The 54,639-nt window shown below is 70.5% G+C and carries 56 protein-coding genes (2 of these 56 only partly in view); 8 read left to right on the forward strand and 48 right to left on the reverse strand.

Annotation, left to right across the window (positions count from 1 at the left end):
- The 8 genes from poxB to gabT all read right to left on the reverse strand — a co-directional run.
- Nucleotides 1-1,431: the 5' portion of a ubiquinone-dependent pyruvate dehydrogenase gene (gene poxB / locus WFJ36_RS12520; protein WP_336643396.1), read on the reverse strand. It extends 294 nt beyond the left edge of the window; only the first 1,431 of its 1,725 coding nucleotides appear in the window; its start codon is at nt 1,429-1,431; its stop codon lies beyond the left edge, outside the window.
- 40 nt (nt 1,432-1,471) lie between these two features.
- Nucleotides 1,472-1,909, reverse strand: coding sequence for a pyridoxamine 5'-phosphate oxidase family protein (locus tag WFJ36_RS12525; RefSeq protein ID WP_071328916.1), 438 nt, complete (start codon nt 1,907-1,909; stop codon nt 1,472-1,474).
- Nucleotides 1,910-2,031: 122 nt separating this feature from the next.
- A complete protein-coding gene (locus tag WFJ36_RS12530) occupies nt 2,032-3,396 on the reverse strand; it encodes an NAD-dependent succinate-semialdehyde dehydrogenase (protein ID WP_071328917.1) in 1,365 nt (454 codons plus the stop codon).
- Between the two features lie 25 nt (nt 3,397-3,421).
- Nucleotides 3,422-4,888, reverse strand: coding sequence for an NAD-dependent succinate-semialdehyde dehydrogenase (locus WFJ36_RS12535; RefSeq protein WP_336643397.1), 1,467 nt, complete (start codon nt 4,886-4,888; stop codon nt 3,422-3,424).
- Between the two features lie 14 nt (nt 4,889-4,902).
- Nucleotides 4,903-6,459: an APC family permease gene (locus WFJ36_RS12540; RefSeq protein ID WP_062765097.1), complete on the reverse strand. Its 1,557-nt coding sequence runs from the start codon at nt 6,457-6,459 to the stop codon at nt 4,903-4,905.
- Complete coding sequence (locus WFJ36_RS12545; RefSeq protein ID WP_071328919.1) at nt 6,459-7,343, reverse strand: universal stress protein; 885 nt, start codon at nt 7,341-7,343, stop codon at nt 6,459-6,461. Before WFJ36_RS12545 ends, WFJ36_RS12540 begins: the two co-directional genes overlap by 1 nt.
- On the reverse strand, nt 7,343-8,725 hold the full coding sequence (locus WFJ36_RS12550; RefSeq protein ID WP_071328920.1) for a flavin monoamine oxidase family protein: 1,383 nt from the start codon (nt 8,723-8,725) through the stop codon (nt 7,343-7,345). Before WFJ36_RS12550 ends, WFJ36_RS12545 begins: the two co-directional genes overlap by 1 nt.
- A 90-nt stretch (nt 8,726-8,815) precedes the next feature.
- Nucleotides 8,816-10,177: a 4-aminobutyrate--2-oxoglutarate transaminase gene (gabT, locus tag WFJ36_RS12555; RefSeq protein WP_071329126.1), complete on the reverse strand. Its 1,362-nt coding sequence runs from the start codon at nt 10,175-10,177 to the stop codon at nt 8,816-8,818.
- A gap of 93 nt (nt 10,178-10,270) precedes the next feature.
- Here gabT and WFJ36_RS12560 point away from each other — a divergent pair, with 93 nt between their 5' ends.
- Nucleotides 10,271-11,779 carry a PucR family transcriptional regulator gene (locus WFJ36_RS12560; protein WP_336643398.1) on the forward strand — a complete coding sequence of 503 codons (1,509 nt, stop codon included), beginning with the start codon at nt 10,271-10,273 and terminating at the stop codon, nt 11,777-11,779.
- Nucleotides 11,780-11,936: 157 nt separating this feature from the next.
- Here the strand turns inward: WFJ36_RS12560 and WFJ36_RS12565 are convergent, their stop codons facing one another.
- Both WFJ36_RS12565 and WFJ36_RS12570 read right to left on the reverse strand, forming a co-directional pair.
- On the reverse strand, nt 11,937-12,326 hold the full coding sequence (locus tag WFJ36_RS12565; protein ID WP_071328922.1) for a riboflavin kinase: 390 nt from the start codon (nt 12,324-12,326) through the stop codon (nt 11,937-11,939).
- Nucleotides 12,323-12,832: a flavin reductase family protein gene (locus tag WFJ36_RS12570; protein ID WP_071328923.1), complete on the reverse strand. Its 510-nt coding sequence runs from the start codon at nt 12,830-12,832 to the stop codon at nt 12,323-12,325. The genes WFJ36_RS12565 and WFJ36_RS12570 overlap by 4 nt, the downstream gene beginning before the upstream one ends.
- 103 nt (nt 12,833-12,935) lie before the next feature.
- Here WFJ36_RS12570 and WFJ36_RS12575 point away from each other — a divergent pair, with 103 nt between their 5' ends.
- A complete protein-coding gene (locus WFJ36_RS12575; protein WP_071329127.1) occupies nt 12,936-13,529 on the forward strand; it encodes a PadR family transcriptional regulator in 594 nt (197 codons plus the stop codon).
- Nucleotides 13,530-13,552: 23 nt separating this feature from the next.
- Here the strand turns inward: WFJ36_RS12575 and WFJ36_RS12580 are convergent, their stop codons facing one another.
- From WFJ36_RS12580 to WFJ36_RS12610, 7 genes are all read right to left on the reverse strand, one after another.
- A complete protein-coding gene (locus WFJ36_RS12580) occupies nt 13,553-14,437 on the reverse strand; it encodes a ribokinase (RefSeq protein WP_336643399.1) in 885 nt (294 codons plus the stop codon).
- Nucleotides 14,430-15,809 carry an NtaA/DmoA family FMN-dependent monooxygenase gene (locus WFJ36_RS12585; protein ID WP_292786143.1) on the reverse strand — a complete coding sequence of 460 codons (1,380 nt, stop codon included), beginning with the start codon at nt 15,807-15,809 and terminating at the stop codon, nt 14,430-14,432. The genes WFJ36_RS12580 and WFJ36_RS12585 overlap by 8 nt, the downstream gene beginning before the upstream one ends.
- 108 nt (nt 15,810-15,917) lie before the next feature.
- Nucleotides 15,918-16,766 (reverse strand): ABC transporter permease, encoded by an 849-nt coding sequence (locus WFJ36_RS12590; protein WP_071328926.1) that lies wholly within the window; start codon nt 16,764-16,766, stop codon nt 15,918-15,920.
- Complete coding sequence (locus WFJ36_RS12595) at nt 16,759-17,556, reverse strand: ABC transporter ATP-binding protein (RefSeq protein WP_083391732.1); 798 nt, start codon at nt 17,554-17,556, stop codon at nt 16,759-16,761. The genes WFJ36_RS12590 and WFJ36_RS12595 overlap by 8 nt, the downstream gene beginning before the upstream one ends.
- Nucleotides 17,556-18,659: an ABC transporter substrate-binding protein gene (locus tag WFJ36_RS12600; RefSeq protein ID WP_256209432.1), complete on the reverse strand. Its 1,104-nt coding sequence runs from the start codon at nt 18,657-18,659 to the stop codon at nt 17,556-17,558. The genes WFJ36_RS12595 and WFJ36_RS12600 overlap by 1 nt, the downstream gene beginning before the upstream one ends.
- 223 nt (nt 18,660-18,882) lie before the next feature.
- Nucleotides 18,883-20,010 carry a DUF6226 family protein gene (locus WFJ36_RS12605; RefSeq protein ID WP_336643400.1) on the reverse strand — a complete coding sequence of 376 codons (1,128 nt, stop codon included), beginning with the start codon at nt 20,008-20,010 and terminating at the stop codon, nt 18,883-18,885.
- Nucleotides 20,011-20,032: 22 nt separating this feature from the next.
- The gene (locus WFJ36_RS12610) at nt 20,033-21,478 is read right to left on the reverse strand and encodes a helix-turn-helix domain-containing protein (RefSeq protein ID WP_336643401.1); all 1,446 of its coding nucleotides are present in this window, start codon (nt 21,476-21,478) and stop codon (nt 20,033-20,035) included.
- 242 nt (nt 21,479-21,720) lie between these two features.
- On the opposite strand from WFJ36_RS12610, the gene aceA reads away from it, so the two are divergent.
- The 3 genes from aceA (at nt 21,721) to WFJ36_RS12625 (ending at nt 25,332) form a co-directional block, all read left to right on the forward strand.
- Complete coding sequence (aceA, locus tag WFJ36_RS12615; RefSeq protein ID WP_336643402.1) at nt 21,721-23,046, forward strand: isocitrate lyase; 1,326 nt, start codon at nt 21,721-21,723, stop codon at nt 23,044-23,046.
- Nucleotides 23,047-23,177: 131 nt separating this feature from the next.
- Nucleotides 23,178-24,812, forward strand: a complete 1,635-nt coding sequence (gene aceB / locus WFJ36_RS12620) for a malate synthase A (protein WP_336643403.1) — start codon at nt 23,178-23,180, stop codon at nt 24,810-24,812.
- An 88-nt stretch (nt 24,813-24,900) separates the two neighbouring features.
- Complete coding sequence (locus WFJ36_RS12625) at nt 24,901-25,332, forward strand: hypothetical protein (RefSeq protein ID WP_336643404.1); 432 nt, start codon at nt 24,901-24,903, stop codon at nt 25,330-25,332.
- A 16-nt stretch (nt 25,333-25,348) separates the two neighbouring features.
- Here the strand turns inward: WFJ36_RS12625 and WFJ36_RS12630 are convergent, their stop codons facing one another.
- Nucleotides 25,349-25,867, reverse strand: a complete 519-nt coding sequence (locus WFJ36_RS12630) for an Lrp/AsnC family transcriptional regulator (RefSeq protein ID WP_083391733.1) — start codon at nt 25,865-25,867, stop codon at nt 25,349-25,351.
- A gap of 106 nt (nt 25,868-25,973) precedes the next feature.
- On the opposite strand from WFJ36_RS12630, the gene ald reads away from it, so the two are divergent.
- Together ald and WFJ36_RS12640 are read left to right on the forward strand one after the other, a co-directional pair.
- Nucleotides 25,974-27,068, forward strand: coding sequence for an alanine dehydrogenase (gene ald / locus WFJ36_RS12635; protein ID WP_336643405.1), 1,095 nt, complete (start codon nt 25,974-25,976; stop codon nt 27,066-27,068).
- Between the two features lie 81 nt (nt 27,069-27,149).
- Complete coding sequence (locus tag WFJ36_RS12640; RefSeq protein ID WP_071328936.1) at nt 27,150-28,352, forward strand: pyridoxal phosphate-dependent aminotransferase; 1,203 nt, start codon at nt 27,150-27,152, stop codon at nt 28,350-28,352.
- A gap of 82 nt (nt 28,353-28,434) precedes the next feature.
- Here WFJ36_RS12640 and WFJ36_RS12645 read toward each other — a convergent pair whose 3' ends face one another.
- The 17 genes from WFJ36_RS12645 to WFJ36_RS12725 all read right to left on the reverse strand — a co-directional run bounded on the left by WFJ36_RS12645 (nt 28,435) and on the right by WFJ36_RS12725 (nt 44,906).
- On the reverse strand, nt 28,435-28,836 hold the full coding sequence (locus WFJ36_RS12645; RefSeq protein WP_336643406.1) for a VOC family protein: 402 nt from the start codon (nt 28,834-28,836) through the stop codon (nt 28,435-28,437).
- 94 nt (nt 28,837-28,930) lie between these two features.
- Complete coding sequence (locus WFJ36_RS12650; protein ID WP_336643407.1) at nt 28,931-30,352, reverse strand: GntP family transporter; 1,422 nt, start codon at nt 30,350-30,352, stop codon at nt 28,931-28,933.
- 39 nt (nt 30,353-30,391) lie between these two features.
- Nucleotides 30,392-31,282 (reverse strand): NAD(P)-dependent oxidoreductase, encoded by an 891-nt coding sequence (locus tag WFJ36_RS12655; RefSeq protein ID WP_336643408.1) that lies wholly within the window; start codon nt 31,280-31,282, stop codon nt 30,392-30,394.
- Nucleotides 31,279-32,706, reverse strand: coding sequence for a four-carbon acid sugar kinase family protein (locus WFJ36_RS12660; protein WP_336643409.1), 1,428 nt, complete (start codon nt 32,704-32,706; stop codon nt 31,279-31,281). The genes WFJ36_RS12655 and WFJ36_RS12660 overlap by 4 nt, the downstream gene beginning before the upstream one ends.
- A 132-nt stretch (nt 32,707-32,838) precedes the next feature.
- Nucleotides 32,839-33,549: a FadR/GntR family transcriptional regulator gene (locus tag WFJ36_RS12665; protein WP_292786119.1), complete on the reverse strand. Its 711-nt coding sequence runs from the start codon at nt 33,547-33,549 to the stop codon at nt 32,839-32,841.
- The gene (locus tag WFJ36_RS12670; protein ID WP_071328941.1) at nt 33,546-34,676 is read right to left on the reverse strand and encodes a UDP-N-acetylmuramate dehydrogenase; all 1,131 of its coding nucleotides are present in this window, start codon (nt 34,674-34,676) and stop codon (nt 33,546-33,548) included. Before WFJ36_RS12670 ends, WFJ36_RS12665 begins: the two co-directional genes overlap by 4 nt.
- On the reverse strand, nt 34,673-35,077 hold the full coding sequence (locus WFJ36_RS12675; protein WP_060921254.1) for a MaoC/PaaZ C-terminal domain-containing protein: 405 nt from the start codon (nt 35,075-35,077) through the stop codon (nt 34,673-34,675). Before WFJ36_RS12675 ends, WFJ36_RS12670 begins: the two co-directional genes overlap by 4 nt.
- A complete protein-coding gene (locus WFJ36_RS12680) occupies nt 35,074-35,529 on the reverse strand; it encodes an FAS1-like dehydratase domain-containing protein (protein WP_036292129.1) in 456 nt (151 codons plus the stop codon). The genes WFJ36_RS12675 and WFJ36_RS12680 overlap by 4 nt, the downstream gene beginning before the upstream one ends.
- Before the next feature lie 60 nt (nt 35,530-35,589).
- Nucleotides 35,590-36,792: a glycerate kinase family protein gene (locus WFJ36_RS12685; protein WP_336643410.1), complete on the reverse strand. Its 1,203-nt coding sequence runs from the start codon at nt 36,790-36,792 to the stop codon at nt 35,590-35,592.
- A 99-nt stretch (nt 36,793-36,891) separates the two neighbouring features.
- Nucleotides 36,892-38,451, reverse strand: a complete 1,560-nt coding sequence (locus WFJ36_RS12690; protein ID WP_336643411.1) for an SLC13 family permease — start codon at nt 38,449-38,451, stop codon at nt 36,892-36,894.
- Nucleotides 38,448-39,107: a response regulator transcription factor gene (locus tag WFJ36_RS12695; RefSeq protein ID WP_062632846.1), complete on the reverse strand. Its 660-nt coding sequence runs from the start codon at nt 39,105-39,107 to the stop codon at nt 38,448-38,450. Before WFJ36_RS12695 ends, WFJ36_RS12690 begins: the two co-directional genes overlap by 4 nt.
- A gap of 1 nt (nt 39,108) precedes the next feature.
- Nucleotides 39,109-40,578 (reverse strand): sensor histidine kinase, encoded by a 1,470-nt coding sequence (locus tag WFJ36_RS12700; protein WP_336643412.1) that lies wholly within the window; start codon nt 40,576-40,578, stop codon nt 39,109-39,111.
- Complete coding sequence (locus WFJ36_RS12705; protein WP_071328944.1) at nt 40,571-40,861, reverse strand: hypothetical protein; 291 nt, start codon at nt 40,859-40,861, stop codon at nt 40,571-40,573. The genes WFJ36_RS12700 and WFJ36_RS12705 overlap by 8 nt, the downstream gene beginning before the upstream one ends.
- Before the next feature lie 72 nt (nt 40,862-40,933).
- A complete protein-coding gene (locus tag WFJ36_RS12710; RefSeq protein ID WP_071328945.1) occupies nt 40,934-41,731 on the reverse strand; it encodes a sulfite exporter TauE/SafE family protein in 798 nt (265 codons plus the stop codon).
- Between the two features lie 46 nt (nt 41,732-41,777).
- Nucleotides 41,778-43,325, reverse strand: a complete 1,548-nt coding sequence (locus tag WFJ36_RS12715) for a tripartite tricarboxylate transporter permease (protein ID WP_292786105.1) — start codon at nt 43,323-43,325, stop codon at nt 41,778-41,780.
- On the reverse strand, nt 43,325-43,885 hold the full coding sequence (locus WFJ36_RS12720) for a tripartite tricarboxylate transporter TctB family protein (RefSeq protein WP_292786103.1): 561 nt from the start codon (nt 43,883-43,885) through the stop codon (nt 43,325-43,327). The genes WFJ36_RS12715 and WFJ36_RS12720 overlap by 1 nt, the downstream gene beginning before the upstream one ends.
- 1 nt (nt 43,886) lies before the next feature.
- Nucleotides 43,887-44,906: a Bug family tripartite tricarboxylate transporter substrate binding protein gene (locus WFJ36_RS12725; RefSeq protein ID WP_336643413.1), complete on the reverse strand. Its 1,020-nt coding sequence runs from the start codon at nt 44,904-44,906 to the stop codon at nt 43,887-43,889.
- Between the two features lie 160 nt (nt 44,907-45,066).
- Between WFJ36_RS12725 and WFJ36_RS12730 the strand changes: the two genes are divergently transcribed.
- The gene (locus WFJ36_RS12730; protein ID WP_336643414.1) at nt 45,067-46,287 is read left to right on the forward strand and encodes a PAS domain-containing protein; all 1,221 of its coding nucleotides are present in this window, start codon (nt 45,067-45,069) and stop codon (nt 46,285-46,287) included.
- Nucleotides 46,288-46,341: 54 nt separating this feature from the next.
- On the opposite strand, the gene rplQ is transcribed toward WFJ36_RS12730, so the two are convergent.
- The 13 genes from rplQ to rpsE form a co-directional block, all read right to left on the reverse strand.
- A complete protein-coding gene (rplQ, locus tag WFJ36_RS12735) occupies nt 46,342-46,914 on the reverse strand; it encodes a 50S ribosomal protein L17 (protein WP_071328950.1) in 573 nt (190 codons plus the stop codon).
- Nucleotides 46,915-46,948: 34 nt separating this feature from the next.
- Complete coding sequence (locus WFJ36_RS12740) at nt 46,949-47,938, reverse strand: DNA-directed RNA polymerase subunit alpha (protein WP_025102386.1); 990 nt, start codon at nt 47,936-47,938, stop codon at nt 46,949-46,951.
- A 130-nt stretch (nt 47,939-48,068) separates the two neighbouring features.
- Nucleotides 48,069-48,467 (reverse strand): 30S ribosomal protein S11, encoded by a 399-nt coding sequence (rpsK, locus tag WFJ36_RS12745; RefSeq protein ID WP_017829189.1) that lies wholly within the window; start codon nt 48,465-48,467, stop codon nt 48,069-48,071.
- Nucleotides 48,468-48,497: 30 nt separating this feature from the next.
- Nucleotides 48,498-48,872, reverse strand: coding sequence for a 30S ribosomal protein S13 (gene rpsM / locus WFJ36_RS12750; protein ID WP_025102387.1), 375 nt, complete (start codon nt 48,870-48,872; stop codon nt 48,498-48,500).
- Between the two features lie 146 nt (nt 48,873-49,018).
- Nucleotides 49,019-49,135 carry a 50S ribosomal protein L36 gene (gene rpmJ / locus WFJ36_RS12755; RefSeq protein WP_005050492.1) on the reverse strand — a complete coding sequence of 39 codons (117 nt, stop codon included), beginning with the start codon at nt 49,133-49,135 and terminating at the stop codon, nt 49,019-49,021.
- A gap of 97 nt (nt 49,136-49,232) precedes the next feature.
- Nucleotides 49,233-49,454, reverse strand: a complete 222-nt coding sequence (gene infA / locus WFJ36_RS12760) for a translation initiation factor IF-1 (RefSeq protein WP_017201569.1) — start codon at nt 49,452-49,454, stop codon at nt 49,233-49,235.
- A gap of 174 nt (nt 49,455-49,628) precedes the next feature.
- Entirely contained in the window at nt 49,629-50,300 is a 672-nt protein-coding gene (locus WFJ36_RS12765) for a DsbA family protein (protein WP_062632864.1), read from the reverse strand.
- A complete protein-coding gene (map, locus tag WFJ36_RS12770) occupies nt 50,300-51,151 on the reverse strand; it encodes a type I methionyl aminopeptidase (protein ID WP_336643415.1) in 852 nt (283 codons plus the stop codon). Before map ends, WFJ36_RS12765 begins: the two co-directional genes overlap by 1 nt.
- 1 nt (nt 51,152) lies before the next feature.
- Nucleotides 51,153-51,758: an adenylate kinase gene (locus WFJ36_RS12775; protein WP_071328952.1), complete on the reverse strand. Its 606-nt coding sequence runs from the start codon at nt 51,756-51,758 to the stop codon at nt 51,153-51,155.
- Entirely contained in the window at nt 51,755-53,077 is a 1,323-nt protein-coding gene (gene secY / locus WFJ36_RS12780; protein WP_025102391.1) for a preprotein translocase subunit SecY, read from the reverse strand. The genes WFJ36_RS12775 and secY overlap by 4 nt, the downstream gene beginning before the upstream one ends.
- Nucleotides 53,078-53,230: 153 nt before the next feature.
- Nucleotides 53,231-53,848, reverse strand: a complete 618-nt coding sequence (gene rplO, locus WFJ36_RS12785) for a 50S ribosomal protein L15 (RefSeq protein ID WP_336643416.1) — start codon at nt 53,846-53,848, stop codon at nt 53,231-53,233.
- Entirely contained in the window at nt 53,848-54,033 is a 186-nt protein-coding gene (gene rpmD, locus WFJ36_RS12790; RefSeq protein WP_017201575.1) for a 50S ribosomal protein L30, read from the reverse strand. Before rpmD ends, rplO begins: the two co-directional genes overlap by 1 nt.
- Nucleotides 54,033-54,639, reverse strand: partial view of a 30S ribosomal protein S5 gene (gene rpsE / locus WFJ36_RS12795; protein ID WP_200838869.1) — the 3' portion only. Its footprint extends 68 nt past the window's final position; the window shows 607 of its 675 coding nt (coding positions 69-675); its start codon lies off the right edge, out of view — the gene reads right to left on this strand; its stop codon occupies nt 54,033-54,035. Before rpsE ends, rpmD begins: the two co-directional genes overlap by 1 nt.

Here is a 54,639-nt window from a genome sequence, read left to right on the forward strand (position 1 = left end):
GGTGACGAAGCCGGCGGCCTTCATCTCCAGCTCCACGAAGTTCAGCGACGAGTTGTTCACCACGATCGTCTTGACCGGGAGCCCGTTCTGGGTGAGCGTGAGCAGCTCGCCGAGCATCATCGCGAGGCCGCCGTCGCCGGCGAGCGCCACGACCTGACGGTCCGGATGCGCGACCTGCGCGCCGATCCCGTGCATCAGAGCGTTCGCCATCGAGCCGTGCGTGAACGATCCGATCAGCCGGCGCCCCTCGGTCATGGACAGATACCGCGCGGCCCAGACGGTCGGCGACCCCACGTCGGCGGTGAAGATCGCGTCGTCGGCGGCGTACTCGTCCAGCAGACGTGCCAGGTACTGCGGGTGGATGGGCCGCGTGCCCTTGGCCGGCACCGCGAGCTCGTCGAGCTTCTTCCGCGTCTTCCGGTAGTGGGTCACGGCGTCGTCGAGGTGGCCGCGGTCGTCCTTCCGCGCGAGGCGGGGCAGCAGGGCTTCGGCGGTGGCCTTCACGTCACCGACGAGGCCGAGGTCGAGCGGGTGGCGCTTGCCGAGCTGGGACCCGCGGATGTCGACCTGGATGGTGGTCGCGTGCTCCGGATAGAACTGCTCGTATGGGAAGTCGCTGCCGAGGACGAGGAGCGTGTCGGCGGCCTCCATGGCCCGGTAGCCCGACGCGAAGCCGAGCAGCCCGGTCATCCCGACATCGAACGGGTTGTCGTACTCGATGAACTCCTTGCCGCGCAGCGCGTGGACGATCGGGGCTCCGAGCGCATCGGCGAGCGCGATCACCTCGTCGTGCGCGCCCTCCACGCCGGCCCCGGCGAGGATGGTGACCTTCTTGGCGGCGTTCAGCATGGTCGCGGCCTTCTCCAGCTCCGGGCCGCTGGGCTGGATCAGCGGGCGGGCGCGCTCGATCACCACGGCGCGGTCGTCCGCGATCTCCGACAGCGCCACGTCACCGGGGATCACGAGGACGGCGACGCCGCGCTGCTCGATGGCCGCGCGCATCGCGATCTCCATCAGCCGCGGCATCTGTGACGGGTCCGCGACGTATTCGACGTAGACGCTGCACTCGCGGAACAGCTCCTGCGGGTGGGTCTCCTGGAAGTACCCGGTGCCGATTTCGACGGTCGGGATGTGGGCGGCGATGGCGAGCACCGGCACCCGGGAACGCTGCGCGTCGTACAGGCCGTTGATGAGGTGCAGGTTGCCGGGGCCGCACGAGCCCGCCACGACGGCGAGGTCTCCGGTGGTGCCGGCGTCGGCCGCTGCGGCGAAGGCTGCGGACTCCTCATGGCGCACGTGCACCCACCGGATCCGGCCGTCCTTGCGGAGGGCGTCCGTGAGTCCGTTCAGGGAGTCGCCCGGGATGCCGTAGACCCGGTCGACTCCGTTGGCGTTCAGAGTCTTGACGATGTTCTCAGCGACGTTGGCCATACCCCGACCCTACGCCCGCCGAGGCCTCCCCGGGCCGGGCTCAGTACTCCTGCGGGCCGTCCCGGTCGGGCTCGGGATCGCGCTGGAACGCGCGGCCGGACACCGATGCCGGGGCGATGCGCACGTACACCCGCTTGTCGGTCGGGATCCACGGGCGCAGGCCCGCCGCCTCCGCCCGCTCGAGGTCGGCGTCGGTCTCCAGAGCCTGCGCACGCCCGCGCACGATGACGCTCCAGGCGGCGGTGTCCGTGTGGTCGTCGACCTCGAAGAGCACGTCGGCGTTGACCGTCAGCTCGAACAGCTTGCTCCCCGGGGCCGTGCGGAACAGGAGCCCTTCGCCGTCGACGGCGTAGTTCACGGGGAAGATGTCGATGGTCTCGCCGACCCTGGTGACGAGCCGCCCGAGTTCCTGGCTGCGCAGGTGCTCCCAGCTTTGCTCCGCGGTGAGGGTCTGGACCGGATCCGTGTGCGCACTCATGCCGCCATTGTGCCTCGTCCGTCCTCGACGCGCACCCCACTGGCCCGGCCCCTCTCGTGCGAGCGGCCCCCTTGCGTGCGTACGCAAGGGGGCCGCTCGGCCGCAAGGGGGTGGGTCGACGGTCAGCCGATGCGGATCAGCTTCTTGTTGACGAACTCGTCGGCGGCCAGGTGGCCGAGCTCGCGGGCCGTGCCGCTGCGCTTGATGCCGCCGAACGGGAGCTCGGGGCTGTCGGCGAGCACGAGGTTCACGTAGACCATGCCCGCCTCGATCCGGTCGGCCACCCGCTCCGCCTGCGCCTCGTCCGTCGTGAAGACGTAGGAGCCGAGACCGAACGTGGTGTCGTTGGCCAGCGCGACCGCCGCATCCTCGTCCGCGACGCGGTACACGACCGCCGCGGGGCCGAACAGCTCCTCGCGGTAGACGTCCATCTCCGGGGTCACGTCGGCGAGCACGGTCGGTGCGAAGAACGCCCCGTCGCGCGTGCCGCCCGTGAGGAGGGTCGCACCCTGGGCCACGGCGGTGTCGATCTGCTTCTGCAGGTTCTCGGCCGCCGCCTCCGACGAGACCGGGCCGAGGACCGTGTCCTCCAGCGTGGGATCGGTCGCCTCGACGGCCGCCATCGCCGCCGTGAACTTCTCCACGAACGCGTCGTAGAGGTCGTCGACGATGATGAAGCGCTTGGCGCCGTTGCAGGCCTGACCGTTGTTGTCGAGCCGCGCGTCCACACCCGCCTGCACGGTGGCGTCGAGGTCGTCGGTGGAGAGCACGATGAACGGGTCGGACCCGCCGAGCTCCAGCGCGACCTTCTTGAGATTGCGCCCGGCGACCTCGGCGACCGCGGCGCCGGCGCGCTCGGAGCCGGTCAGCGACACGCCCTGCACCCGCCAGTCCGCGATCATCGCCGCGATCTGGTCGTTCGTGGCAAGCACGTTCTGGTACGCGCCCTTCGGGAAGCCGGCGTCGTGGTAGATCGCCTCGATCGCGCTCGACGACTCCGGGCACTGCGGCGCGGGCTTCAGGAGGATCGTGTTGCCGACGATCAGGTTCGGCGCGGCGAAGCGCACGATCTGGTACGCCGGGAAATTCCACGGCATGATGCCCACGAGCGGCCCCAGCGAGGAACGGCGGATGATCGCCGACCCCTCCCCGAGGATCTTGATGGGCTGGTCGGCCATGATGTCCTCGGCCTGGTCCGCGTAGTACTCCGCGATGTCGGCGGCGAAGTCGACCTCGCCGAGTGCGGCTTCCCGCGGCTTGCCCATCTCGCGCACGAAGATGTCGGCCAGCTCCTCGCGGCGCTCCCGGTGCAGCTCGGCTGCACGGCGCAGCAGCGCGGCACGGTCGGCGACCGTGGTGGAGCGCGACCACTCGCGGTGCGCCTCGTCGGCGGCCGCGACGGCCTCCTCGATCTGCGCGTCGGTGAACGTGTCGTACGACGCCAGGGTCTCGCCGGTGGCGGGGTTGACGACGGCGTAGTCGGTCATGTCTCTCCTCCTCTTGCCGTGCCGGTCAGGAGACCGGGATCAGCGTGTACTTGGTGGACAGGTACTCGTGGATGCCCTCGAAGCCGCCCTCGCGACCGACGCCGGACTGCTTGACGCCGCCGAAGGGAGCCGCCGCGTTGGAGACGACACCCACGTTCAGACCCATCATGCCGGTCTCCAGCGCGTCGATCATCCGCTGACCGCGCTGCAGGTTCTCGGTGAAGACGTAGGAGACAAGGCCGTACTCGGTGTCGTTGGCGAGGCGCACGGCCTCGTCCTCGGTCTCGAAGGTCGCGATCGCGAGCACCGGGCCGAAGATCTCCTCGCGGAGGATCGCGGACCCGGGGACCACGTCGGTGAGGACCGTGGGCTCGTAGAACGTGCCGGTGCCCTCGAGCGCCTTGCCGCCCGCGAGCAGGGTCGCGCCACGCTCGACGGCGTCGTCCACGAGCTCGCCGGCCTTGGCCACGGCGTCCTCGTCGATGAGCGGGCCGATCGCCACACCCTCTTCCGTGCCGCGGCCGATCTTCATGCCGTTGACGCGCTCGGTGACGCGCTTGGCGAACTCGCCCGCGACGTCCTTGTGCACGATGAAGCGGTTCGCCGCCGTGCAGGCCTGACCGATGTTGCGGAACTTCGCGGCGAGAGCGCCGTCCACGGCCTTGTCGAGGTCCGCATCGTCGAACACGACGAACGGGGCGTTGCCGCCGAGCTCCATCGAGACCCGCAGCACGCCCTCGGCCGCCTGGGCGATGAGCTTGCGGCCGACCTCGGTCGATCCGGTGAAGGACAGCTTGCGCAGCCGAGGGTCGGCGATGATCGGGGCGGACAGGGCGCTCGACTTCGAGGTCTGCACGACGTTGACGACGCCCTTCGGCAGACCGGCCTCCTCGAGCAGGGTCGTGAAGAAGATGGTCGTGAGCGGCGTGAGTGCCGGGGGCTTGATCACGACGGTGCAGCCGGCGGCGAGGGCCGGGGCGATCTTGCGCGTGGCCATCGCGAACGGGAAGTTCCACGGCGTCACGAAGAACGACGGGCCGACGGGGCGCTGCGACACGATCATGTGACCGGTGCCCTCGGGGTTGAGGCCGTAGCGGCCGCTGATGCGCACGGCCTCCTCGCTGAACCAGCGGAGGAACTCGCCGCCGTACGCGACCTCGCCGCGGGCCTCGGCGAGGGGCTTGCCCATCTCGAGCGTCATCAGCAGCGCGAGGTCCTCCTTGCGCTCCTGCACGAGGTCGAACGCCCGGCGCAGGATCTCGCCGCGCACGCGCGGCGCCGTCGCGGCCCACTCGTCCTGCGCGGCGACGGCCGCGTCGAGCGCCCGAATGCCGTCCGCGGGGGTGGCGTCGGCGATCGTGCGGATCACCTGGTTGGTCGAGGGGTCCTTGACGTCGAAGGTCGCGCCGGTCTCCCCCTCGATCCGCTCCCCGCCGATGAAGAGGCCGGTGGGGATGCTGTCGAGCAGCGCCTGCTCGTTCTGAGTGCTCATGGATTCTCTCTCTTTCAGACGGACGTGGGACGACGGCGGCGGCTGGGCGGAGCGTCCATACCCAGCGTCTCACCGCGGAAGAAGGCGGGGCGGCGGATGGCGTTCCAGATCATCACGGCGATGCCGACGACGATGATGAGGATGCCGAGGATGAAGACGATCCCGATGCCGCCGATCTCCGACCCGGAGCCGTAGGCCGGGTCCATGGAGTCGATCAGCGTGGTGAAGAACAGGATCGCCAGGATGATGCCGCCCACCAGCGGGAACAGGAAGGTGAAGAAGACGTTCCGCGCCGAGTCGAACCACTGCTTGCGGAAGTACCAGACGCAGGCGAACGCGGTGATCCCGTAGTAGAAGCAGATCATCATGCCGAGCGTGAGGATCGTGTCCCACAGCGTGTCCTCGCTGACCACGCGCATCACGGCGTAGAACGCGGAGGCCACGATGGCCGACACGATCGTGGCGTAGCCGGGGGTGAAGAACCGCGGGCTCACCTTCGCGAACGACTTCGGGAGCGCACCGTAGTGGCCCATCGCGAGCAGGGTACGGGCCGGACCGACGAACGTCGACTGCAGCGACGACGCCGAGCTCGTCAGCACCGCGAGCGACACGAGGAACGCGAGCGGACCGAGGATCGGTCCGGAGAGGTGGAAGAACACGTTCTCCTGGATGTCGCCGTTGCCGAGGCCGAGCTCCCCCGTGCCGACGCCCGCGAACATGATCATCGCGACGGCGAGGAGCAGGTACAGCGAGACGATCGTGAGCACGGTGACGGTGGCCGCGCGCCCCGGGGTCTTCTCCGGGTCCTTCGTCTCCTCGTTCATGGTGAGGGTGACGTCCCAGCCCCAGAAGATGAAGATCGACAGCGACAGACCGGCGGCGACGGCGCTGAACGACGAGATCGCGAACGGGTTGAACCAGTTGAGGTCGAACGGCTGGTAGTCGAAGCCGTTGCCGCCCACGGCCTGCACGATCGCGGCGACCGCGAAGAACACGAGCACGAGGATCTGGAATCCGACCAGCCAGTACTGCAGCTTCTGCGTGGTCTGCATGTCGCGGTACGACACCCACGTCGCGCCGAGCATGAAGAGCAGGCAGACGCCGATGTTGATCCAGGTCACGCCGGCGAGATCGGCGATCTCCGGATTGCCCGTGATCTGCGACAGCAGCAGGAACAGGAAGTCGACCGCGACGCCGGCCAGGTTGGAGAGCACGAGGATCGTGGCGACCACGAGGCCCCAGCCGGCCATCCAGCCCACCCACGGTCCGAACGCCCTGGCGGCCCAGGTGAAGGAGGTGCCGGAGTCGGGCATGCGGTTGTTGAGCTCGCGGTAGCCGAAGGCCACGAGGAGCATCGGGATGAAGCCGACGAGGATGATCGCCGGGATCTGCGCGCCGACCTCGGACGCGGTGGGGCCGACGGCGGCCGTGAAGGTGTAGGCGGGGGCGATGCACGAGATGCCGATCACGACGGCGCCGATCAGACCGACGGTGCCGGCGCTCAGGCCCTTCGTCGAGATTCCGGTCGTGACGCCGGATGCGGGCTCCGTCGCCCGGTTGGTGCTGCTCATCAGCGGTCTCCTGCTTCATCGCGGGTACGCGGGACGACGATCATGGGGACGGGCAGCTCGTGCAGCATCTTCGCCGCCGTGGAGCCCAGGAAGAGGCGGCGCGGCTGCGCCAGCCGGCTGGAGCCGACGAGCACGACCTCGCCGGGGAGCCAGGAGAGCCCGGCCACGGCGTCCTCCACCGTCTCGCCGGGGGCCTCCTCGACGACGGCGCCGAGACCGTCCGGCAGCCGCTCGGCGGCCACGGCCAGCACCTTGTGCGCGTGCTCGCTGCCGGCGAGGCGGATGGCGCCGGTGTCGAGCCCCGGCGGCACGTCGAACGGAACGAGGGACACCAGGCGCAGGCTCACCTCGGCGGCTCCGGCGAGGGCGACGGCCTGGTCGAGCACGCCCTCCGCGCCGGGACGGGTGCCGACGGCGACGGTGACGCGCGGGAGCACGTGGTCGTCCTGCTGCGCGAGACCGGCCGGCGCGAGAGCCACCGGGATCGGCGAGGAGTGCAGCAGCTCCGAAGCGACACTGCCCAGGCGGTGCCGTCCGAAGAGGCCCCCGCCGGCCGTGCCGATCACGATGACGCTGGCGTCGAACTCCTCACCGGCGGCGATGAGGCCCTCCGCGAACGACTCCGAGAAGCGCACGTGGCCGCTGCGCACGAGCTCCTGCGGCAGACGCACGACCGCGTCCTGCAGCCAGCTCCGCGCCTGCTTCCGGATGACGTCCTCGTAGGCGCGCTCCGGCGGCACGGCGGCGCTCCGGGTGCCCTCGGTCGGCAGCACGATCACGAGGTGCAGGGTCGCGCCGATGCTGCGCGCCAGTCGCGCGCCCAGCGCCGCCGCGTCGGCCCCCGCATCCGTCGCCGTGTAGCCGACGACGACCGAGCCGGTCATCAGCCGATGCTCTCGGGAGCGCCGGTCTCGCGACGGGCGTCGACGATGTTCGCGGCGACGAGGTGGCCCATGCGGATCGCCCCGTCGACGTGCTGGTACCCCGCTCCGGCCATGTCGCTGCAAGCGAAGTGGATCGGGCCGACCGGCGTGCGCAGGTCGGCGCCGTAGCGGTGCAGGCCCCCGAGGTCGAAGCTCGCGGCGTACGCGCCGCGGGTCCACTCCTCGCTGCCCCAGTCGCTCTCGTAGTAGACGACCGGGTTCTTGGCCTCGGGACCGTAGTAGTGCGAGAGCGACTCGAGGATGCGCTCCTTGCGCTCCTCGGCCGACAGCTCGAACACGCCGTCGGCGTTCGCGTCGGACACGAAGCCGACCAGGGTGCCGCGCTCGTCGCCGTGGTTGGTGTTGTCGTACGCCTCGTGCGAGAGCTCGTACGGGCTGAACGCCGTGCCGCTCAGACCCTGCTCGCGCCAGAACGGGCGGTCGTAGACCGCGTGCACCTTGATGACGAAGCCCATCGACAGGTGCTGGTGCAGCTGGTGCTGACGACGCGGCAGCGGCGGGACGAACGAGATGCGGTTGTAGAGGATGGGGGCGTGCGCGAGGATCGCATACCGCGCCCGGACCGTGAGGTCGTCGGTGGTCGCCACGACCCCGTCATCCGACCACTCCAGGCTGCGGACGGGCTGGTTCAGCAGCACGTCGTCGCCCAGGCGCTCGGCGAGACGCAGCGGCACCTGCTGCAGCCCGCCGACGACGCGCTTGTCGAGGATGAAGTCCGCGTCGACGAGGTTCGAGTACGAGCCGGCCGAGGCCGCCATGAGCAGCGACTGCAGCAGCGAGAACGCGTGGGTCGGCTTGGTCAGCATCGCCGAGCCGGTGGCGAAGGCGAGGTTGCGAACAGCCTCGTCGTCATCGGTCTGCGCGCGCAGCCAGGCGTCCCACGAGATCGAGTCCCACTCGGCCGCGTTCGGGTGCTCCCACGGGCGGTCCGGGTCGATCTCGGCGACGAGGGCGTCGAGGATGCCGGTGATGCGGGCGATCACGGCCTCGGTCTCCGCCGACACCGGGAACATCTCACCCGTGAAGCGGTGGGCCTGGCCATCCGGGCCGACGTAGACGCTGTCGCCCTCGCGGTACCGGCTGTAGGTCTCGAGGCCCAGCTCCTCGATCGTGTCCTTGAGCGCGTCCTGATCGGGCGAGACCCACTGGCCGCCGATCTCCAGCATCGCACCGTCGATCACGTCGGTCCACAGCCGGCCGCCCACGCGGTCGCGGGCCTCCAGCACGGCGACCGACAGTCCGGCCTTCCGCAGGTCGTTGGCCGCCGTGAGCCCTGCGGCTCCGGCGCCCACGATCAGCACGTCGCGCGTGATCTCAGCCATCTGCAACTCCTTCGTCGTCGGGGGATGCGGGGGATGAAGTACCGGTCGCGTCCCGAAATCCCCCGATCCGGGGACGCGACCGGACAGATGTCAGGCGCCGGCGAGCGCCTCGGCCACGACGTCGAGGCCCTCGTTCAGCAGCTCGTCGCCGATGGACAGCGGCGGGAGGAAGCGGATGACGTTGCCGTAGGTGCCGCAGGTGAGGACGATGACGCCCTGCGCGATGCACGCCTTGGCCACGGCGGCCGTGAGCGCGGCGTCCGGAGCCTTGGTCTCCGGGTCGACGAACTCGGCGGCGACCATCGCGCCGTGACCGCGGACGTCGCCGATGCGGGCGTCCTCGGCCTGGAGGGCGCTGAGCCGCCCGATGAGGATCTCGCCGATCTCGCGGGCCCGCTCGATGACGCCGTCGTTCTCGAACACGTCGATGGCCGCCAGCGCCGCGGCACAGGCGATCGGGTTGCCGCCGTAGGTGCCGCCGAGGCCGCCGGAGTGCGAGGCGTCCATGATCTCCGCGCGGCCCGTCACGGCCGCGAGCGGCAGCCCGCCCGCGATGCCCTTGGCGGTGGTGATGAGGTCGGGCTCGATGCCGAAGATCTCACTGGCGAACATGTGCCCGGTGCGGGCGAAGCCGGTCTGCACCTCGTCGGCGATGAAGACGACACCGTTCGCGCGGCACCAGTCGACGATCGCGGGGAGGAAGCCGTCGGCGGGGACGATGAAGCCGCCCTCGCCCTGGATGGGCTCGATGATGACGGCCGCGAGGTTGTCGGCGCCGATCTGCTTCTCGAGCTGGAGGATCACGCGGGCCGCGGCCTCGCCGCCCTCGAGTCCGTCGCGGAACGGGTAGGACATCGGCGCGCGGTAGACCTCGGGGGCGAACGGGCCGAAGCCGCTCTTGTAGGGCATCGACTTCGCGGTCAGCGCCATGGTGAGGTTCGTGCGGCCGTGGTAGCCGTGGTCGAACGCGACGACGGCCTGGCGTCCGGTGTGCTTGCGGGCGATCTTGATCGCGTTCTCGACGGCCTCGGCGCCGGAGTTGAACAGGGCGCTCTTCTTGGCGAAGTCGCCGGGGGTGACGCGGTTGAGCGCCTCGGCGACGCCGACGTACGACTCGTACGGCGAGATCATGAAGCAGGTGTGCGTGAACTGCGCGGCCTGCGCGGCGACGGCCGCGGCGACCTTCGGGTGCGCGTTGCCGACGGTGGTCACGGCGATGCCGGAGCCGAGATCGATGAGCGAGTTGCCGTCGGCGTCGACGACCACCCCTCCCCCGGCCGCGACGGCGGCGACGGGCACGGTGTGTCCGACACCGGCGGCGACCGCGTCCGCCTTGCGGGCGAGGACCTCGGCCGACCGCGGGCCGGGGAGTTCCGTGACGAGGCGACGCTCCTGCGGGAGGTCGGGGCCGCCGAGGGGGACTGCGGGTGCTGCGGTGTCGAGGAGAGCCATGTCGCGAGCGTACGGCGGCAGCGGAGACGCCCGCATTCGCCGGAACGTACAATCGGAGAATTGATTTCGCCGTCTCGTACAATCGGAGATCGCATGGCCCCCACCCATCCGCCCACGCTGTCCGCCCTGCTGCGGCGTCGGGATCTGGACCTGCGCCTCGTCTCCGCCGCCGCCGACCTGCCGGACGGCGCACTCGACCGTCCGCTGCGCTGGGTGCACAGCTCGGATCTCGCGGACCCGACGCCCTTCCTCGCGGAAGACCTGGTGCTCCTGACCACGGGTACCCAGTTCGACGACGCGGACGCCATCCCGCCCTACGTCGTGCGCCTCGCCGAGCGTGGGGTGCTGGGCCTCGGGTTCGGCACCGACGTGCATCGCTCGGGAACGCCGGAGGAGTTGATCGCGGCGTGCGCCGACCAGGGCATTCCGCTGTTCGAGGTTCCGTACCGCACGCCGTTCATCGCCGTGGCCCGCGCGCACTCCGAGGCGATCGCGGCGCAGGCCTACGCCCGGCGCACCTGGGCGCTGGACACCCAGCGCGCCCTCGCCCTCGCCGCGCTCCGACCGCGCGGGCTGGACGCCATCGTCACCGAGCTCGGCCGTCGTCTCGGAGCCTGGGCCGGCATGTTCGACGCGGCGGGCGACCTGCTCGTCGCCCACCCCCGCGATGCCTTCTCGACGACTGTCCGGGAAGAGCTCGGGACGCGGGTCCAGGAGATCCTCGACCGCGGACTCGAGGCGGGGCAGTCCCTCACCCTCGAGGCGCACACCTTCATGCTCTTCACGGTGGGGCGGGGCGGGCACCTGCGCGGCGTCCTCGCCGTGGAGGCCGACGCCCTCGACCAGGAGGCCAGAGCCGTCGTCACGTCGGTCATCGCGATGGCCGGACTCGCGCGGGAGCAGAGCGAGCAGCTCGCCCGCGGCCGACGGCGGCTGCACACGCAGCTGCTGCGCTCGCTCCTGGGCGACGACCCCGGCCTCGCGCGCCGGGTGCTCGGCAGCCTCCCACCCGCCCCCGTGGTGGTCGCCGTGACCGGAGACGCCCCGGCGGAACCGCTGCTGGACTGGTGGGAGCGCCGACGCCTCGAGCACGGGACCCCGGCCTTCCTCGCGGACTCCGAGGACGGCGTGGTGATCTGCATCTCCGTGACCGACGAGCCGCTTCTCGACGATGTGGCCGCCCGCTTCACCGCCCGCATCGGCGTCTCCGCTCCGGAGGGCTACGACGCCTTCTCCCGGGCGCACGCGCAGGCCCTCGTCGCCCTCCGTCAGCCCGGGACGAGCGGCGCCGTCCGGTACGCCGACACGGTCGGATCCAGTCTGCTCACGGCACTGGCGACGGATGAGGCCCGGCTCGTCGCGGAGTCGCGGCTCGCCCCGCTGCGGGAACACGACGCCGCCCACGGCACCGCGCTCGAACACGCGCTGCGCACCTGGCTCGACCACGACGCGCGCGCCGAGCAGGCCGCAGCCGCCCTCGGCATCCATCGCCACACGCTCCGCTCCCGGGTCTCCCACGCCGGAGCCCTCCTCGGGGTCGACCTGACGACCTTCCCCGCCCGGGCCGAGGTGTGGGCCCTCCTGCAGACCGCCCGCGACTGACCCGCCCCCTCCGTCCCCGCCACTCCCTCCTTCCTCCGCGACGCCTGCACGACCGCGCGGCACCTGCACGACGGAGCGGGCCGATGGGTCGTGCACCCGGACCGGGGTCGTGCAGGCGAAACCCGAAACCCGAACCCCGGAACCGGAGCCGACGGACTCAGCGGGCGAGGAGCCGCCGGGAGGCCGCGATGTCTGCGGCGGTCCGGGCGACGAGCTCCTCGACCGCGTCGAAGCGGAGCGTCGGCCGGAGCAGCGCCACGAGCTCGACCGACAGCCGCTGCCCGTAGAGGTCGCGGTCGACGTCGTGCAGGTGCACCTCGAGACGCCGCGCCCGGTCGCCGCAGAACGTGGGATTGACGCCGACGCTCGCCGTCGCCTCCCACCGCCGGTCGTCGCCGGGCAGCCGCGCCCAGGCCGCATAGATGCCGTCGTCGGGCAGCAGGCGCTCGGGCAGGGCGAGGTTCGCGGTCGGGAAGCCGAGCAGCCGGCCGCGACCGTCGCCGGAGACGACGAGCCCGGAGAGCACCGGGAGTGCCGGTCCGGTCACACGTCTGCGACGGGCGAGATCGCGCGGTAGCGGCTCTGGTGGAACACGAGCGGCTCGACGTCGTCGAAGAGCGTCACGTCCTGGATCTCGTAGAGCGCGATCTCGTGGTCGCCACCGTCGAAGGTGCTGTGCAGGCGGCAGGTGAGCCAGAGCGCGGCGTCGTCGATCAACACGGCCCCGCCCTCCGAGCGATGCCAGGCATGGCCGCCGAACCGGTCCCCTTCGCGCGCGGACAGCGAGCGGCTGAGCGGCTCGTGGTGCGCGGCGAGGACGCTCATCCCCAGTTCCGGGACGGCGCGCAGCACGGGCCACGTCTTCGAGGTGCGGGCGGCGCTGACGGCGACGAGCGCGGGCTCCAGCGAGATCGAGGTGAAGGAGTTGACCGCCATGCCGACAGCGCGGTCCTCGACGTGGGCGGCCAGCGCGACCACACCGGTCGGGTAGACGGAGAAGGCGCGACGGAGAGCGCGGTCGCGCGGCAGGGCGTCGGTCACGGCAGTGGTCATCACGAAGTCCTTTCGTTAGTCAAGTTTGACTAGTTTGAATCATATGCATTTTTGACCATGCAAACAACAGGTTTCGTGACACCGAGCCGTTAGCATGAAGCGCATGTCGACCACCCGCCTCGTCGTCCTCGGCGCCGTCAAGCAGTTCCAGCCCGTGCACGGCTACTTCCTCCGCCGCGAGCTCATGACCTGGCACGTCGACGAATGGGCGCACATCCAGCCCGGGTCGATCTACAACGCCCTCCGCGCGCTCGAGGTCGACGGTTACGTGGCGGAGAGCGGCACCGAGACCGAGGGCAAGCGCCCGGCGCGCACCACCTACCGCATCACCCCGGCCGGCGAGGTGGAGCTGCAGCGCATGCTGCGCGAGAACCTGTGGAACGTCGCGGCATTCGACACCCAGGCGATCATGACCGTGGCCTCGTTCATGTTCGTCCTCAGCCGGCAGGAGGTCATCGCCGGCCTCGAGCACCGCCTCATCAAGAGCGACGCCATCATCACGCAGAACGGCTTCGACGTACAGGACACCCTCCGCTCGGAGACGACCCCGGAGTACGTCCGCGAGATCTTCGACCTCTCCACCGCCCGACTCACCGCCGAGAAGGAGTGGCTTCTGACGCTGCTGGAGCGGCTCCGAGCCGGGGCGTACACGTTCGCCGGTGAGACGACGGAGACCGAGCCCGCTCCCCCGCGCTGACAACGGAAGGCGCACGGCGGGACTCAGCGCCCGGCCACCATCGCCTCCAGGGCGGCGACGGACAGCGCCGGAGTGGTCGCGCCGCGATGCCGGGCCACGATCGCCCCCGCGGCACAGGCGCGCACGAGAGCGTGCTCGATGTCGTGACCCTGGGCGAGCCCCGCGGCGAGGGCGCCGCAGAAGGCGTCCCCGGCTCCTGTCGTGTCGACGGCCTCGATGCGGAAGGCCGCCACGTGCACACCGGGGTGTCCCGACCGATGCAGCGTCACCCCCGCGGCCCCCTCCGTGAGCACGACCGCTCCGGCACCGGCGCTGAGGAGTCGCTCGACGCCGCCGAGCTCCGCGCACTCCGTCTCGTTCACGACCAGCACGTCCACCTCCGGCAGCAGCGCGACCGCCGCCTCGTGCGCGGGGGCGGCGTTGAGGATCGTGCGCGCCCCCGCACCCCGGGCGACCACGAGGGCGGCGGCGACCGCGGCGAAGGGCACCTCGAGCTGAGCGAGCACCACAGCTGCCCCGGCGATCCCGGCGAGGGCATCCTCTGGAGTGAGCTCGCCGTTCGCGCCGGCCGCTACGAGGATGCTGTTGTCGCCGTCGTCGAAGGCCAGCACATGCGCGACCCCGGTCGGCGCGGACGCGGAGCGGCGGAAAGCGGCCGCCACGCCCGCCTCTGTCAGCGCCGCCTCCAGCACGGCCCCGGCCTCGTCCGCTCCGACGACACCGCAGAACCGCGTCGCCGCTCCCGTGCGCGCCGCCGCGACGGCCTGGTTGAGGCCCTTGCCGCCGGGGAAGCGTCCCCCGGCCCGACCGAGCAGCGTCTCGCCGACGCGAGGTGGCCGCGAGACCTCGACCACGAGATCGAGGTTCGCGCTCCCCACGACGGCGACGCCGGCAAGGGTCTCAGACACGGGCCATCGTCCGCCGGAACGACGAACCGATGTGGGACTCGGCCAGCGCAGGCGTCGGAGTGCCCATCAGCCGTTCCCGCAGCGACTGCGGCTCGGCGGCGGGGTCGCTGATCGCCCCGCGCTCCTTGAGGATCGGCAGCACGTGCTCGATGAAGTCGGCGGTCGACGCCGGCGGGATCACCGGGGCGAAGAGGAAGCCGTCGAGGTCGGCGCCGTCGGCGAGCTCCATCATCCGGTCCGCCACCTGCTCCGGCGTGCCCACGATCGGTCGGGCGCCCACCCCGTGCGCGTGCCAGTCGCCGAGCACGTCACCCACCGTCTTGTCGGCGAAGCGGGCGACCTGCGTCTGCGACAGTTCGGTGCGGAGCTCGGACATCGGCGTGCTCGGGTCGTACGACGACAGGTCGAGCCCGGTGAACCAGGCGTAGGACGCCACGGTGACCTCGGGGTTCTGCGCGTCGGCGACCTCCGCGTAGGTGCGGCGCGCCTCCTCCTCGGTGCTGCCGACGACCGCGGCGAACGCCGACATGATCTTCACCTCGTTCGCGCCACGGCCGTTCTTCACCGCCTCCTCGCGGATCGCCGAGGAGTGCGCGCGGAGCTGCTCGACCGAGCCGCTGCCCACGAAGATCGCCTCGCCGTGCTTGCCGCCGAACTCGCGGCCGGCGGGCGACGCCCCGGCCTGGAACAGCACCGGCGTGCCCTGCGGCGAGCGCTGCGTGTTGCCGTAGCCGTGCGAGCGGAAGTAGGGGCCATCGTGCGCGATGCGGTGCACCTTGGCCGGGTCGGCGAAACGGCCCGCCTTGTCGCGCTCCAGGGCGCCTTCCTCCCAGGCCTCCTCCCACAGCTTGTAGACGACCTGCATGAAGTCGTCCGCCATCAGGTAGCGCTCGTCGTGCCCGACCATCGGCACGCCGAAGCCCTGCACTGCCGTGTCGGCGGTGCCGGTGGTGACGACGTTCCAGCCGATCCGGCCGCCGGACAGGATGTCGAGGGTGGCCAGGCGCCGGGCGAAGGAGTAGGGAGGCTCGAGCAGGGTCGACCCGGTGGCGACGAGGCCGAGGCGGGTGGTCTCCGGGATGAGGGCGGCGAGGATGATCGCCGGGTCGAGCCGGGGCAGGTCCAGGCCCTCGACCGAGCAGATGTCCGGGCGCTCGCCGGCGACGTCGGCCCAGCCCCACGCATCGGCGAGGAAGAGGAAGTCGAAGCCCGCGTCCTCGACCAGGCGCGCGGTGTCGCGCCAGTAGTCGAGCTTGTCGAAGAGGTAGCGCCGGTTGTCGGGGTGGCGCCAGGTCGCGGTGCCGGAGTCGTTCGCCTGGGCGTTCTCGAAGAGTCCGAGCCGCAGGGTCTTCACGGGGTGCTGAGCGGTCATGGCGGATGCCTTCCTGGGAGTGGGGGATGGTGTCGTTCGGAGTTTCCGGGCACGCCGGGGGAACCCGGGGGCGCAGGGGTCGCGCCCCCGGGACCGGGGGTCGTATGGTCAGCCCTTCGCGGTGACCTCGCCGTCGCTCCACCACAGGACGCGCCGGCGCACGACCGCGAGGAGCACGATGAGCAGCACCCCGAGCAGGCAGAGCAGGGCGATGCTCGCCCAGGTCACGGGCAGGTTCGCCTGCGCGGCCGACGTGGTGACGAGGGAGCCGAGTCCGGCCTGCTGCCCAGCCGCGACGAACTCCGCCACGGCCGCGCCGACCACGGCGAGGGGCAGCGCGATCCGCAGACCGGCGAACACGTACGGCATGCTGCCGGGGAACCGCAGCTCGCGGAAGATCTCCCACCGCGAGGCGTGCAGCGTCGTGAACACGTCCATGGCCTTCTGGTCCACGTCGCGGAGACCGGCGAGCGAGTTCACGAGCATCGGGAAGAACACCACGAGGCCGGTGACGATGAACTTCGGCACCATGCCGAACCCGAAGGCGACGACCAGGGCGGGAGCGATCGCGACGATCGGCGTGACCATCACGATGATGACCAGGGGCATGACGGCGCGCTCGATGATCTGGAACTCGGCCATCACGACCGCCAGGAGGAAACCCGCCAGGATGCCTGCCGAAGCGCCGACGACGACCTCGAGCAGCGTCACGAGGAAGTTGGACCAGTACATCCCCGCGTCCTCGACGAGGCTGGCGCCGATGGCCTCCAGCGTCGGGAGGACGTACGGGTTGGTCCACGCCACGATCTGCCAGAGCAGGGCCGCGATCACGAACGTGATCAGGGTCGGCACCCACGAGCCCCAGCGGAGCCACCCGGGGATGCCGCGGCGGGGCTGCGCCTTCAGCCGGGCGGTGGCGAGGGTGGCGGTGGTGTCTCTCATCGTCAGCTCAGACATGGGCCTTCTCCGTCTGCGCGCGCAGCGCACCGCGCACGACTGCCTCCAGGTCGCGGAACTCGTCCGTCGCGTACGCCTCCTCGGTCCGTGGCCGCGGGAGGTTCACATCGATCACCTCGGCGATGCGGCCGGGGTGGGCCGCCATGACCACGATGCGGTCGGAGAGCATGATCGCCTCCGGCACCGAGTGCGTGACGAACATCACGGCCTTGCGGTTCGACTGCCAGAAGTCCAGCAGGGCGATGCGCTGCAGGTCGCGGTTCATCTCGTCGAGGGCGGAGAACGGCTCGTCCATCAGCATGATCGCCGGGTCGAACACGAAGGCCCTGGCGATCGCGGCGCGCTGCTGCATGCCGCCGGAGAGCTGCCCCGGGTACTTCTTCAGCGCATGGCCGAGGCCGAACGTCGACAGCACCTCGGCCGGATCGCGGAGGGCGCGGTCGCCGTTGGCCCCGCGGTTGATCCGCACGGGGAGCTCGACGTTCTCGCGCACCGTCTTCCACGGCAGCAGCGCCGGAGACTGCGGGACGAGGCCGATCTTCTTGTCGCGGGAGGCCGCGGTGACGCTCTCGCCGTCGATCGTGACGGTGCCGGAGTCGGCGTCGAGGAGTCCGGCGACCACCTTGAGCAACGTGGACTTGCCGCACCCGCTGGGCCCGATCACCGACACGAACTCGCCCCTGCCGATCGTGAGGCTCACGTCGTCGAGCACCGTGACCTTCGCCCCGTCGACGCCGAAGGACTTCGAGACGTTCGTGACCTCGACGCCCGCGCCCTGTGCCGCGGTCATCACTTCTCCGTCCAGATGAGGGTGTCGCCGTCGTACAGGTCGGCTACGAGGTCCGGGTCCATCATGTCGGCGATGGCGGGGAGGTCCTTGACGTCGCCGTACTCCTGCACGATCTCGTACTCGGGCTGCCACATGTCCTCGGTCTGCACGCCGGGGTTGCCGCCCGCGCTCTCGCGCACCCAGGCCGACTCGACCTCCCACGTACGGGCGAGCTGATCGCGCGGGAACGCCGCACCCTGACCGTTCTCCTCCGCCAGGGCCGCCAGCATGTCGATGCATTCGTCGGCCTCGTCGAGGCAGAACTGCAGGGCCTTGAGGCTCGCGCGCATGAAGTCGGCCGCGACCTCGCGGTGCTCGTCGAGGAAGCGCGAGTTCACCTCCATGACGTTGTACGTGCCCTCGACGCCGAGGTCGGAGGGCAGGAACTCGCTGAACGGGAGGTCCTGCGCCTTGAGCGTCTGCGGCTGGTTGGAGGCGTAGCCGACGATCGCGTCGACCTGCTCGCGCACCACGACGGTCGGGTCGTAGTTGGTCATCTTCACCATCTCGACCTTCGAGACGTCGACCCCGGCCTCGTCGAGCATGGCCGAGGCGATGGGAGTGAGGTTGATGAAGTAGCCCAGCGAGCCGCCTTCGAGGTCGGTGAGGTCGTCGAGCTTCTCGTTGCCGAAGATCGAGAACGGCGGGGTGGTGCCGTAGGTGGCGACGGCGGTGAGGTTCTTGCTGTTCGCCGCGGCGAGCATCACATCGGAGGCGGAGCCGAGAGCGGTGAACTGCGCCTGCCCCGAGGCGACGAGCTGCTGCCCGTTCGCGCCGGAGGCGTTGATCTCCACGTCGAGGCAGAGGTCGTCGAAGTAGCCCAGCTCCTTCGCCAGGAACACGTCGAGCTGCCCGGCGCTGGCGGAGTAGCCGTAGCCGGAGATGTAGGTGATGGTGCCGGCATCCTGGTTGCGCTGGCAGGCGTCGCTGCCGCCCGCGCTCGTGGGGGCGGTATCGCCGCCGGGCGCCGGCGAGGAGCATGCTCCAAGCGTCAGCGTGGCGGCGAGAACGCACGTCAGGGTGGCAGTGGTGCGGAATCGGGTTTCCGCAGAGGAAGTAGCCATGAGGGTCCCTTCTCGGCCGTTCGTCATTGATGGCTCGATGAAAGTAACATAGTCAATCTTGACTAAGCAAGATCAAACTAACATCGTTCTGCACGATCCGGCGACGGACGCACGACCCTCCCGCCCACTGGGTCGTGCACGCGCAACCCCGTCGTGCAGGCGAGGCACGGACGGGACGGGATCGCAGGGGTGGGGCCGGGGCCGGTCCGTGTCGGGTCCGGGTTCAGGCGGGGGTTTCGCGGAGCGGCCAGGCGGGCCACCAGCCGTCGTCGAGCCCGCGCAGCAGGGCGGTCGCGCGCTCCCGCTCCTCCGCGGGCAGCTCCGGGAGCGGGCCCGAGCTGCTCTCCCGCCGCTCGCCGTCCGGCGACCGGACCTCCGTGTACAGCCACGCACGGCGACCGACGGGGTACTTCTCCCGGAAACCGCCAGCGGCGATCGACAGCACGATCCGCTCCAGCTCGTCCGCCGCGGTCTCGGCGGTCTCATCGCACGCATCGCAGATGCACGACGGCACGATCGCGTGGAACAGGGCGCCGGCCTCGACGCAGACGGAGGGAACGGCCGGCGTGATCGTGATCTGCGCACCACGCGCCGGTGCGAGCACGATGCGCTCCGCCCCGTCCTCCCCCACCTCTCGCCGCACCTCGACCACGTACTCGCGGGAGAGGTGCTCGACGAGCGCGTCGACCACGAGAGACAGCGGTGCGAAGCGCTCCGGGTGGGACTCCTGGGAGTACGACTCCTCCGGCGCGATGCCGTCGGGCCAGCGGTGTCCGTAGCGGACGACCTCGCCGCGGTCGTCGTGGAAGGTCAGGATCGGGAGAGCAGGCCGGACATACGCGCGCGCCGGGACGATGACGGCAGCGGGAGCGGAATCCTGCGCGGACAGCGCCCTCATCTCCTCGTCGTCGATGTCGTCCTGTTCCCACGACGCGAGCATCTGCAGGAACGCATCCCGCTGGTCGGGCTGCTGCACCATCCCCTGCACGAGACCCGTGACCGGGATCGAGAGGGTGTTGGTCCCGATCTCCGGCTCGCTCGTCATCCGCCATGTCGCGGCGGGGTGCACGTCCGCGATGACGTTCCCCACGAACCGCGCCGCCGCCGTGGCCAGCGTCTCGCTCTCGAGCACCTCAGGATGACCGGCGATGACGTCCCACGTCGCCCCGAGGTCGACGGCGAGCACTGCGGGGTCGGTCCCCTGGCCCCGCGCGAACTCGGCGAAGGGCTCGAAGCCGTCGACGAAGCGGACCGGCCCCGGAGCGTCCGGCTGCGGGGGCATCCACAGGATCGCGGCGGCACCCGCCTCGGGCATCGGACCGAAGGGACCGGGGAAGACGTCGCTGCTCATCGACCGAGCGTACCGAGCGGGATCACCGGGGCGCGTGAGACTCCAGGAACTCGTACACGTCAGTGGTGTCCACCCCGGGGAATGCGCCGGTGGGCAGCGTCGCCAGCAGCGTGCGCGGCGTCTTCACGTTGGGCCAGGAGTTCTCACGCCACCGCTCCTCCAGCTCGGCGGGAGCCCGACGGCAGCACACCTCGACCGAGTGCTTCGACACGCCGCGGTGCGGGGTGTCCCTGCCCACGAACCACCTCGTGTCGTCGAACCGCACGCCCACGCTGACCGAGTGCAGGCCCTCGCTCGATGCCTCCACGCGGGCGGTGCACCAGTAGGTGCCGTTCCCGGTGTCGGTGTACTGGTAGTACGGGTTGAAGCGGTCGTCCTCGTCGAACACCACCCGGGAGGTCCACCGCCGACAGCACATCTGCCCCTCGATGGCGCCAAGGCGGTCGGTCGGGAAGTTCACGTCGTCGTTCTCGTACGCCTTCGTGATCGTGCCCGACTCGTGCACCTTGAGGAAGTGGACGGGGATGTCGAGGTGCCGCGTGGCGAGGTTCGTGAACCGGTGCGCCGCCGTCTCGTACGACACCGAGTACGCGTCACGGAGGTCTTCGACGGAGATCGCGCGCCGCTGCTTCGCATCCTTCAGGGCGGGGACGACGTGCCCCTCCGGGATGAGCAGGGCGCCGGTGAGGTAGTTCGTCTCGACGCGCTGACGCAGGAACTCGGCGTAGCTGCGCGGCTCGGCGTGCCCCAGGATGCGACTCGACAGCGCCTGCAGCACGGCGGTGCGGGCATCCCCCTTCACCGGCACGCTGCTCGACAGATACAGCCGTCCGTTGGCGAGGTCGGCGACGCTGCGGGTGGTCTGCGGCAGGTCGGCGGCGTAGTGGAGGGTGAAGCCGAGGTACGCCGCGATCTCGGAGGCGGTGCGCTGGGTGAGCGGCCCCCCGGGATGGCCGACGGCCGCGAGGATCTCGGCCGCCTTCGCCTCGAGGTCGGCGAAGTGGTTGTCCTGGCGCCGCATCAGGTGTCGGAGCTCCACGTTGGCACGTCGCGCCTCCTCGGGCGTCGCCGCGCGCTCGTCCTTCAGCCGATCGATCTCAGCCTGCAGGGCGAGCAGCGCCTTCAGCGCCTCCGTCGGCACGCTCTTGGCGATGCGGAACGGCGCGATGCCCAGCGCCTGGAACGTCTGCCCCTTCATCGCTCGCTCCAGCGCGATCTCGATCGCGCTGCGCTCGTCGAGTGGTTCCCCGGAAAGCAGCGCGTCGATGGTCGCCCCGAGGGCACGGGCGATGGCCTGGAGCTGGGTGAGCTTGGGCTCGCGCTTGCCCGTCTCGATCATCGACAGCTGGCTCGGCGCCCGATCGACCGCGGCGGCGAGCTCCTCCAGTGTCAGGCCCCGTGCTGTGCGCAGCTGGCGGATGCGTCGTCCGACGGTAAGGGCGTCGGTCTCTTCCGTGGCGTCGTCCATGTCGGCTCCTCTCGGCCCGCCGTCCGCGTCGGTGCCGGATCGGGAATGCTCCGCGCGAGGCTTTGCCGGGATCCTTCTTGATCCCACCAGCCTGGGCGAGCGGTGCGTGAGGGCTGAGTCTGTCACGAAAACAGAAATTCGCGCAAACTTCTCCTCGATTCAGCGTGGGAGAGCAGGGGAACTTCACACAGAGTGGAGGCACGCCATCGGCACCGACGCCGATTCCCATCCGAGGAGACACCATGACGAACACCGCAGCGACCCCCACCCCGCGCCCCGCCGGCCTGCGCGCCGGCGATCAGGTCCAGACGGCCGCGGAGCTCCAGGAGATCTGGGACACCGACCCCCGGTGGGACGGCGTCGAGCGCACCTACTCCGCGGAGGACGTCCTCCGCATCCGCGGTTCGGTCCGCGAAGAGGCCACCCTCGCCCACCGCGGGGCGGAGAACCTCTGGAACCTCCTGCACACGGAGGACTACATCCGGGCTCTCGGCGCCTACACCGGTGGCCAGGCCGTCCAGCAGGTGCGCGCGGGCCTCAAGGCCATCTACCTCTCCGGCTGGCAGGTCGCCGCCGACGGCAACCTCGCCGGTCAGACCTACCCCGACCAGTCGCTCTACCCCGCGAACTCGGTGCCGGCGGTCGTGCGCCGCATCAACAACGCCCTGCTTCGGCAGGACCAGCTCGAGTACGCCGAGGGCGAGGTCACCCAGGACTGGCTCGCGCCCATCGTCGCCGACGCCGAGGCTGGATTCGGCGGGCCGCTCAACGCCTACGAGCTCGCGCAGTCCCTCATCCAGTCCGGTGCCGCGGGCATCCACTGGGAGGACCAGCTCGCGAGCGAGAAGAAGTGCGGCCACCTCGGCGGCAAGGTGCTCGTGCCCACCCAGCAGCACATCCGCACGCTCAACGCGGCGCGCCTCGCGGCGGACGTCGCCGGCGTGCCGACCGTCATCATCGCCCGCACCGACGCCCTCGCCGCCGATCTGCTCACGAGCGACGTCGACGAGCGGGACCGGGAGTTCACCACCGGCGAGCGCACCTCGGAGGGCTTCTACCGGATCCGCCCGGGCATCGAGTCGGTCATCAGCCGCGGCCTCGCGTTCGCCCCCTACGCCGACCTGCTCTGGGTCGAGACCGGGGAGCCGGACATCGCGCTGGCCCGGGAGTTCGCCGCGGCGATCCACGCACAGTTCCCCGGTAAGCTCCTGGCCTACAACTGCTCGCCGAGCTTCAACTGGAAGCGCCACCTGTCGGACGCCGAGATCGCGACGTTCCAGCAGGAGCTGGCAGACCTGGGCTACAAGTTCCAGTTCATCACCCTGGCCGGGTTCCACGCCCTGAACCACTCCATGTTCGACCTCGCCCGCGATTACGCCGAGCGCGCCATGAGCGCCTACGTCGAGCTGCAGGAGGCCGAGTTCGCCGCCGAGGCAGACGGCTACACCGCCACCAAGCACCAGCGCGAGGCGGGCACCGGCTACTTCGACGTCATCTCCACCGCGCTCAACCCCGACAGCGCGACCCTCGCCCTGGCCGGCTCCACCGAGACCGCCCAGTTCCACTGATTCTCCCCTGTATTTCTCCCCCCACTTCCCCCGAGACCCCCGGTTCTCGTCGAGACCCCGCCCCGCACACGCCGGGAGCCCGGGGTCTCGACGACAACCCGGGGGCTCGGCATAAGGCAAAGGACACCATCATGACCACCGCACCGATTCAGACGACCCGGCAGGGGCCCGCGATCGAGATCACCGGCCCCATGCGCGACCGCTACGACGAGATCCTCACCCCGGAGGCGATCGCCTTCCTCACCGAGCTCCACCACCGGTTCGCCTCCCGCCGCCATGACCGGCTGGCCGACCGGATGCGTCGCCGCTTCGAGATCGGCAACGGGCACGACCCCCAGTTCCGCGAGGACACCGCGCACATCCGCCAGGACATCACCTGGCAGGTCGCCGGCGCCGGCCCCGGGCTCGAGGATCGCCGCGTCGAGATCACCGGCCCCACCGACCCGAAGATGACGATCAACGCCCTGAACTCCGGGGCTCGCGTCTGGCTCGCCGACCAGGAGGACGCCACGAGCCCGACCTGGAAGAACGTCATCGAGGGGCAGCTGTCCCTCCGCGACGCGATCCGCGGCAAGCTCTCCTTCACCTCCCCCGAGGGCAAGGAGTACCGCGTCACCGCCGAGCGCACCCCCACGATCGTGATGCGTCCGCGCGGGTGGCATCTGCCGGAGAAGCACCTCGCCTTCATCGACCGCTCCGGCCGCCGCACCTCGGCGTCCGGCTCCCTGGTCGACTTCGGCCTCTACTTCCTCCACAACGCGCAGGCGCTGATCGACGGCGGCCGCGGCCCGTACTTCTACATCGCGAAGCTCGAGTCGAGCGAAGAGGCGAAGCTGTGGGACGACGTGTTCTCGTTCAGCGAGGAGTACATCGGCATCCCGCACGGCACCATCCGCGCGACCGTGCTGATCGAGACGCTCCCGGCCGCGTTCGAGATGGACGAGATCCTGTACGAGCTGCGCGACCACTGCGCGGGCCTCAACGCCGGGCGCTGGGACTACATCTTCTCCATCATCAAGAACTACCGCGGCCGCGGCGCCCGCTTCGTGCTCCCCGACCGCAGCGAGGTCACGATGACGGTGCCGTTCATGCGGGCCTACACCGAGCTGCTCGTGCAGACGTGCCACAAGCGCGGCGCCTTCGCCATCGGCGGCATGAGCGCGTTCATCCCGAACCGCCGAGACCCCGAGGTGACAGCACGCGCGGTCGAGAAGGTGTCGGCCGACAAGAAGCGCGAGGCCGGAGACGGTTTCGACGGCACCTGGGTCGCCCACCCGGATCTGATCCCGACGGCGCAGGCCGAGTTCGACGCCGTGCTCGGAGACCGCCCGAACCAGGTCGACCGCCAGCGCGACGACGTGCACGTGGAGGCGCGCGACCTGCTCGACCTGCACATCGGTCGGCCGATCACGGCGCAGGGCGTGCGGGACAACGTCTCGGTCGCCATCCGCTACCTGGAGGCCTGGCTGCGCGGGCTCGGCGCCGTGGCGATCGACAACCTCATGGAGGATGCCGCGACCGCGGAGATCAGCCGCTCGCAGGTGTGGCAGTGGATCCACCAGGACCGCACCACGCAGGACGGCACGCCCATCACGGTCGAGTACGTCGAAGGGCTGATCGGCGAGGTGCTGGACGAGGTCGAGCGACGCGAGGGCGACCGCTTCGACGACGCCGCCGAGATCTTCCGCGAGGTCGCCCTCCGCGAGGAGTTCCCGACCTTCCTCACCCTGGGCGCCTACAGCCGGTTCCTGGTCGACGAGGACTGACGACGCCGGATGCCGCGGGCCGCCAGGCCCGCGGCATCCTCACGTCCCACCCGGCCCGCACGCTCCCTGCCGGGCGTAGCCTGGAGCCATGAGCGCCGTCTGGGACAGCATCGCCGAGGAGTTCCTGCACCTCTATCCGCGGGGGCGGCGGCTGGTCGCGGTCGCCGGGGCGGACGCCGAGCGTTCGCGCACGGCCGCGGATGGTCTGGCCACCGCTCTCACCGCCGCCGGCCAGACCGTCGAGCGCGCACACACCGCCGACGGGGAGGAAGCCTCCCTGCGCACCGACGTCGTGGGGCCGTTCCGCGCCACCGACAGCGATGCCGTGCTCCTCGTGTCCGGACCGGGCGCGATCGTGTCGCCGAGCGCACGCGGGATGTGGAACTACGTCCTCTGGCAGCTCGCCGGAGACGAGGCCCCGCACACCGCGGCGAACGCCCTGGTCGACGTGACCGATCCGGCCCATCCCACCCGGCGTTTCGCCGACTACTGCGCCGTCCCCTCCTCGTTCGAGACCTGAGTCGCCGCGCGCCGACTCAGTGGAACGACGCGGCGACCGAGTTGCGGTGGTAGTCGAACACGATGCTCGTGCGGGTCGATGCCACGCTGCTCTGCGCGGACAGGTGCTCGAGCACGAACTCGCGCATCTCCGACGAGTCGGCGACCGCGATGTGCAGGAGGAAGTCGTCGTCTCCGCCGAGGAAGAACACCTGGATCACCTGCGGCAGCGCGCGCACGCGATCCGCGAACTCGACGATGCTCTCCCGCCGGGCGGCCGGGCGCAGGCTGACGCCGATGATCGCCTGGAGTCCCGCGCCGAGCTCGCGTTCGTCGACGCTCGCATGGAACCCCGTGATGACCCCGCGCTCGATCAGCCCGCGCAGGCGTGCGTGCGCGGTCGACGGGGCGACTCCCAGTCGTCCGGCCAGCTCGGCGTTCGTCATCCTCCCGTCGGCGGTGAGGAGCTGCACGATCCGCGCGTCGATGGGGTCGAGCGCGGGGGCCCGAACGCTGTTCGGCTCGGACGACGCGGCGGCGGTGGTCATACGAAGCATTATTCAGGATCGAAGTCTTCACCGAAGAGTCTTCATCGAATCTGTCGATGTCTCGACGTTTCTGCGATCCTTGTCTGCACCCTGCGCCCCGACACCTGGAGGATCGATGAAGATCGGCGTCCCGACCGAAGTCAAGAACAACGAGAACCGCGTCGCCCTCACCCCGGCCGGCGCCGATCGGCTCGTGCGGGAAGGCCACCGGGTGCTCGTGCAGTCGGGTGCCGGCGTCGGGTCGAGCATCGATGACGACGCCTACCGCGCGGCCGGGGCGGAGATCGTCGCGACGGCCGCCGACGCGTGGGGCGAGGCCGATCTGCTCATCAAGGTCAAGGAGCCCGTGGCCGAGGAGTACGGCTTCCTCCGTCCCGACCTCACGCTGTTCACCTACCTTCACCTCGCGGCCGACCGCCCGCTGACCGAGGCGCTCGTCGCGGCCGGCACGACCGCTGTCGCCTACGAGACCGTGCAGCTGCCGGATCGCACCCTGCCGCTGCTCGTGCCGATGAGCGAGATCGCCGGCCGCCTCTCCGTCATCATGGGGTCCCACTCACTGCTGCGCTCGCAGGGCGGTCGCGGCATGCTGCTGGGCGGCATCGCCGGCACCCCGCGGGCGAAGACCGTCGTGATCGGCGGCGGCGCCGCGGGCGAGCACGCCGCTGCGAACGCGCTCGGCCTCGGCTCGAAGGTCACCGTCGTCGACGTGGCACTCCCCCGGCTGCGCGAGCTCGAGCACCGCTACGGCGGCGCGCTGGAGACCCGCGCCTCGAGCCGGTACGACATCGCCGAGGAGCTGACGACAGCGGACCTCGTGATCGGCTCGGTCCTCATCCCCGGCGCCGCGGCACCCAAGCTGGTGACCGACGACATGGTCGCGGCCATGAAGCCGGGGTCCGTGCTCGTCGACATCGCGATCGACCAGGGCGGCTGCTTCGAGGGCTCCCGTCCCACGACCCACGACGACCCGACTTTCGCCGTGCACGACTCGATCTACTACTGCGTCGCGAACATGCCGGGGGCTGTGCCGACGACCGCGACCCGGGCCCTGACGAACGCCACGCTCCCCTACGTCTCGGCGATCGCGGCGAAGGGCTGGGAGCGGGCGGCGGGCGAGGACGCCGCCCTCGCGAAGGGCCTCAACGTGCAGGGGGGACGCATCACGCTGGACGCCGTCGCCCAGGCGCACGGCCTCACGACCGACTGACCTGTCGAACCCGAAAGAACCTCGGATCTTGGCGGCATCCCACACCGCACCCGTCGTATCCACCCGAGTACGCTCGTAACCGTGACCGAACGCGCTCCACTCTCCCGCAAGCTGTCCGCCATCGCCGAGTCCGCGACCCTGAAGGTCGACGCCAAGGCCAAGGCCCTCAAGGCCGAGGGCAAGCCCGTCATCTCGTATGCCGCGGGCGAGCCCGACTTCGCCACGCCGCAGTTCATCGTGGATGCGGCGGCCGAGGCACTGGCCGACCCCGCGAGCTACCGGTACACCCCCGCTCCCGGGCTCCCGGCGCTGCGTGAGGCGATCGCCGCCAAGACGCTCCGCGACTCCGGACTCGAGGTCTCCCCCGGGCAGATCATCGTCACCAACGGCGGGAAGCAGTCGGTGTATCAGGCGTTCCAGGCGGTCGTGAACCCCGGCGACGAGGTGCTGCTCCCGGCCCCGTACTGGACGACCTACCCGGAGGCGATCCGTCTCGCCGACGGCACCCCCGTCGAGGTCTTCGCCGGCGCCGACCAGGAGTACAAGGTGACGGTCGAGCAGCTCGAGGCGGCGCGCACCGACCGCACCACCGTGCTCGTGTTCGTGTCGCCGTCGAACCCCACCGGCTCCGTGTACACCGCCGAGGAGACGAAGGCCATCGGCGAGTGGGCGGTGGAGCACGGCATCTGGATCATCAGTGACGAGATCTACCAGAACCTCACCTACGAGGGCGTGAAGGCGACCTCGATCGTGGAGGCCGTGCCGGAGGCCGCGAACCAGACGATCCTCGTCAACGGCGTCGCCAAGACCTACGCGATGACCGGCTGGCGTGTGGGCTGGATGGTGGGTCCGGCCGACGCCATCAAGATCGCCGGCAACCTGCAGTCGCACCTCACGAGCAACGTGAACAACGTCGCGCAGAAGGCGGCGATCGCGGCTCTCAACGGCCCGCAGGACGAGGCCGAGAAGATGCGCGAGGCCTTCGACCGCCGCCGTCAGCTCATCGTGTCGGAGCTGTCGAAGATCGACGGGCTCGTGGTCCCGAACCCGCTCGGCGCGTTCTATGTCTACCCCGACGTGCAGGGTCTGCTCGGTCGCACGTGGGGCGGCGTCACCCCGACGACGTCGCTGGAGCTCGCCGACCTCATCCTCGACCAGGCCGAGGTCGCCGTCGTCCCCGGTGAGGCCTTCGGTCCGTCGGGCTACATCCGCATGTCGTACGCGCTCGGCGACGACCAGCTCCTCGAGGGCGTGCAGCGCCTCCAGCGTCTGTTCTCCTCCTGACCCGAGACCCCGCTTTAGCGCCGAGACCCCCTCGTACCTGCGCAGGTACGAGGGGGTCTCGGCGTGAACGCGGGGTCTCGGGTCAGTCCTCGGGATGGAAGCCGATCAGCCAGCGGATGCCGTAGCGGTCGACGAGGGTGCCGTCGACATCTCCCCACGGGCGCTGCTGCAGCGGATCGATCACCCGGCCAGCGACGGAAAGCTCGTCGTACCAGCGGGTGAGCGTCCCTGGATCGGCGGTGCCGAGGAGCGAGAGGAACATCCCGCTCATCTGCACCGCGTCGTCATCGGCGCCCGCGTCGGCCCCGGCGAGTTCGACTGGCCCGCCGAGCTGGCCGTGCGCGACCGCGTCACCCGGACCGTCGTGACGACCGGCGCTCGCGTAGTCCATCAGCTGGAGCTCCCCTCCGAAGACGTCGCGGTAGTGGCCGAGCGCTTCTGCGGCGTTGCCGGGGAACAGCAGGTACGGGATCAGTCCGCTCATCCCGCGAGCGTAGTCGGCGGCGGCTCCGGCGGCCACCCGACGGGAACGACGAACGGCCGCCGCCCGGAGGCGACGGCCGTTCGTGCGAGCGCGGTCAGGAGACGGGGATCACCGCGTAGAGGATCCAGGTCAGCGCGAACCCGGCCACGCCGAGCACCGTCGTGAGCGGCGTCCAGGTGCGCAGGCCGTCCTTCACCGACAGACCGAGGTACCGCGTGACCACCCAGAAGCCCGAGTCGTTCACGTGGCTGAGACCGAGGCCTCCGTAGCCGATCGCGACCGCGAGCAGCGCGGTGTGCACGGTATCGAGTCCCATCGCGGAGACCGACGGCAGCAGGAGTCCTGCGGTGGTGGCGATCGCGACGGTGGCAGACCCCTGGGCGGCACGCATGATGAGCGAGATGAGGAAGGCCGCGAGCAGCAGAGGCATCCCGCTGGACGCGAGCACCTCGGCGACCGCTCCACCGATCCCGGTCTCGGTCAGGACCCGGCCGAAGGCACCACCGGCACCGGTGACGAGGATGATGACCGCGGCGGCCGGCAGCGCCGACTCCATGACCTCGCCGAGGTGCGCCGCCGACCAGCCGCGGCGGATGCCGAGCAGGTACATCGCGGCGGCGATCGCGACCATGAGGGCGAAGATCGGCTGACCGACCATGCTGAGCAACCCGTTCCAGAACGTGCCCGCCTCGAACAGCGGCGCGACCGCGGTACCGAGCATGATGAGCACGAGCGGCAGGAGGATGAGCCCGAGGACCGTGCCGGCACCCGGCGCCTTCTCGCCCTCGCCGAGCCCGCCGGTGAGCGTCGACTTCTCCGTGCCGAAGTTGTCGTACATCTCCTTGGTGGCCGCGAGCATCGCGAACTCGCGGGTGTTGATCCACTTCGCCACGAGGTAGGACAGCACGCCGAGGGGCACGGAGATCGCGAGGGAGAAGATCGTGACCCAGCCGATGTCGGCGCCGAGGATCGCGGAACCGCCGACGATGCCCGGGTGCGGGGGTACCGCGACGTGCACCGCGAGCATGATGCCCGCGACCGGCAGGCCGAACTTGATCGGGTTGAGACCGGCCACCTTCGAGAAGGCGAACACGATGGGGATGAGGATGATGAAGCCGGCGTCGAAGAACACCGGGATCGCCAGGATGCCGGCGGCGATGACGAGCGCGATGCCGACGCGCTTCGGGCCCAGCCAGCTGGTGAAGCGCCCGGCGAGCGACTCGGCGCCACCGGACAGCTCGATGATCTTGCCGAGCATCGAGCCGAGGGCGACGAGCACCGCCACCGAGCCCAGCGTGCCGCCGACACCGGCGATGATCGCCTGGATGACGCCGAGCTGCTCGGGGGTATCGCCGTCGGCGGGGATCGTGGTCAGCGGCAGGCCTGCCGCGATGCCGACGATGATCGACACGAGGATGAGGGCGTAGAACGCCTGCATCTTGAACCGGATGATGAGCAGGAGCAGCAGGCCGAGGCCTGCCAGGCCGATCAGGATGAGGATCGGAAGAGGAAGCATCTCTGGATCTCTTCTTTCAGTGAGGGCGCGACGTCGCGCTCAGGACAGTCGTTCGGGTGCGACGACGCGGATGACGGCGGAGTCGTCCAGGGCGCCGAGGCCCTGCGCTTCGCCGAGGAGGAACAGCTGCTCGGCCGCGGCGGCGACCGGCGTGGACAGGTGCGCCCGGCGGGCGGCGTCGCCGACGATGCCGAGGTCCTTGACGAAGATGTCGAGGCGGCTGAGCACCTCGGCGCCGTCCTCGTCGTAGGCCTGCAGGGCGCGCGGACCGCGGTTGCCGAGCATGAAGGAGTTCGCGGCACCGGCCGTCAGCGCGTCCAGCGTGCGCGCGCGGTCCAGCCCGAGGGCGTCGGCGAGCGCGAGCGCCTCCGCGGCCGCGGCGATGTGCACGCCGCAGAGGAGCTGGTTGACGGTCTTCAGCGCCTGACCGTCGCCGGGCTTGTCGCCGACGATGGACAGCGTGGAGGCGAGCTGGTCGAGCACGGGCCGCGCGGTCTCCAGAGCGCTCGGGGTGGCGCCGACGACGATGAGGAGGTCACCCTCCCCCGCACGGACCGGGCCACCGGAGAGCGGGGCGTCGACGAGCTGCGCACCGTGCGCGGCGAGCTGGGTGGCGATGGCGTCGATGCCGTCCGTGCCCACCGTGCTGGTGAGGATCACGACCGCGCCGTCGGCGAGGTGCGGGGCGAGCCCGTCCTCGCCGAAGAGCAGCGCCTCGAGCTGCTGGCCGGTCCGGACGGCGACGAGCACCGCGTCGGCACCGTCCACGGCGTCGGCTGCGGACGCCGCCGGCGTGACACCCGCCTCTGCGGCGAGGGCGACGCGTTCGGCGGCGATGTCGAAGCCGCGCACCGCGAAGCGCTCGGCGAGGCGGGTGGCCATCGGCAGCCCCATGGCGCCGAGTCCGATGACAGCGACGGTGGATGTCATGAGTGTCCTTCCGGGTTGTTTCCATCGTCGCCTGCGAGCGTGGCGACGACCGTGACGAGGGAGTCCGCGTCGCCGACGTTGCCGGCGAACACGACGTACGGGATGCCGACCGCGGGACCGGTCTCCGGCTGCCACAGCGAGACGAGGCCGGGCAGCATGGGGCCGAGCACGGTGGCCCGGCGGATCTCGAGGGCCTCGCTCGCGACATCACTGGAGGTGATGCCGCCCTTCGCGATGACGAAGCGGGGCGGGGCGATGGCGAGCACCCGACGCACGAGCTCGACCACGCCGCTGGAGATGCGGCGGGCGATCGCGAGGCTCTCGTCGCCGTCGGAGCCGGTGACGAGCTCGCGGGTGGTGTGCACGATCACGGTTCCCGTGGCGAGCGCCTCGGCGACGGCGTGGGCCTGCGTCTCGAGATGGGTCTCGCGCTCCGAGCCGATGAGGGCGCGCACGTCGAGCTCGATCGTGCGGGTGTTCGGCCGTGCCGCCGTGAGTGCTTCGAGCTGAGCGGTGGTGAGCGGCACGTGGCTGCCGACGACCACGAGACCGCCGCGGTCATGCGCGAAGGGGATGTCCTCCGCGCGCACCGGCTCGGCGATCTCCTGTCCGATGTGCGCGCGCACATAGGGCGGGCCGACTCGGAGGAGCACGTCGCGGTCCCGCAGGCGGTGCAGCGCGAGCGCGACGACGCGCATGTCCGATTCCTCGACCACGTCGACCGCGACGACCGTGCCGTCGGGCAGCGCCTCGAGGAAGCCGGCAACGGCGTCCACCCCGGCGCGGATGGTGCGGATGTCGAGACCCGCGACCGCCGGTGCCGGGATGCGTCCGCCCGTCTTCTCGGCGACCCACGCGCGAAGATCGGAGGAGGCGTAGCCGAAGGTCGCGTCCGCCGCGAAGGGCGTCTCGCCGACCGGGGTGGCCTCGCCGTCGGTGACCCAGTAGTGCACGGAGTCGACCGTGATCCGGCCGGCGTCGGGGAACGCGGGCACGAGCAGGGTCAGCGCGGGGGCGTGGCCGGTGCGGGATCCGATCTCCGCGGCGAGGAGGTCGGTCTCGAGCGGGAAGTGGCCGCGCAGCGTCGAGTCGCCCCGGGAGACGAACGTGACGCGCCGCCCCTGCGCCTCGGCGGCGGCGAGGGCCACGTCGACGATCTCGCGGTTGCGGGCGGCGGCGGCGTCCTCGTCGAGGGACCGGGTGTTCGTGAGCACGTACACGGCGGCGGCGCCGGTCGCGAGAGCCTCGTCCAGATCGGCGCGCTCCCATCGGGTGAGGACCGGGAGGTTCGCAACCGACTGCGTGCCGGTCGGGTCGTCGTCGAGGACGAGGAGCACGTCGGTGGGGTCGACCTCGGTGCGGACATCGGCCGCGGTGACGGCGACGGGTGCGGGCAGGGAGGCCAGCAGGTCGTCGATGTGCACACGAACTCCTTCGTTCCGGGGAGGGTCCGTGGTGGGGGCCGCGGACCGGGGATCTGCATCGTTATCCGATATCAGATAACGACGAGCGTACCCCACCATCACCACGGCTCCAAACCGATGGCAGCCGTGCGGTCAGCGACCGTGGACGTAGTGCAGCAGGTCGTCGCGGGTCTGGCGCATGTGGCTGCGCATCGCCTGGCGGGCGGCCGCACCGGACCCGGTCCGCATCGCCTCCAGCACCGCCGCGTGCTCGGCCAGCGCGTGCTCACGGATGTCCGGGATGGCGCTGGTCTCGCTGCGGGTCGCCTGCAGCATCGTCGTCAGGGGGCGCATCGAGGCGACGAGGATGCGGTTCTCCGCCGCGCGGATGATCACGTCGTGGAAGGCGAGGTCCGCGGCCACGAAGGCGTCCACGTCGGCCCGCTCGTGCGCCGCCTGCATCTCCGCGAGGAGCGCGGCCATCTCGGCGAGGTGCTCCTCCGTGCGCCGCCCCGCCGCGAACTCGGCCGCCCCGGTCTCGAACATCATGCGCATCTCGAGCATCTCCAGCGAGGAGCGCTCCCGAGCACCCGCGCTCTGGGCGTGCCGCACGACCGCGTCGAGGCCCGTCCACTCGTCGGTCGGCGCGATGCGGTGTCGCGTGCCCGGTACCGCGACGATCACGCCCTGCGCCTGCAGGAGGCGGACGCCCTCGCGCATCGTGAGGCGGGAGACCCCGAACTGCTCCGCCAGCTCCCCCTCGGGAGGCAGCGGCTGTCCGGCCTCGAGCCGACCCGCGATGATCGCATCGAGCAGTCCGTCCACGACGGCCTGCGTCCGCGACACCCGCTCGAGCTTCGTCACAGGTCGACGCCCACCAGCACGGGCTCCGGCTGCAGCACCAGACCGAATTCGGCGTGCACGCGGTTCTGGATGAAGCGGGCGAGCTCGGCGACCTCGGCCGCCGTGGCGCCGCCCCGGTTGGTGAGCGCCAGGGCGTGCTTGGTCGAGACGGACGCCCGCGAGCGGGGCAGCGTGAACCCCTTGCGGATGCCGGCCTGCTCGATGAGCCAGGCGGCGCTCACCTTCACGTCCGGGGCCTCGGTCTTCGTCGGCGGCACGTGTCCGTCGTAGGAGGCGAGGGGGATGACGGTCACGGCATCGAGGTCAGGGGCGACCGGCCAACGCGGGCACTCCGGCGGGAGGGACCGGGCCTGGGCGGCCGTGACGATCGCGTTCTGGAAGAAGGAGCCGACCCCGTGCGTGTCCGGGTCGTCGGCGTCGAGCAGCATGCCCTTCGATGCGCGCGTGGCGAGGATGCGCTCTCGGACCCATGTCAGGGGCACCGGGGTGTCGTCGGTCAGACCGAGAGCGCGGCGCAGCTGCTCCCCACGGACCACGCGTTCGCGGGCGACGAGGAGATCGACTGTGAGGGACAGGATCACGGCCCGGCGCTGCGGCGCGCTCCCGTGATGGTGCTTGAGCACCGAGGTGCGGAATCCGAGCCCGAGTTCGGTCGCTGGAACAGTGGAGATCTCGCCGGAGTCCTCGTCGATCAGCTCGACCTCGACCAGGGTCTCCTGGATCTCCTGTCCGTAGGCGCCGATATTCTGCACGGGCGCTGCGCCGACTGTGCCGGGGATGCCGCTCATGGCTTCGAGCCCAGCGTAGCCCCGCTCGACCGCGTAGGAGACCAGGTCGTCCCAGCCGTGTCCGGCCTGCGCGCGCAGGCGGAGGCGGCCGGCGTGCGGCGACGGGAGCTCCTCGATGCCGCTCGTCCGGATGCGGATGACGGTGCCCTCGAACGGCTCGTCGCCCACGAAGAGGTTCGACCCCCCTCCGAGCACCAGCCAGGGGTCGCCCTCCGCCCAGGTCTCCCGGAGGACGGCGACGAGCTCCGCCGTCGTCGTCGCCTCGCGCATGCGCGCGGGGGCGGCGCCGGTGCGGAGCGTGGTGAGCTCGGACAGCCGGATCGGCTCGACGTCGCTCATCGGACGGCGACGCGCAGCTGCGCCTTGACGAGCACGGTGGTGTCGCCGGTCGTGACCTTGAGGTCGATGCGCGCGGACTCGTCGTCCACCGCGCCGACCGTCGCGACGACGTGCACGTCGGCGCCGGTCTCGGGGTCGACCACCACGGGCTTGGTGAAGCGCACGCCGTAGTCGAGGATCCGGGTCTGCGGGTCGAGCGCCGCCACGACCACCGAGGAGGCGATGCCCATGGTCAGCATGCCGTGCGCGAGCACGCCGGGAAGGCCCACCGCGGCGGCGACGTCGTCGCGGTAGTGGATCGGGTTGAAGTCTCCGGAGGCACCGGCATAGCGGACGAGCGACTCTCTCGTCAGGTGCACGGTGCGCTCGGCCAGCACGTCTCCCACGGTGAACGCGCTCATGCGGTCTCCTCCTCGGCACCGACGAGCAGGACGCTGGTGGCGGTGACGACATGCGCGCCCCCGTCGTCGGTGATCTCGGCCTCGCTCGTGATCATGGCGTTGCCGCCCATCATGCGGATGCCGGTGACGCGCAGCTGCGCCGTCAGCTCGTCTCCCGCGACGATCGGCCTGGTGTAGCGGAACCGCTGCTCGGCGTGGATGGTGCGCGCCAGGACGATGCCGGAATCCGGCTCGGCCAGCAGCTGCTGCAGCGTGAGGTCCTGCAGGACCATCGCGAAGGTCGGCGGCGCGACGACGTCGGCGAAGCCCGCCGCGCGGGCGGCCTCGACGTCGGTGTGCTGGGGGGCGTCGGCGAAGACGGCGCGCGCGAACTCGCGCACCTTCTCCCGCCCGACGAGGTAGGGGGCGGTCGGCGGGAATTCCCGGCCGACGAGTTCTTGGTTCACTGCCACCCGTCGATCCTACCGAGGGCGACCGACGGCCCGCCGCGCGGCGGGCCGTCCGAAAAACCCTCAGGCGGCTCTGGCCGACATCGCCGAGCCGAGCAGGACGAGACGCATGGTGCGCTCGGCAGCATCACGGAGCAGCTCCTCCCCGTGCTCCACCGCCTCCTCCAGCGGCATCGGCACGGTGAGGATGGAGGCGATCGCGTCGATGCCGATGTCGTGCACGGCCGGGGCGCCGCGTCCGAGCGAACCCGCCAGACCGAGCACCGGCACCCCGGCGACGCGCGCGCGCATCGCGATCTCCGCCGGGACCTTGCCACGCGGCGTCTGGAAGTCGATCGCGCCCTCCGCCGTGATCACGAGGTCCGCCTCCCCCATCAGCGCGTCGAGGTCGTGCGGCATCAGTCCGCCGTCGAGGAGCACCTCGAAGCGGGGTGCGAGCCGGGCGCCGAACGCGGCGGCGAGCCCCGCACCGAGCCCTCCGGAGGCGCCGGTCCCCCCACCGGTACGCACGTCCATCCCGCCTCCGAAGGGGCTCTGCTCCTCCAGCAGCGTGGCCCAGGCGTCGAGCGCGTCCGAGAGCCGCTCGACCTCCGCCGGCGACGCCCCCTTCTGCGGGCCGAACACCCTGGCCACCCCGCGAGGACCGCAGAGCACGTTGTGGATGTTGCAGGCGAGGACCATCTCGACTTCGGCGAGCCGCGGGTGCACGCCCGAGAAATCGAGGGATGCGGCCTCCGCCAGATGTCCGCCGCCCGCTGGGACGACACGGCCCGCCCGGTCGAGGATGCGCACGCCCAGCGCCGTCAAGGCACCCGCTCCCCCATCACTCGTCCCCGAGTCGCCGCAGCCGACCACGATGCGCTCGGCGCCGTCGTCGAGGGCCGCGGCGATGAGCTGTCCGACCCCGGAGGTCGTGGTGGCCGCCGGATCGCGACGGTCGCGCGGCACGAGTCGGAGCCCGGCCGCGGCCGCCATCTCCACCACCGCGGTCCCGCGCGCCGCCCCTCCGAGGCGCGCCCAGTGCGCCACCACCGGTTCCCCGACCGGTCCGGTCACGGTCGCGGGCACGAGCGCGCCCCCGGTGCTCGCGGCGAGCGCGGCCGCCGTCCCCTCGCCGCCGTCGGGTACGGGGAACTCGTCGACGCGCACGCCGGGGATGACGCGGCGCACGCCGGCCGCGATGGCTCGGGCCACGGCGTCGGCGCCGAGGCTCTCCTTGAAGCCGCTCGGGGCGACGAGGATGCGCTGGGGAGCGTGGATGGACATGAGGACCTCCTTCTGCGCCCGGGGGCGCGAGACAGCCCGGGTGCGGGCACGACGGACACCGGTACGCCGGCGGCGCACGCGGAACAGCGGTGACGGTGGTCAGCGCAGCAGCGGCAGACCCTGGAGCGGCCAGATCCAGAGGGCGAAGACAGCCACGAGGACGAACATGGCCGGCGCGAGCACCACGGACAGCCGGCGCAGGTCGGAGGCATCGAAGCCGCCGGAGACGACCTCGGGATCGGCGAACATCGCGACCGGTTTGGCGGAGCTCGGCAGGGTGTGGCAGAACCCGGCCGCCGCCGTCGATGCGAATGCGGCGGCCATGGGCTCCACGCCGAGTCCCGGTGCGAGGGCGATCACCGCGGGGATGATCGCGGCCGAGCGCGCGGAACGGGAGGGGATGAGCAGGTGCGCGAGCGTGGACAGGGCGATCACGGCGAGGAGGAAACCGACGGCACCCGCCGCTCCGAGCCCGCGTAGAGGCTCGAGGGCGGTCGTGCTGAGCCAGGCGGCCGCCCCCGAGTCGGTGAGCGCCGTGGCGAGCGCGAGTGTGGCGGCCAGGAACAGCAGCAGCGACCAGGGCACGCGCGCGACCGCGGCCGGGAGGGTGGTGCAGCCGATGCCCGGGGTGACGGCCGCGACGGCACCGAACAGCGCGACGAGCGCCGGGGGGATCCCGTGCAGAGGCTCACTGCTCCACAGCACGATCGCCGCGCCGACGAGGAGGGCCGCGCGGCGCTCCAGCGCGGTGAGGGGACCGGTCACCTGCCGGCCGGCGGCCTTCTCGATGTCGTCCGTGGTCACCCGCACCGGTGCGGCGCGGTCGTCGCGGTCGACGAAGCGCCAGAGGATGAGCTCCGCAGCCAGATGAGACGAGACCACAGCCAGCGGCAGTCCGAGCCACAGCCACGAGAGGAAGGAGAAGCCGGGCTCTCCCGCCGCCCGCAGGAGCTGATCGGTGATGATGTGCGCCCCGGCGCCGAGCAGCGAGGCGACGGCCGAGAGGAGCACCACGGTCGGCATGAGCAGCGCGAGGGCCCGGATGACGCGCCCCCGCCCGTCGAGCGCCGTCGACAGGGCTCCGAAGACCGGGACCGCGAGCGCCGCCCTCCCTGACGTCGCGGGCACCGCGAAGGCCGAGAGGGTGAGCGCGACGGTCGTGAGGTGGAACAGGCTGCGGGGGCCACGAGCGAAACGGACGAGGTGCGCGGCCGCGCGCAGCGGGAGCCCGGAGGTCGAGACCGCTGCCGCCATCACGAACGCGCCGATCAGCAGCCAGATCGTCTCGTCTCCGAGGGATGCGAAGAACTCGTCGACCGGGAGGACGCCGGCGACGATGAGCGCGATCGCCGCGAGGAACGCCACCAGGGTGTCATCGAGACGCGTGGCGCTCCACGCCCAGACCGCGAGGAGGAACACCGTCAGCGTGACGGCGATCGGCACCGTGATCCCGCGCACGCTCGCGCCCGGGCCCAGTGCGCCGATGACCATCGCCGCGCCCATCGCCACGACGAGCACGAGACCGATGAGGCGCAGGGCGCGTCGCGGCTTCGCCGCATCCGGACGGTGGATGATCGGGAGGGGGTCGGTGCGTCGCGGAGGAACGGTCGCGAAGCGGGTGCGTGCCGCCGAGGCGGGAAGAGCGACGGGATCGTTCATCGGAACCGGTACCCCGCACCCCGCACCGTCTCGATGCGGTCGGTCCCGATCTTGCCGCGGAGCGCGCGCACATAGACGTCGACGACGTTGGACGCGGGATCGAAGTCCATCCCCCAGACGTGGCCGATGAGCTGGTCGCGGGAGAGCACCTGACCGGCGTTCTGCAGGAAGACCTCCAGCAGCGCGAACTCGCGGGACGTCAGCTCGCGCACCTCGCCGGCGACGGTCACCGTCCGCGACCGCACGTCCACGCTGACGTCGCCATGCGTGAGCGCGGCCCCGCCGCTGCGGCCCTCCCCGTCGCCGATCCGCAGCCGCACGCGGGCGAGCAGCTCGGCGAACTGGAACGGCTTGGTCATGTAGTCGTTCGCGCCCCCTTCGAGACCTCGCACGGTATCGATCACGGAGTCCCGTGCCGTGAGGATGACGACCGGCGTGGAGACCCCCTCGCCGCGGAGGTGGGCGAGGACGTCGAAGCCGTCGATGCCGCCGAGGCCGATGTCGAGGACGACGAGGTCGAACAGCCCGCTGCGGGCCATGAGCAGTGCGGTGTGGCCGTCGGTCGCGTCGGCGGTGTCGTAGCCCGCGGCGCGGAGTCCGCGACGGACGAAGGAGGTGATGTGCGGATCGTCCTCCGCGATGAGGATGCGGCGCATGTCAGCTCTTCCCTTCGATCTCGCCGGTGTCCAGGACGGGTGCGGGTACGTCGATCCCGAACGTGGCCCCCTCGCCCAGCACGCTGTCGACCCAGGCGGAGCCGCCGTGCCCGTCGGTGATGGCCCGCACGATCGCGAGGCCGAGCCCGGAACCGCGTCGCGCACCGGCACTGTCCCCGCGGGTGAACCGGTCGAAGATGCGCTCGGCGTCGGCCGGTGCCACACCGGGACCGGTGTCCTGCACCCACAGCCGCAGCCGCCGCTCGGGGCCGTCCCCCTCGAAGCGCGAGCCGATCCGGATCGTGTCGCCGTCCGCGGTGACCTGGACCGCGTTGGCGGCGAGCTGGAGCACGGCCTGCGTGACGCGCTGCGGGTCGAGGGGGACGACGCCTTCGGCGACCTCCATCAACTGCCAGCGTCGCTCGCCCAGCATCTGCGCCTTCGCCTCGATGTCGAGTGTGAGGGTCGCGATGTCGCAGGCGGCGAGGCGCACGAAGTCGGGCTGTTCCGCGCGCGCCAGCACCAGGAGGTCCGTGACGATCCGGCTCATGCGTTCCAGTTCCTCGCTGACGAGGCGCAGCGTCGCCGCGCGCTCCTCGGGGTCTTCGCTGAGGAGCTCGAGGTGACCGCGGACGATCGTGATCGGCGTGCGCAACTCATGACCCGCGTCGTCGACGAAGCGCTGCTGCGTGGCGTGCACGGCCTCCAGCCGGTCGAGCATCTGATTGAACGTCGTGGCGACGGCGGCGATGTCGTCGCTGCCTTCGACGGGGACGCGCGCGGTGAGGTCGTGCTCGCCGATGTCCCGCGCCACGCGATAGACCTCCCGGACCGGCGCGAGGATCTGACCGGCGACGAGCCAGGCGACGCCGGAGCTGAGGAGCACCCCGATGAGGGCGACCCAGGCGATCGCCCCGAAACTGCGGTCGACCTGTGCGCGCGGCTCCGCGGTGAACTGCACGATGAGCACCGCTCCGTCCTGTCCTCCGCCCGTGAAGTCCATCCGTCCCCAGCGGACCGGGCCGGTCTCGGGCGTCGCCAAGGCACCGGAGACCGCGGTGTCCGTGAGCATCCGCTCCACCAGCGCCGCGTGGGTCTCCAGCGTGCGCGCGCCGCCGTCCTCGGCGACCGCGATCGGGGTGCCGTCGAGGGCCGCGATGACGACCTCGTCCTCGTGCACGGACTGGCGGGCGACGTACTCCCGCAGCAGCTCCTCGGCGGTCGTGAGCCCTCCCGATGCGGCGTCCTCCGCGAAACGCGCGAACTCCGCCGCCTCCTGCTCGATCTCGCCGTTCGCCGTCTGCTCGACCGCGGCGAGGAAGACGCTGCGGCCGATGAGCCCGATCGCCAGCACGGTGATCATGGTGCTGAGGATGATCCAGAGCGTGATCCGCCAGCGGGCGGGGAGCGTGCGGCGGCGCAGGGTGCGCAGCGGGGCGCCGGGTCTCTGCGGGGCCTGGGGCTCAGTCATCGTCGCCTCCGTCGTCGTCATCGTCGTCGTCCACCGGCGGAGCCGGTGCGGGAGCCGGCGCGGGGGCCGGCGCGGGCGGCGGGGCGGGGGCGGGGGCGACCGACTCCGTGGGTGTCGGCGTGGGAACGGGCGTCGGCGTCGGCGTCGCGAGCCGGACGGTGAGCGGGGTGTCCGGCAGCCGGGGGGACGCCGGCATCTGCGCGAGCGCGACACTCCCGATCGCGAACGCCACGGGCACCGCGATCAGCGCGCCGGGGATCAGGATGCGTCGTGCGGTGCTCATGCCTCCATCGTGCCCGGGGCGGATGAGGAGGAGATGAGGTGAGGATGAAGATCTCTTCATCCTCACGGACGGTCAGCCGCGCCGACGCCCGCGGACGGCCTTGAGGGCCATCTGCACCGCGATCACGACGAGGTAGGCGGCGAAGAGGAGGTTGCCGACCGTCGGGTCGACGACGGTCGCCAGCCAGGCGCCGAGGGCCGTCGTGGTGCACGCCGAGACGCCGATGAGCAGCGCGGCCAGGAGATCGACGTTGCGGTTGCGGAGATTGCCGACCGTGCCGGAGAGCGCGGTCGGGATCATCATGAGCAGCGAGGTGCCCTTGGCGACGAGGTCGCTCGTGCCGAACGCGAGCATGAGCACCGGGACGACGATCACACCGCCGCCCACGCCGATGAGCCCGGCCAGGACGCCCGTGCCGACGCCGACGGCCACCAGGGCGATCGCGGTCAGCCAGGTGAGCTCGAAGACGGCGTCGCGCGAGGGGATGACGAGGAAGAGACTCACGATCACGACGATGAGGAAGCCGACGAAGCCCCAGCGGAGGGCGGTCTGCGAGATCCGCGGGAGCAGGCGGGTGCCGATCTGCGCGCCGACCACGGCCCCGGCGGCGAGGATCAGCGCCGGGATCCAGGCGACGGAGCCCGACGCCGCGTACGAGATGACCCCGACGGTCGCCGTCGGGACGATCGCCGCCAGCGACGTCCCGGCCGCCAGCCGCTGGTCGAACGCGAGCAGGAGCACCAGCAGCGGGACGATGACGGTGCCGCCGCCGACGCCGAAGAGACCGGAGAGGAGGCCGGCGAGAAGGCCGATGCCGATGAATGCCGCGTAGGCGCGGGGCCCGCGTTTCAGGACCGTCGCATCGTTCACCGGATCAGCCTACTCCCGGCCTCTCCCCTCCTCGAATCGAACGGCCTCAGACCTCCGAGTCCGCTTTGACGGGCACCGCGATGGACTCCGTGAGCGCCTGCTCGTACCGGCGCTGTCGGCGCCGCAGCCACAGCCCGCCGGCGATCAGCAGCGCGAGGATGACGTAGGCGACCGCGGAGAACGGCTGCGCGATGAGCGTCGTCAGGTCGCCCTGGCTCAGCTGCAGCGCGCGGCGCAGCTGCTCCTCCCCCATCGGCCCGAGGATCATTCCGACCACCAGCGGCGCCACCGGGAACCCGTACCGCCGCAGGAAGTAGCCGAGGACGCCGATGATCAGCAGGATCAGGATGTCGACGACCGCGAAGTTCAGCGCGTACGCCCCGAAGGCGGCGAACAGGAGGATGCCCGCGTACAGGTACGGCCGCGGGATCTGCAGGAGCTTCACCCACATGCCCACGAGCGGCAGGTTCAGCACGAGCAGGATCACGTTGCCGATGTAGAGGCTCGCGACCAGTGCCCACACGAGGTCCGCCTGTCCGGTGAACAGCTGCGGCCCGGGCTGGAGCCCGTACGTCTGGAACGCGGTGAGGATGATCGCGGCCGTCGCCGTCGTCGGAAGTCCCAGCGTGAGCAGGGGCACGAGCACGCCCGCGGCCGCGGCGTTGTTCGCCGACTCCGGGCCCGCTACTCCTTCGATGGCCCCACGGCCGAACTCCTCCTTGCGGCGCGAGAGCTTGCGCTCGGTCGCGTAGGACAGGAAGGTCGCCACGTCCGCACCGCCGGCGGGGATCGTGCCGATCGGGAAGCCGATGGCGGTGCCGCGGAGCCAGGGCTTCCATGAACGACGCCAGTCGTCCTTCGTCATCCAGCTGCGCCACCCGCGCGACACCGGGATCACCTCGATCGCGCCGTGCCGCAGGCGCGCCGCGACGTACAGCGTCTCGCCGACCGCGAAGAGCCCCACCGCCACGAGCACCACATCGATGCCGTCCGCCAGGGGCAGCAGGCCGAGCGTGTACCGCTGCTGACCCGAGAGCCAGTCGGTGCCGACCAGGCCGAGGAACAGACCGACGCCGAGCGACAGCAGACCGCGCGGCACGGATGACCCCATCAGCGCACCGACCGTGACGAAGGCCACGACGATGAGAGCCACGTAGTCGGCCGGCCCGAGATTCACGGCGAAGTGCGCGAGCACCGGTGCGAGCAGCGTCAAGCCCACCGTGGCGAGGGTTCCGGCGACGAACGACCCGAGGGCCGCGGTGGCCAGGGCCGCCGCGCCCCGCCCGAGCTTCGCCATCTTGTTGCCCTCGATCGCCGTCACGATCGACGACGACTCCCCCGGGGTGTTCAGCAGGATGCTCGTGGTCGACCCGCCGTACATGCCGCCGTAGTAGATCCCCGCGAACGTGATGAGCGCTGCGGCCGGTTCCAACGTGTAGGTGAGGGGAAGGAGCAGGGCGACGGTCATCGCCGGCCCGATCCCGGGGAGCACGCCCACGGCGGTGCCGATCAGCACGCCGAAGAAGGCGAACACGAGGTACTGGGGCTGCAGCGCGGTCGCGAACCCCTCGAGGAGCAGACTCCAGCTGTCCATCAGAACATCCTTCCCAGCCAGCCGAGCGCCGGTCCCCAGGGGAGCGACAGCCCGAGCAGACCGCCGAACACGACCTGGACGACCAGCGCGAGGACGGCGCCGATGAGGAGCGCCATCCACCAGCGGCGGGCGCCCAGCGCCCACGCGACGCCGCCGAACAGCAGAGCCGCCGCCGGGGCCCAGCCGAGCGGCTCGATGAGAAGCAGATGGGCGACCACGAGCGCGACGATCTTGACGAGCGTGAGCCAGTCGGTCGGCAGGCTCTGATCGACGTCCTCCCCCTCCTCCGGAACGCCGCGGTGGCCGCGGAGGATGCTCACCACCACGGCGAGAGAGGAGCCGAGCAGCAGGATCGAGACGAACAGCGGGAAGACCGTCGGGCCGACCTGGCCGCCCGCGGGCACATGGATGGTGAAGACCCCGGCGAGAGCGAACACGCCGAGGGCCACCATCAGCAGGGCGAAGACGAGCTCACCCCGCGGCAGGGACGCGACGAGACGTGCGGACCGACGGGCGTCGGTCCGCACCTCCTCGCCGGGTCCGGAAGACCCGGTCGTCATCTCAGCCGACCAGCCCGATGTTCTGCAGCGTCGTGGTGACCTCGGCGATATTGCCGTCGAGGAACTCGTCGAACTCCGCGCCGGTGAGGAAAGCGTCCGCCCACCCTCGCGTCTCCAGCTCGTCCTTCCACGCGTCGGACGCCTCCAGCTCGGTGACGAGGCGCTCGAGCTCCGAGCGCTCGGCGTCGCTGATCCCGCCCGGGGCGATCACGCCGCGCCAGTTGGTGAGCACGACGTCGTACCCGGAGTCGGTGATCGTGTCGACGTCCGGCAGCTGCGGGACCGGCTCCTCCGACGAGACGGCGAGGGCCTTCATGGTGCCGGCCTCGATGTGCTGCAGGAACTCGCCCACGCCGGAGATGCCGGCCGAGACCTTGCCGCCCAGGATCAGCGAGGTGGCCTCGCCGCCGCCCGAGTTGGGCGTGTAGTTCAGCTTCTCGGCGATCTCCGCGCCGTCGAGTCCCGCCTCCTCGAGCAGCAGTCCGGCGAGGATGTGATCGGCTCCCCCGGCGGAGCCGCCCGTGATCGTGACCTCCTGGCCCTTGTCCACGACGTCCTCGACGAGGTCCTCCAGGGTGTCGTACTCGGAGTCCGCTGGCACGACCACGACGAGGGGCTCGTCGGTGAGGCGGGCGATCGGGGTCATGTCCTCGATGCGGACGGCGGAGGCGTTGGTCTCCACCGCACCCACCATCACGAGGCCCATGACCATGAGGGTCGCCGGGTCCTTCTCGTTGGCGAGCTGCGCGAGGCCCACCGTGCCTCCGGCGCCGCCGACGTTGGTGACGGGCGCCGAGCCGACGATGTCCTCCTGCGTCAGCAGCTGCGAGAGGGCGCGTCCGGTCTGGTCCCAGCCGCCGCCCGGGTCGGCGGGGACGACGATGTTGACGTCGGCGATGGCGACCGCCTCGTCGCCGCCGTCGGAGCCGGCTGACCCGCCGTCGGCGGTCGAGCACGAGGTGAGGACGAGGGCGGTCGCGGCGACGGCCGCGGCGAGGGTCCCGATGCGGGCGTGATTCATGGCGCTCCTCCTTGAGCGTTCGGGTGCAATCCGTCCACTGTCGAGGCGCGGATGCGCCCGCTCAAGCTTCGGAAACCATTGGTCGCGTTCCGAAACTATTGGTCGCGACCAGCTGCGTCGCCGGCTCGCGGCCCGTCCACCCAGGCGGAAGAATGGGGCCGTGGCCTCGAAGATGACGCTCCGTGTGCAGCTGCTCGCGCTGCAGGCGCTGATCGTGTTCCTGGTGACCCTCGGCACCGGCATCGCCGCCGGGGCGTTCCAGGAGAACGCACTTCGCGAGGCCTACAAGGACCGCATGCAGGCGGTCGCCCAGTCCGTCGCCGCGCTCCCCGTCGTCCTCGATGCCTTCGACGACGAGGATCCGGCCGCCGCCATCCAGCCGGTCGCCGAGGTCATCCGCGAGGCCTCCGACCTCGCCTACGTGGTGGTCGCCAACGACGAGGGCATCCGGTACTCGCATCCGAACACCGACCGCATCGGCGAGCGGGTGTCCACCGACCCGTCGATCCCGCTCGGCGGCGAGATCTTCGTCGGCACGCAGACCGGTACGCTCGGGACCTCGTGGCGGGTGAAGGTGCCCATCCGCGACGAGGACGGCGCCGTCATCGGCACGGCGTCCGTCGGCATCCTGGAGTCCGAGCTGAACGAGGAGTTCACCAGCAATCTCGTCGGACTCATCTCCGCCATGCTCGTGGCAGCGGTCCTCGGGGTCTTCGGGGCCGCGTGGGTGACGTCGTTCATCCGGCGACGCATCTACCGGCTCGAGCCGCACCAGATCGCGGCGCTGGTCAAGAACCAGGAGACGACCCTGCACGGGCTCAGCGAAGGCGTGGTGACGGTGGACGGTGCCGGGCGGATCACCCTGGTCAACGACGCGGCTGCGCGGTTCCTCGGTCGCGATGCCGCCGACCTCGACGGTGCTCCCGCCGACGAGGTGCTCGGCGCCGACCTCGCCACCGTGCTCCGGGAAGGCGAGGCCGCGGGACGTCCCGTGATCGTCGGCTCGCATGTGCTCGTCGCCCGCAGCACCGCCTCCGGAAACGGTCCCGCCGACGTCGGGGCGACGCTCCTGCTGCGCGACCACACCGAGCTGCACGACGTCGTCCGCCGGGTCGAGACGGCCGACGCGATCATCGCCTTCCGGGAGCGGTACGGGTTGCCGAAGGGCTTGAGCGCGGAGACCCTGGAACGGGTCTCCGCCGCCCTCGCCGCCCGACCGGATGCCTCGGCGACCGAGATCGGGGATGACCTCGCCATCTCCCGCGTCAGCGCCCGTCGCTATCTCGAGCACCTCGCCGCCACGGGCCAGGCCGTGCGGTCCCTGGACTACTCCACCAAGGGGCGCCCCGGAGCGCGCTATCGGATCACCGATCCCCGCTGAACGACGAAGCCCGCCACCCCGAGAGGGGCGGCGGGCTTCGTCGCAGAGCGGTCCTTACTCGGACTTCTTCTCGACAGCGTCCTCGGCGGCGGCCTCAGCGGCCTCGCCCTCGGCCTGCGACTCGGCGCCGGCCTCGGCAGCCGTGTCGTCGGCAGCGGTCTCGTCCGCGGGAGCCTCGACGGTCTCCTCGGCGGGAGCCTCCTCGGCAGCAGGCTTCTCGTCCTTCGGAGCCGCGGCGGCCTTCTTGGTCGACTTCGCCTTCGGGGTGACGGGCTCGAGGACGAGCTCGATCACGGCCATGGGAGCGTTGTCGCCCTTGCGGTTGCCGACCTTGGTGATGCGCGTGTAGCCACCCTCGCGGTCCGCGACGAGCGGAGCGATCTCGTTGAACAGGACGTGCACGACTTCCTTGTCACCGATGACCGACAGCACGCGACGGCGGGCGTGCAGGTCTCCGCGCTTGGCGAAGGTGATGAGGCGCTCGGCGAGGGGACGGAGGCGCTTGGCCTTCGTCTCGGTCGTCTTGATCGACTTGTGGGTGTACAGCGCAGCCGCGAGGTTGGCAAGCAGCAGGCGCTCGTGGGCGGGGCCGCCTCCGAGGCGGGGACCCTTGGTGGGCTTGGGCATAATCGTCTAACTCCTGGTCAGAAAGGGTCGGGTATCAGAAGGACTCGTCTTCGCTGCCGCCGTAGAAGTGGGCGCCGTCGAAACCGGGCACCGAATCCTTGAGCGACAGACCGAGCGAGATGAGCTTGTCGCGCACCTCGTCGACCGACTTCTGGCCGAAATTGCGGATGTTCATGAGCTGCGTCTCCGACAGGGCGACGAGCTCAGAAACGGTGTTGATGCCCTCACGCTTCAGGCAGTTGTACGAGCGGACCGACAGGTCGAGGTCCTCGATCGGCATCGACAGCTCGCTGGAGTTCACAGCCTCCACCGGCGCCGGGCCGATCTCGATGCCCTCGGCCTCGACGTTCAGCTCGCGGGCGAGACCGAACAGCTCGGTGAGCGTCTTGGCGGCCGACGCGACGGCGTCGCGGGGGCTGATCGCCGACTTGGTCTCGACGTCGAGGATGAGCTTGTCGAAGTCGGTGCGCTCACCGGCACGGGTGGCGTCGACGCGATAGCTGACCTTGAGCACGGGCGAGTAGATCGAGTCGATCGGGATCTGACCGGCCTCGGCGTACTCGTTGCGGTTCTGCGTCGCGGAGACGTAGCCACGGCCGCGCTCGATGGTGAGCTCGAGCTCGAACTTGGCGGTGTCGTTGAGCGTCGCGATGACGAGCTCGGGGTTGTGCACCTCGACACCGGCCGGAGCCGAGATGTCGGCGGCGGTCACTTCACCGGCACCGGTCTTGCGGAGGTACGCGGTGATGGGCTCGTCGCGCTCGCTGGAGACGACCAGCTGCTTGATGTTGAGGATGATCTCGGTGACATCCTCCTTCACGCCGGGGATCGTGCTGAACTCGTGCAGCACACCGTCGATGCGGACGCTGGTGACAGCGGCGCCGGGGATCGACGACAGCAGGCTGCGACGCAGCGCGTTGCCGATCGTGTAGCCGAAGCCGGGCTCCAGAGGCTCGATGATGAACCGGCTCCGGTTCTCGACGATCTTTTCCTCGGTCAGTGTGGGACGCTGTGCAATAAGCACTCTGTGTTCCTTTCGATCACATGCCCGCTATATGACATGTGGTGGGGTGAGGTCTTGAGTTGTGGAAGTCGATGCCCCACGCGGGGCGCCGAGCCGCTCGACCCGAAGGACGAGCGGCTCGGCACACGCATCAGACGCGGCGGCGCTTCGGCGGACGGCAGCCGTTGTGCGCCTGCGGGGTGACGTCCTGGATCGAACCCACCTCGAGGCCGGCGGCCTGCAGCGAGCGGATCGCGGTCTCGCGGCCGGAGCCCGGACCCTTCACGAGGACGTCGACCTTCTTCACGCCGTGCTCAGCGGCCTGGCGGGCAGCGGACTCCGCTGCCATGCCGGCGGCGTAGGGGGTCGACTTGCGGGAGCCCTTGAAGCCCACGCCACCCGACGAGGCCCAGGCGATGACGGCGCCGGACGGGTCGGTGATCGAAACGATGGTGTTGTTGAACGTCGACTTGATGTGGGCCTGGCCCAGCGCGATGTTCTTCTTCTCCTTGCGGCGCGGCTTGCGCGCGGCGGCCTTGGGTGCAGCCATGAAAGTGTTCTCCTAGTCCCTGGCCGCTGCTTAGCGGGCCTTCTTCTTGCCGGCGACGGTGCGCTTCGGGCCCTTGCGGGTACGGGCGTTGGTCTTGGTGCGCTGACCGCGGACCGGAAGGCCACGACGGTGGCGGAGGCCCTCGTAGGAGCCGATCTCGACCTTGCGGCGGATGTCTGCGGCGACCTCGCGGCGCAGGTCACCCTCCACCTTGTAGTTGCCTTCGATGTAGTCGCGGAGGGCGATGAGCTGGTCATCGCTGAGGTCCTTCACGCGGATGCTCTCGTCGATGTCGGTCGCCTTGAGGATCTCGACCGAGCGGGTACGGCCGACGCCGTAGATGTAGGTAAGGGCGATCACCACGCGCTTGTCGCGCGGGATGTCAACGCCGGCAAGACGTGCCATGCGGTTCTCCTGGGTGTTGTGGAGGTGTGGAGCAGGATCGGTGCCCGGGCCTCCGCCCCGAGGTGTCCCCCGCTCACGCGGGTTCTGATCCTGCCGTTTCGTATTGAGTTATGAGATTGCGAGAGCGGCGCTCACGCAGCGGGGGCTCAGCCCTGGCGCTGCTTGTGGCGCGGGTTGCTCTTGCAGATCACCATGACGCGGCCGTGGCGGCGGATCACCTTGCAGTGGTCGCAGATCGGCTTGACGCTGGGGTTGACCTTCATGATGTTTCCTGTTCGCTGTCTTCGTGCTGCCCGATGTCCGACCTCGGAGACCTGGGTCCCTGAGCCCGTCGAAGGCCAGCCGTTACTTCTCGACCGATCAGCGGTAGCGGTAGACGATGCGGCCGCGGGTCAGGTCGTAGGGGCTGAGCTCCACGACCACACGGTCCTCGGGGATGATACGGATGTAGTTCTGCCGCATCTTTCCGGAGATCGTTGCCAGGACCTTGTGTCCGTTGCTGAGCTCAACGCGGAACATCGCGTTGGGAAGAGCCTCGGAGATCACGCCCTCGATCTCGATGACACCGTCTTTCTTAGCCATAGCCTCGCTGACGCTTCTGCAGATCGGTCGATCTGCGGTGGGTGGGTGGTGTGCGGTACCGGGCCGGATCGGACACGCCGAACGCATGGCACAAGGCACCAAAGATCCATGTTATCCGACGACGCCCCATCCGGCAACTTGGCCGAATGGGGCGTCGAGCGGGGTGAGCGCGTGTCAGCCGAGCAGGTCGGTGAACCGCTTCATGTCTTCCTGGTTCTGCAGGTCGAGCCGCTCGCCGTCGATCTCGACGGTCGGCGTGCCCTGGATATCGTTGGCTTTCGCCTGCGCGGCACCGAACTTGCGGTACGTCTCGTCGGTGATGCAGGACACGACGTCGTCGCCCGCGCCGACCTGGGTGGCGAACTCGGCGAGCTGCTCGTTCGTGAGGCCGGGGCTGTTCTCCGCCGGCTGGTTCTCGAACAGGACCTTCGCGTAGTCGAAGTAGAGGTCGGAGTCCGACTCGGCGACGCAGAACGCGGCACCGGCCGAACGGGAGGAGAACTCCGTGCCCTGCGAGAAGCGGTCCAGGATCGCGATGGGGTGCTGCTCGAGCGTGATCTCTCCGCTCTGCGCCTTGGCCTCGAGGGCGGCGCCGAACTGGTCCTCGAAGGACTTGCAGACCGGGCACTGGAAGTCGAGGAAGACCGACACCGTGGTGTCGCCGTCTCCCATGGAGATGGAGCCGGCCTCGGCGTCGAAGTTGTCGCTGGCGGTCGGGGTGGCGCCGGGCGAGGTCGCCTGGTTGTTGAGGAACACCACGAGTCCGCCGAGGGCCACCAGGACCACGACGACGGCGATGGAGACGCCGATCGCGAACCAGTTGGTGTTGCTCTTCGCCGCTGCCATTACTTTCCGATCTCTCGAGGCTCGACCCCGAACGGGGCGAGTCCGGCTCTTCCACCATCGGGCGCGGTGAGCACCCAGATGCCCCCATCATGCCGGGCGACGCTATGTTCCCAATGTGAGCCGTCAGTGCCGTCGACCGTCGTGACGGTCCAGTCGTCGTCCTCCACGAAGGTCGCCTCGCCGCCGGCGGTGACCATGGGCTCGATGGCGAGCACGAGCCCGGGCTTCACGTCCGCGCCGCGGTCGGGCGTCCGGTAGTTGAAGACGCTGGGCGCCTCGTGCATCTTCCGCCCGATGCCGTGGCCGACGTACTCGCGGAGGATCCCGTAGGGCTCGCCGCTCACGGCGGACCGCCCCTGCGCCTCGATGTAGTCCTGGATGGCAGCCCCGATCTCGTCGATCGACGACGCTGTGGCCATCGCGGCGATCCCCGCCCACATCGAGCCCTCGGTCACGCGCGAGAGCTCCTCGCGGCGGGAGACGAGCTCCGGACGCTCGGGATCGGGGACGACGATGGTGATCGCGCTGTCGCCGTTCCAGCCCTCGAACTGGGCGCCGCAGTCCACCGAGACGATGTCGCCCGGTTGAAGCACCCGCTCCCCCGGGATGCCGTGCACGACCTGCTCGTTCACCGAGACGCAGATCGTGTGGTGGTAGCCCTTGACGAGCTGGAAGTTCGACTCCGCTCCCCGCTGCACGATCGCGCGGTTCGCGGCGGCGTCGAGCTCGATCGTCTTCACCCCCGGCTTGACGAGCGCCCGGACGGCGTCGAGGGCCTCGGCGGTGATGAGGCCAGGCTCGACCAGGGCTCGCAGCTGAGCCGGGGTCTTGTAGATCGAGCGGCGGAACATCTCAGACGGCGGAGGTGGCGGAACGCAGCCCGCGAGCGGCCAGGGCGGCGGCGATGCGCTCCGTGATCTCCTCGAGGGAGCCCACGCCGTCGATGCGGTCGACGATGCCGCGGCTGCTGTAGAGCTCGATGATCGGCGCCGTCTCCTTCTCGTAGATGTCGAGTCGGTGCGCGATGGCCTCGTCCGTGTCGTCGGAACGCCCCTGCTCCGCAGCGCGGAGGGTGAGGCGGGCGATGCTCTCCTCGCGCGGGACGTCGAGGAGGATCACCGCGTCCAGCGCCTCGCCGCGTCCTTCGAGGAATGCGTCCAGGTGCGCGACCTGAGCGGTGTTGCGGGGATAGCCGTCGAGGAGGAAACCGTTCTGCGCGTCGTCCTGGCTCAGCCGATCGCGCACGATCTCGCTCGTCAACTCGTCCGGGACGAGGTCGCCCTTGTCGAGGATGGCCGTGACCTGCTGGCCGAGAGCCGTCCCCTCCTTGATGTTCGCGCGGAAGATGTCGCCGGTCGAGACGACGGGGATCCCGTAGGACTCGGCGATGCGCACACCCTGCGTGCCCTTGCCGGAACCCTGGGGGCCGACGATGAGAAGACGTGCGGATGCTGTCATCGGAGAAGTCCTTCGTAGTGTCGCTGCTGCAGCTGGGCATCGATCTGCTTGACCGTCTCGAGACCAACGCCGACGATGATGAGGATCGACGCGCCACCGAACGGGAAGTTCTGGTTGGCGCCGACCGTGGCGAGGGCGATCAACGGGATGAGGGCGATCAGACCCAGGTAGAGGGAACCGGGGAGCGTGATGCGGGTGAGCACGTAGTCCAGGTACTCCGCGGTCGGACGGCCGGCCCGGATCCCGGGGATGAAGCCGCCGTACTTCTTCATGTTGTCGGCGACCTCGACCGGGTTGAACGTGATCGCGACGTAGAAGTAGGTGAACCCGATGATCAGCAGGAAGTACGCCGCCATGTAGATCGGGCTGTTGCCGGTGGTGAAGTTCGCGCTGATCCAGCTGACCCAGGCGGGCGGCGTGGAGCCATCCTGGGGGGTGTTGAACTGCGCGATGAGTGCGGGGATGTACAGCAGCGACGAGGCGAAGATGACGGGGATCACGCCCGCCATGTTCACCTTGATCGGGATGTACGTGTTCGTGCCGCCGTAGGTGCGGCGTCCCACCATGCGCTTCGCGTACTGCACGGGGATGCGCCGCTGCGACTGCTCGACGAACACCACGAGCCCCATCACGATGATGCCGACGAGCAGCACGAGGAGGAACACCTCGAAGCCGCGGGTCTGCCAGATGATCGACATCGCACCGGGGAACGTCGCGGCGATGGAGGTGAAGATCAGCAGCGACATGCCGTTGCCGATGCCGCGCTCGGTGACGAGCTCGGCGAACCACATGATCAGACCCGTGCCGGCCGTCATCGCCATGATGATGAGCACCTGCGCCCACCACACGTCGTTGGTGAGGAGCTGGGTGCACGCCCCGATGTCGGTCGTTCCGAAGAGCTGACCGGTGCGGGCCACAGTGACCAGCGTCGTCGACTGCAGGAGCGCGAGCGCGATCGTGAGGTACCGCGTGTACTGGGTGAGCTTGGCCTGTCCGGCCTGGCCCTCCTTGTGCAGCGCCTCGAAGTGCGGGATGACGACGCGCAGGAGCTGCGTGATGATCGTCGCCGTGATGTACGGCATGACACCGAGCGCGAAGATCGACAGCTGCAGCAGAGCGCCGCCGGAGAAGAGGTTGACGAGTCCGAGCAGACCCTCGGTGCCGGCATTGGCCGCGAGACACTGCTCCACGTTCGGGAAGTTGACGAACGGCGCGGGGACGTTCGAGCCCAGACGGTAGATCGCGATGATCGCGAGAGTGAAACCGATCTTCCGACGCAGGTCGGGCGTGCGGAAGATCCGCGCGATGGCGCTAAACAAGAACGTTCCTCCTGAAAAGGTGGCCGAACCCCCGAGGGGCGGCTGAAACACCAGGGTAACCCACTCCGAGGTCCGGGGAATGCGAGCGGTCGGCTTCTCCCCCGCCGAACCAGAAGAGGGGCCGGAGAATCTCCGACCCCTCTTCCGCAGTGGTTACTTGACGGATCCGCCCGCAGCCACGATCTTCTGCTCGGCGGAACCCGAGACCTTGTCGACCGCGACGGTGAGCTTCACGGCGATGTCGCCGTTGCCGAGAACCTTGACCTTCTCGTTCTTGCGAACCGCACCCTTGGCCACCAGGTCGCTCACGGTGACGTCGCCACCCTGGGGGTAGAGCTCCGCGAGCTTCTCCAGGTTCACGACCTGGTACTCGACGCGGAACGGGTTCTTGAAGCCGCGCAGCTTCGGCGTGCGCATGTGCAGCGGCATCTGGCCACCCTCGAAGCCGACGCGCACGGTGTTGCGGGCCTTGGTGCCCTTCGTGCCGCGACCGGCCGTCTTGCCCTTCGAGCCCTCACCGCGACCGACACGGGTCTTCGCGGTGTTGGCACCCGGGACCGGACGCAGGTGGTGGACCTTCAGCACGCCGGGGCGGGACGCCGGGGCGTCCTTCTTCGGCGCAGCCTTGGCGGAGCCGTCGGCCTTCGCGTCGGCGGCAGCGGCCTTGGCCGGTGCCTTCTTCGCGGCGGGCTTCTTGGCGGCGTCGGCCTTGGGAGCCGCCGCCTTCTTCGTGGCCTTCTCGGCCTCGACGGCCTCGTTCTTCTCAGCCATTAGTCGATCTCCTCAACCTTGACGAGGTGGGCGACGGTCTTGACGTAGCCGCGCGTCTGCGCGTCGTCGGGGCGGACGGTGGTGTCACCGATCCGCTTGAGACCGAGGCTGCGCAGCGTGTCGCGCTGGTTCTGCTTCTCGCTCACCTTGGACTTGATCTGCGTGACCTTGAGTCGCGCGGCCATCAGGCACCTACCTTCTGTGCGGCGATGGCCTCGGCCTCGGCGCGGACGAGCCGGGCCGGGGCGACCTGGTCGAACTCGAGACCACGACGTGCGGCGACGGCGCGGGGCTCCTCGAGCTCCTTCAGGGCGGTGACCGTCGCGTGCACGATGTTGATCGTGTTCGACGAGCCGAGCGACTTGGACAGCACGTCGTGGATGCCGGCGCACTCGAGCACGGCGCGGACCGGACCACCGGCGATGACACCGGTACCGGCGGCGGCGGGGCGCAGGAGCACCACACCGGCGGCCGACTCACCCTGCACGGGGTGCGGGATGGTGCTGCCGACGCGCGGGACGCGGAAGAAGTTGCGCTTGGCCTCTTCGACACCCTTCGAGATCGCCAGGGGGACCTCACGGGCCTTGCCGTAGCCGACGCCCACCAGACCGTTGCCGTCGCCGACGACCACGAGAGCGGTGAAGCTGAAGCGACGACCACCCTTCACGACCTTCGAGACACGGTTGATGGTGACGACGCGCTCCAGGAACTGGTTGTCGCCGCGGTCGCGCGAGTTGCGGTCGCGGCCGCCCTGGTTGCGGTCACGTCCGCCGCGGCGGCCGTCCCGCTGG

The organism is Microbacterium sp. MMO-113 (genome assembly GCF_037148555.1).
Lineage (GTDB): Bacteria > Actinomycetota > Actinomycetes > Actinomycetales > Microbacteriaceae > Microbacterium.

Excerpts from the sequence above, each read along its gene's own strand:
- WFJ36_RS12525 (WP_071328916.1), bottom strand. The coding sequence starts at position 1,909 with ATGAGTGCGCACACGGATCCGGTCCAGACCCTCACCGCGGAGCAAAGC.
- WFJ36_RS12530 (WP_071328917.1), bottom strand. The coding sequence starts at position 3,396 with ATGACCGACTACGCCGTCGTCAACCCCGCCACCGGCGAGACCCTGGCG.
- WFJ36_RS12535 (WP_336643397.1), bottom strand. The coding sequence starts at position 4,888 with ATGAGCACTCAGAACGAGCAGGCGCTGCTCGACAGCATCCCCACCGGC.
- WFJ36_RS12540 (WP_062765097.1), bottom strand. The coding sequence starts at position 6,459 with ATGAGCAGCACCAACCGGGCGACGGAGCCCGCATCCGGCGTCACGACC.
- WFJ36_RS12545 (WP_071328919.1), bottom strand. The coding sequence starts at position 7,343 with ATGACCGGCTCGGTCGTCGTCGGCTACACGGCGACGGATGCGGGGGCC.
- WFJ36_RS12550 (WP_071328920.1), bottom strand. The coding sequence starts at position 8,725 with ATGGCTGAGATCACGCGCGACGTGCTGATCGTGGGCGCCGGAGCCGCA.
- gabT (WP_071329126.1), bottom strand. The coding sequence starts at position 10,177 with ATGGCTCTCCTCGACACCGCAGCACCCGCAGTCCCCCTCGGCGGCCCC.
- WFJ36_RS12560 (WP_336643398.1), top strand. The coding sequence starts at position 10,271 with ATGGCCCCCACCCATCCGCCCACGCTGTCCGCCCTGCTGCGGCGTCGG.
- WFJ36_RS12570 (WP_071328923.1), bottom strand. The coding sequence starts at position 12,832 with ATGACCACTGCCGTGACCGACGCCCTGCCGCGCGACCGCGCTCTCCGT.
- WFJ36_RS12575 (WP_071329127.1), top strand. The coding sequence starts at position 12,936 with ATGTCGACCACCCGCCTCGTCGTCCTCGGCGCCGTCAAGCAGTTCCAG.
- WFJ36_RS12585 (WP_292786143.1), bottom strand. The coding sequence starts at position 15,809 with ATGACCGCTCAGCACCCCGTGAAGACCCTGCGGCTCGGACTCTTCGAG.
- WFJ36_RS12590 (WP_071328926.1), bottom strand. The coding sequence starts at position 16,766 with ATGTCTGAGCTGACGATGAGAGACACCACCGCCACCCTCGCCACCGCC.
- WFJ36_RS12595 (WP_083391732.1), bottom strand. The coding sequence starts at position 17,556 with ATGACCGCGGCACAGGGCGCGGGCGTCGAGGTCACGAACGTCTCGAAG.
- WFJ36_RS12600 (WP_256209432.1), bottom strand. The coding sequence starts at position 18,659 with ATGGCTACTTCCTCTGCGGAAACCCGATTCCGCACCACTGCCACCCTG.
- WFJ36_RS12605 (WP_336643400.1), bottom strand. The coding sequence starts at position 20,010 with ATGAGCAGCGACGTCTTCCCCGGTCCCTTCGGTCCGATGCCCGAGGCG.
- WFJ36_RS12610 (WP_336643401.1), bottom strand. The coding sequence starts at position 21,478 with ATGGACGACGCCACGGAAGAGACCGACGCCCTTACCGTCGGACGACGC.
- aceA (WP_336643402.1), top strand. The coding sequence starts at position 21,721 with ATGACGAACACCGCAGCGACCCCCACCCCGCGCCCCGCCGGCCTGCGC.
- aceB (WP_336643403.1), top strand. The coding sequence starts at position 23,178 with ATGACCACCGCACCGATTCAGACGACCCGGCAGGGGCCCGCGATCGAG.
- WFJ36_RS12625 (WP_336643404.1), top strand. The coding sequence starts at position 24,901 with ATGAGCGCCGTCTGGGACAGCATCGCCGAGGAGTTCCTGCACCTCTAT.
- WFJ36_RS12630 (WP_083391733.1), bottom strand. The coding sequence starts at position 25,867 with ATGCTTCGTATGACCACCGCCGCCGCGTCGTCCGAGCCGAACAGCGTT.
- ald (WP_336643405.1), top strand. The coding sequence starts at position 25,974 with ATGAAGATCGGCGTCCCGACCGAAGTCAAGAACAACGAGAACCGCGTC.
- WFJ36_RS12645 (WP_336643406.1), bottom strand. The coding sequence starts at position 28,836 with ATGAGCGGACTGATCCCGTACCTGCTGTTCCCCGGCAACGCCGCAGAA.
- WFJ36_RS12650 (WP_336643407.1), bottom strand. The coding sequence starts at position 30,352 with ATGCTTCCTCTTCCGATCCTCATCCTGATCGGCCTGGCAGGCCTCGGC.
- WFJ36_RS12655 (WP_336643408.1), bottom strand. The coding sequence starts at position 31,282 with ATGACATCCACCGTCGCTGTCATCGGACTCGGCGCCATGGGGCTGCCG.
- WFJ36_RS12670 (WP_071328941.1), bottom strand. The coding sequence starts at position 34,676 with ATGAGCGACGTCGAGCCGATCCGGCTGTCCGAGCTCACCACGCTCCGC.
- WFJ36_RS12675 (WP_060921254.1), bottom strand. The coding sequence starts at position 35,077 with ATGAGCGCGTTCACCGTGGGAGACGTGCTGGCCGAGCGCACCGTGCAC.
- WFJ36_RS12685 (WP_336643410.1), bottom strand. The coding sequence starts at position 36,792 with ATGTCCATCCACGCTCCCCAGCGCATCCTCGTCGCCCCGAGCGGCTTC.
- WFJ36_RS12690 (WP_336643411.1), bottom strand. The coding sequence starts at position 38,451 with ATGAACGATCCCGTCGCTCTTCCCGCCTCGGCGGCACGCACCCGCTTC.
- WFJ36_RS12695 (WP_062632846.1), bottom strand. The coding sequence starts at position 39,107 with ATGCGCCGCATCCTCATCGCGGAGGACGATCCGCACATCACCTCCTTC.
- WFJ36_RS12700 (WP_336643412.1), bottom strand. The coding sequence starts at position 40,578 with ATGACTGAGCCCCAGGCCCCGCAGAGACCCGGCGCCCCGCTGCGCACC.
- WFJ36_RS12705 (WP_071328944.1), bottom strand. The coding sequence starts at position 40,861 with ATGAGCACCGCACGACGCATCCTGATCCCCGGCGCGCTGATCGCGGTG.
- WFJ36_RS12715 (WP_292786105.1), bottom strand. The coding sequence starts at position 43,325 with ATGGACAGCTGGAGTCTGCTCCTCGAGGGGTTCGCGACCGCGCTGCAG.
- WFJ36_RS12720 (WP_292786103.1), bottom strand. The coding sequence starts at position 43,885 with ATGACGACCGGGTCTTCCGGACCCGGCGAGGAGGTGCGGACCGACGCC.
- WFJ36_RS12725 (WP_336643413.1), bottom strand. The coding sequence starts at position 44,906 with ATGAATCACGCCCGCATCGGGACCCTCGCCGCGGCCGTCGCCGCGACC.
- rplQ (WP_071328950.1), bottom strand. The coding sequence starts at position 46,914 with ATGCCCAAGCCCACCAAGGGTCCCCGCCTCGGAGGCGGCCCCGCCCAC.
- rpsK (WP_017829189.1), bottom strand. The coding sequence starts at position 48,467 with ATGGCTGCACCCAAGGCCGCCGCGCGCAAGCCGCGCCGCAAGGAGAAG.
- rpsM (WP_025102387.1), bottom strand. The coding sequence starts at position 48,872 with ATGGCACGTCTTGCCGGCGTTGACATCCCGCGCGACAAGCGCGTGGTG.
- rpmJ (WP_005050492.1), bottom strand. The coding sequence starts at position 49,135 with ATGAAGGTCAACCCCAGCGTCAAGCCGATCTGCGACCACTGCAAGGTG.
- infA (WP_017201569.1), bottom strand. The coding sequence starts at position 49,454 with ATGGCTAAGAAAGACGGTGTCATCGAGATCGAGGGCGTGATCTCCGAG.
- WFJ36_RS12765 (WP_062632864.1), bottom strand. The coding sequence starts at position 50,300 with ATGGCAGCGGCGAAGAGCAACACCAACTGGTTCGCGATCGGCGTCTCC.
- map (WP_336643415.1), bottom strand. The coding sequence starts at position 51,151 with ATGTTCCGCCGCTCGATCTACAAGACCCCGGCTCAGCTGCGAGCCCTG.
- WFJ36_RS12775 (WP_071328952.1), bottom strand. The coding sequence starts at position 51,758 with ATGACAGCATCCGCACGTCTTCTCATCGTCGGCCCCCAGGGTTCCGGC.
- rplO (WP_336643416.1), bottom strand. The coding sequence starts at position 53,848 with ATGGCTGAGAAGAACGAGGCCGTCGAGGCCGAGAAGGCCACGAAGAAG.
- rpmD (WP_017201575.1), bottom strand. The coding sequence starts at position 54,033 with ATGGCCGCGCGACTCAAGGTCACGCAGATCAAGTCCAAGGTGAGCGAG.